Origin of the sequence: Trinickia soli (assembly GCF_002879855.1) — a bacterium.
Lineage (GTDB): Bacteria > Pseudomonadota > Gammaproteobacteria > Burkholderiales > Burkholderiaceae > Trinickia > Trinickia soli.
Genome location: NZ_PNYB01000027.1, coordinates 1 through 57671, shown reverse-complemented (window position 1 = coordinate 57671; position 57671 = coordinate 1). Strand labels below are relative to the sequence as shown.

Sequence of the window (57671 nt, the reverse complement as noted above, 5' to 3'; positions counted from 1 at the left end):
TCGACAAGATTCATCGCTTCGCGGCCGGTATCCCGTTCGCGGCCGCGGAGGCGCATCCCACGACGGCGCAGATGATGATTCTGAACCCGCTCTCCAGCGGCGGGATTCAGAAACTATTCAGCACTCATCCAAGCACCGAAGAACGTATTGCCCGCCTTTCCGAAATGGCGCGTACGGGGCGTTTCGATTGATGTTAATGCGCTGCTTATGCTCGAAACGCTTTCGAGCAGTGCGGTAAAATCGTTTTCTAATCGCCGGCGAGCGCGCTACCGAGGGTGTTCCGACGGGGCGGGCGGCCGGCGATGTACTAATAAAAATCTCCAATCATCCAGTCCAGCCATTTTCGATTATTTTCAATCAATCTTAGCTAATTAGAATTACGACATAAGAGATTGGAATGGCTTGGCGGTCCGCCCTCCGATACGCTGTCCCGTGCTGCATATTCGTTGCCGAAAGGAGAGGAACAATGCGGCTTGCCGTACTGTATGGAATACTGGCGGCGCTGATTTGGGCTGGACAACCTGTGGTTTCCAAGTTCGGCTATCACGCCGGCCTCACGGCTGTCGATCAGACCTTCTTGCGATATGCGACGAGCGGCCTGTTGCTCCTGCCGTACGTGGTTCGCCGCTGCGGTCGCGACGCATTCGGCCTCGGCTGGGGGCGTGCGGCGGTGTTGATGCTGGCGGCAGGCCCGCTTTACAGCCTCGTGCTCATCGGTGGTGTTGCTTGGGCTCCGGCGGCGCATAGTTCGCTTATTTATCCTGCCTTGACGCCTATCTTCGGCGCGCTGCTGATGAAGTGGCTCGTGGGGCGCTCCGAACATATTCCTCTTCCCGGCTTGGCGTTATTGGTTGGCGGGGTCGTCATCGTCGGCTTTGCCAATGTGTTGGGCCATAACACCCAATCGTTGCCTCACGCGTGGCGCGGCGATGTGCTGTTCGTGCTCGCAGCGCTCATATGGGCCGTCTATCTTCTGCTCGTGCGCCGCTGGAAAGCGGACCCCTTCGCCGTGGTGGGCATTGTTCAAATGAGTGCCGTCATTTACGTGGCGCCTTATCTGGCCTTGAAGGGATTTGCCGTATTTCACACGGACTGGCGGCAATTGATATTGCAGGCACTGTATCTAGGCGTCGGTGTGAGTATCGGCGCGGTCACGCTGATCAATCTCGCGGTTAGAGAATTGGGCGCGAAGGCGTCCATGTTCACCGCGCTGGTACCGCCTTTCGGCGTCGGGTTGGCCGTCTTTCTGCTCGGCGAACCGGCCACTCCGCTCGTCATGCTCGGCACCGCCGCGATCGGGGCTGGCCTTGCCTGGTCGTTGATTGCCAAGGTGCGTGGCATCGCACCATCGGTAGCGTCGGCAAGCACGTCGCCTGAATAGCCGCACCGGAATTCACTCCCGAATTCGCCCTCGACGAACCCGTCCTTTCGTGCGTCGCCGCGTGTCGTAACCGATGCGCGCGGGGTTACCTTTTCGACTACAAAACGAGTTCGACATGCTGCAACGAACGGGTTGGTCGCGGTTACCGCAAAATGAGGGCTCGATTTTTGCCCGTTACAGCAAGGAAGCGCTCCGACACGGGGCGCTCAATCTGGCGCAGGGTTTTCCTGATTTCTCGCCCAACTCGCGTTTGCTCGAAGCGTTGGAGCATGCGGCACGCATGCCGCAAATGCACCAATATGCCGCGCCCGAGGGCGTGCCGGAACTGCGCGAAGCCGTGGCCGGCATGCTGGAGGATCTGCACGGCGTCAAGATCGACCCGGCAACGGAATTGACGATCACGGCGGGCGCGACGGAGGCCATCTTCGTCGCGGCACAGGCCATGTTGCGTCCGGGAGACGAAGCGATCTTCTTTTCCCCTGCGTTCGAATGCTATGAGCCGGCCATCCGGCTTGCAGGGGCAACTCCCGTGTGCGTGTCTCTGACTGCGGGGCACCTGCCCGACTGGGACGACTTTCGTGCCCGTCTCAATGCGCGTACGCGTCTTGTCGTCGTCAACAACCCGCACAACCCCACCGGCACGTGTTGGCCGAGGGCCGAAATGCAGATGCTGGCCATGCTGGCCCACATGCACGGATTTCAGGTGATGAGCGACGAGGTGTACCACTCCATGGCGATTCCGCCGCGGCGGCACGTGTGCGCGTGGTCGCAGCCGGCGTTGGTCGATCGCTCGGCAATGATTGGTTCGCTCGGCAAGATCCTTCACGTCACGGGGTGGCGCCTGGGCTATGTGGTGGCCTCTGCGGCCGTGACGGACGAACTGCGCAAGCTGCATCAGTTCGTCACGTATGCGTCGTCCACGCCGTTGCAGCATGCGGCGGCGGCGGCCTTGTCCGAAGCCGACAGTTATCGCTCGCTCGGCTCGTTCGTCCAGCGCAAGCGTGACCGATTTCTGTCGGGCCTGGAAGGCTCGCGCTTCGCCTGGCAGCCGAGCCAGGGCGGGTATTTTCAGCTGCTCGATTACGCGGGCATCAGCGACGATGCCGACACGGCTTTTAGCGAATACCTGCTCAAGGAGCACCGGGTTGCCGCGCTGCCCTTGTCCGGCTTCGGTGCATGTCCGAAAACATCGCGGCAGCTGCGCTTTTGCATCGCGAAGAAAGACGACACCTTGGACCAGGCTGCCGCGATTCTGCGAGGAATCTGACGATGCTCAACTTGCAATGCCTGCCCCGCGAAGGCGAACCGACACGCGTCGCGCTGGCGCCCAGCAAGCTGGCGATCGCCGGCTGGACCGGGCGCGACCCGGCCACGCTCCAAGCTCATATCGAAGAGCTGGCGAAACTCGGTGTGCCGCCGCCTTTGAGGACGCCGCTTGTCTATCGCGTCTCCGCTTCGCTTCTCACGCAACAAGACGTGATCCAGGTGCAAGGCGAGCGCACGAGCGGCGAGGCGGAATTCGTGCTCACGCGGCTCGGCGGCCATCTATGGGTCGGTATCGGATCCGACCATACCTGTCGTGCGCTCGAGACGCTCAGCGTGCCGGCCTCCAAGCAATGCTGTGCCAAGCCTATCGGGCCGGCGCTGTGGCGATTCTCGGACCTGCAAGCCCATTGGGATCGTCTGCAACTGCGCTCTTACGCCGTGCGCAAGGGACACCGCATGCCATACCAGTGCGCGTCCGTGGCAGCCATCTTGCCGCCGGACACACTGCTGGGGCTGTGCGAGGCCGAGCAAGTGAATCTCGACGAGAGCCTCGTTTTTTGCGGCACCGTGCCCCTGCTTTCGGGTTGGGCTCAGGCCGATGAATTTATCTGCGAACTGCATGACCCGGTGCTGAATCGACGGATCGAATGCCGGTACGGCGTTCAGACGCTCGATTGACGCCTGGGCCCAACCACTCAAAGGCTCAAATACGCCCATGTCAGAGCACAAGGAATTCCACCCCGTTGATCTGTCGGCCGGATGGGCGACGCCTCCCGGCTATCCCGCTGGGATCACCCAGAAGATTCTGGCCGGCAGCCTGGACGAACGAGCCAGGATCGGGCATCGCACACGGCTCTTGCGCTTCGCGCCCGGCACGCACACCACTCAGCCTTTCGTTCATGGCTATTACGAAGAGGTTTACCTGCTCAGCGGCGATCTCATCGTTGGGAACGACGCCGACGGACAAGGGGGAACGCCGTTCGCTCCCCATACCTATGCCTGCCGGCCGCCCGGTGTTCATCACGGTCCGTTCAAATCCGAGCAGGGCTGCCTGTTGCTCGAAATTCACTACTTTCTTCGGTGAACATCGCCATGAGTCGATCGGCTTCCATGCATGACGTCGTCATCCTCGGCTCCGGTTTGGCCGGCTCGGTGCTAGCCTGCGCGCTGGTTCGCCAGAACCTGAGCGTGCTGATCGTCGACAATAGCTGCCATCCGCGCTTCGCCATCGGCGAGTCCATGGTGCCGCGGTCTTCGCAGATGCTGCGCATCATCGCTCAGCAGTACGACGTGCCGGAGATTCTCAATTGCAGCAGTTTTCATGGGCTCAGAAAACACGTCACCGCCTCATGCGGCGTGAAGAAACATTTCGGCTTCGTCTACCATCGGCCCCACGAAGCGCACCGCGTCGAGGAAGCCACCCAGGCGCCTATCCCGCGTCTACCGCACGGCCCCGAATCGCATCTCTACCGGCAGGACATCGATGCCTATCTCACGTTTGCCGCGGTTAGACACGGCGCCGAGCTGAGACCCGACACGCACGTCAAGGAAGTGGAGATCGAACCCGACGGCGTTGCCCTCGTGACCGACAAGGGAGAAACGCTGCGCGCGCGGTATGTCGTGGATGCGAGCGGCACGCGCTCGCTTTTGGCCGAGAAATTCCAGATGCGCCAGACGCCCGTGCGCAGCCGTACCAATTCCTGGTCGGTGTTCTCGCACATGATCGACGTCCATCCGTTCGAAACCTGTCTGCCGCCGGGCCAGCGCCACGGTATGCCGGAGCGCTGGTCGCAAGGGACGCTGCACCATATTTTCGATGGCGGATGGTTTTGGATCATCCCCTTCGGCAATCACGACTCGGCGACCAACCCGCTGTGCAGCGTCGGCGTCAACCTGGACGGGACCAAATTCCAACGCGATCCTTCGCTGAGTGCCGAGGAAGAATTCTGGAAGTACGTCCGACGCTTCCCCTCGATGGAATGTCAATTCAAGGATGCGCGCGCCGTGCGCAACTGGATTGCGACCGGCCGGCTGCAATATAACTCGGAGCGGCAAGCGGGGGAGCGATTCTTCCTGCTCGGACACGCTGGGGGTTTTATCGACGCGCTGCACTCGCGCGGCATCGCGAATACGTTCTACATGGTGCATGCGCTGGCCGAGCGCATTCCGCAGGCCGTCGCCAGGGGCGACTTCTCGTACGCGTTCTTCGAGGATATCGCGCAATTGCAAGCCGACTTGACGGACTACAACGATCGGCTCGTCAACGGCTCCTACGGCTCTTTCATGGACTTCGAGTTGTGGAACGCTTGGTCGCGCGTCTGGCTGCTTGGCGTCACCATCGACAGCTTGCGTATCGGGCGCTTGATGTCCAAGTATTCCAATTCCGGCGATAGCAGCCTGTACCGCGGGTTGTATCGCGCCGATTGGCCCGGCTCCATCGCTCCGGACAGCGAAGAGTTCGAGACGATATTTACTGCCTGCGAGGCCGAGATCGGCGCGGCCCGCCAGGGCCTCAAAAGTCCGCGCGCGGCTGCGCAGGCCATTCACGACTGGGTGGCGACGGCGAAGTCCGTCCCTCCCACGTTGAATCTGCATGTCCCCGAGCGCCGGTACACATTGACCAACTCGTTTCTATCGCACATGCAGTTTCTCTGGTGGCGCCAGGTTGGCGCGCCGGCAACGGTCCGCCGCAAGTACTTCGACTACGGCGCCATGCCTTTCATGAAGTCCGCATTCCGGGCGCTACTGCAGCCGGAAAGCGTCTGACGCGCTGCTGCGGCGCACTTTAACCACGAACCTGGGAAAACCGACATGTTGGAGACCTGGAGTGCCGCCGCCTACGCGGCGGTCGTGCACGCGATTACGGCATCCCGATCGGCCGTAGGCGGCAGCGCCGAACAACTCACCTGTCTGTTTGTGCTGCAACTCATCGTGATACTGGCCGTGACGCGCGTGGCGGTGTGGGTCGGCACACGCGTGCTCGGGCAAACGGCCGTGGCCGGCGAAATCCTGGCTGGGCTGATGTTGGGGCCGAGCCTGTTCGGCGCGTTGTTCCCTAACGTGATGCACGACCTGTTCGCGCCGTCGACCTCCACGATCTTCCTTGGCCTCTCTCAGTTGGGGTTGGTCATGCTGATGTTCCAGATCGGGCTGGAGTTCGAATTCAAGCGCAGCTTGTCGCAATCGAGGCGCGCGCTGACGATGATCAGCATCGGCAGCATTGCCCTGCCGTTCGCGCTCGGCTATTGGACCGCGCCTTGGTTTTGGTCGCATTTGCCCGACGTGCGGCCCGGCCTGCCGGCATTCCGGTTGTTCTTCGCCATGGCAATGTCGATCACAGCCGTTCCCATCCTGGGCCGCATCATGATGGAGTTGCATGCGTCGCACACGCGTACGGCAGCCCTCACCATCGGCGCGGCCGCGATTGACGACGTGGCGGGCTGGCTCGTTCTGGGCGTGGCGGGCGCAATCGTTAGTTCCGCATTCGACCTCGGCAGCCTGGTAACGAGAATCGTCGCGCTCGTGGTGTACATCGTCGTCGTTCTTACGATCGTCAAGCCCTTTGCGCTGCGCCAGATCCGTCGACACGTCAGTATGCCGCGCCGGCTGTCGCAGCGCGCGGTAGGCGTCATGCTGCTCGGCCTGCTCGTGTCGGCCGAGATTACAAGCCGTCTGGGCGTGTTCGCCATCATCGGCGGTTTCATTCTCGGCTTCGCCCTGCACGAGGACCGGATCTTCGTCGAACTATGGAAGGAAAGGGTCAGCAGCGTCGTCGACACGATCCTTCTGCCGATCTTCTTCGTCTACACGGGACTGCGCACCGACGTGAGCGCGTTGCACGACGGGCAAGCGTGGCTGGTCTGTGCGGCGGTTTGCGCCGTTGCCTTCGGCGGCAAGTTCGGCGGCGCCTATCTATCGGCCCGCGCAGCGGGCGAGGATCGCCGCTGTGCGCTCGTCGTAGGCATTTGCATGAACACACGGGGCCTGATGGAACTCATCGTGCTCAATATCGGGTACGACCTCGGTGTACTGCCGAAGCAAATGTTCACCATCCTCGTCGTCATGGCGCTGGTGAGCACGCTCGTTGCCACGCCGCTGATTCGCCGCCTGATCGCGCCGGAGCGGGTCAGAACCGAGGTCCTGGGCATAGCCGCCGCACGCGAGTAACGTCGGCGCGCCGCTTCTCTTCATTCCGTCCCACATCAAGGAGTCGCTAGCATATGAAGCTTTATTACAGCCCCGGCGTGAGTTCCCTGGCAGCCCACATCGTCGCCAAGGAAGGCCGCATTCCGTTGGAACTCGTCAAGGTCGATCTGAAGACGCACCGGACCGAGAGCGGCGAAGACTTTCTCGGGATCAATCCGCGCGGCTACGTGCCGGCGCTCAAGCTTAATGACGGGGAGTTGTTGACGGAGGGCACGGTCATCCTGGAGTGGCTGGCCGACGAAGCGCCGTCCGCGAGCCTGATGCCGACCGACACCATGGCGCGCCATCGCGTCCGGCAGTGGTTGGCCTTCATCGCCACCGAACTCCACAAGCAGTGCTTCTACGCCCGCGCCGAGATGGGGCCCGATACCTCGACCATCGCGCGCGGCAAAATTACCCGCCGTTTGGCCGAAGTGAACGAACGCCTCGGTAGGACGCCGTTTTTGGCGGGCGAATCGTTCACGGTAGCCGATGCCTATCTCTTCACGATCGTGAGCTGGATGCCTCGCTTCGAGGTGGACCTGAGCGCCTATCCGCACCTGAAAGCGTTCGCCGCGTGCATGCTCGAACGCCCCGCCGTACGCGAAGCGTTGACTCAGGAAGGCCTGCTCGGTGCGTTGATCGACCGCCTCAACTGACGCGTTTTTCGATCGCCTGCGCCCCATGTCTGATCTCGCTTCCTGCCTGCTGGACCGCGAAGAGCCGTTTTTCAGCACGTTCTCTCGCGAGTTCGTTCTGAATCCCGACGTGATCTATTTGATGGCCGGCCAGAAGGGCTCCATGCCCGCTCCCGTCCTGCGGTGCTTGAAGGAGGACATCGACGCGTTGGCGCGAGATCCATTTCGCATCCATGCGGAAGATCCGCGGGCCACGCGCGAGGCGGTGGCGCGCGGCTATCGCGCCCACGTCGACGAGATCGCGATCACGCGAAATGCGACCGATGCCTTGACGCAGATATTGATGGGCATCGATTGGCAACCGGGCGACGAGGCGCTCGTCAGTCCGCTGGAGCATCCGGCGGGCATTGCCACGCTCTCGCGGATTGCGTGCCGCTACGGCGTGGCCATCCGCGTATTCGGCTTGCCGGAGCCCGCCGAGGCAACCGCGGCAGGTATCGTGGAGGCCGTAGCGCGCCGCATCCGACCGGGCCGGACAAAGCTGCTGTTTTTTTCCTCACCGCTGTGGCCAAACGGCATGCGCATGCCCGAGCGCGCATTGGCGCAGCTCGCGCAGGCGCACGGCATCATCACGGTTGTGGACGGCGCGCACTTCGCCGGCATGCTCGCGCCGGAGCTATCTGCGAGCGGTGTCGACTTTTGGGCCTTTAGCGGCCACAAGTGGCAGTGCGGGCCGGGCGGCACCGGCGTGCTCTATGCCCGCAACCGGGTTAGCGAGGCCAATCCTAATCCGTTGCCTCACCTGCACTTGATCCGCAGCGCCGCTATGCGAGACGTTCCTTTCGACGGGTCGCGGCCCGAGGGGTTCGACATCGGCTCTGCGCTGACGCAATCCGGCGCGCCCGAGGGCGCGCTCTGGCATGCACTGTCGAATGTCTGTCGCCGCTGGGATGAAATCGGCCGCGTGCGTATCGAAGCCTGGATCCTCGGATTGGCGGACTATATGCGCGAGCGCATCGCTGAGGCGTTCGGCCCGCAGGCGTTGCTTCAGCCGACGGCTGACGTTACGCTCGCCTCCGGAATCGTTGCCTTCAATCCATTCGTCAGAGAGGCTCACCGAGAGAGCCTCTCGTTGAACGAAACATTCCGCGAGCAGCTTTTGACTCAATACCGGATCAGGATTTCGGGCGGGGCGTTGGGCCCATCCGGATGGCCCGCGCTAGCCGACGATACGCCTTGCGCCTTCAAGCCTGGCGTGATCCCCAACCGCGATCCGTACGGGCTGAAACCCAAGCCGCTGGCCCACCCCCACCGCGCCAACGCGTGCGTGTGGACGCAGCGCGAGCAGGTGGATCATTTCGTGACATGCGCCCGGCAACTGGCCCGCACACTCGAGCGACGACACGCACATGACTGATGACGCTTCGTTCATCTATCCCCCGGAACTCGGGACGCTGCGCTATCTGAGCGACGGCGATCGCGAACAGCTGCTCCACGAAACGATGGCCGCCCGCCCGCCCGACGCGCCGCTCTGGGTTTTTGCGTACGGCTCGCTGATCTGGCGCCCGGATCTACCGGTTGCCGAAACGGTCGGCGCCGTCGTCGACGGATATCATCGCGGGTTGTGCCTGTGGTCGTGTTTGAGTCGAGGGACCCCTGAAGCGCCAGGGTTGGTACTGGCGCTCGACGAGGGAGGGCGGTGCCAAGGCGTGGCCCATCGGATCGATTCCGCTCAGGCGGAGGCCGCGCTGGCAATCCTTTGGAGACGTGAACTCGTTATGGATTCATATCGGCCCTGCTGGCTGGCGTGCGTGCTCGCCGATGGGCGTCAGGTGATGGCGCTCGCGTTCGTACTGCAGCGCCGCGCGTTCAATCGGGCGAGCGACGTTTCGGATCCGCTGGTTCGACACGTGCTGCGACACGCCGTGGGCAAGCACGGCAGCGCGCTCGACTATCTGGTCCAGACGGTCACGGCGCTGCGCGCGCACGGAATCGACGACGAGCATCTGGAAGGGCTGTTGCTCCGCTGCGCCGCTTAGCCGATCGTCCGGCGCAGCCCGCCTTTCCTTGCTTTGGCGCTAGATCACGGCGTAGTCGGTGTTGAGCAGACCGGTGATCAGCATGTACCCGGGCGCATGCGTGATGCACAACGCCGGCTTGGCCTGCAATGGGGATCGGCGGGGCATGCCATTTCGGTGTTGCCGCACTCGATCGTGCGGGACGATGTCGAACGCGGCCTTATCCGGATTCTGCCCACCCGGCCGGCATTCGTGCCGCGCGGTACAATATGCAACTTGTCCCACGCGGCACAGTAAGCGGTCCCCCTGCCGGATTTCAACGCCAAGCGCTGGATGTAAAGCGTCGCGTGACGTTTCCCCTGCCGATGACTCGATCTACCTCTTCCCGCCGTTCGGCGCCGAAAGCCGGCACCGAACATTTCGCCCGGTCGCACCTCGCCCCCGATTCGCTCGGCTTCGCTCTCGACGGCGCAGCAGTTGCCGTCGGCGCGGTGCGAGGAGGCAGGGCGTTGCCGGCCGCGCTGGCCGCCGGGCTGGCGTCGATGCCCGCGGCAAGCGCGATGCTCGCGCGCGGCGCAATCCAGGACATCGCCTATCGCACGCTGCGACGGCTCGGCATGGCCGACTGGCTGGTCGCGCAACTCGTGCGCAAGGCGCCGCCCGCGCACGTCGGCAATATGCTGGCTTGCGCGCTCGCGCTGTTGGCCGACGACACGTCAACCGCGGCGTACGCACCTTATACGGTCGTCGATCAAGCGGTGAACGCCATCGGCGCACGCCGCGAGTGCGCGTTCGCCAAAGGCCTCGTCAATGCCGTTCTGCGCAACTTTTTGCGCGAGCGCGAGGTCTGGCTGTCGAAGGCGCAAGCCGACGCCGTCTCGGCATGGAGCTACCCGTCCTGGTGGATCGAGGCGGTTCGGCGCGCTTGGCCCGAGGCCTGGGAGCGTGTCCTTGCCGCCGGCAACGAACCCGGCCCACTGACGTTGCGCGTGAATGCGCGGCGCACGACCGTGGCCGACTACCTGCGGACGCTCGACGAAAACGGGATCGCAGCCACGACGGTCGGGCTGCACGCGGTCAGGCTTGCGGCCCCGCTGCCCGTCGATCGGATTCCGGGGTTTTCGCAAGGCGTCGTATCGGTACAAGACGCGGGCGCGCAACTAGCGGCCGAGCAGCTCGGCGCGCGCAACGCCATGCGCGTGCTCGACGCCTGCGCAGCGCCGGGCGGCAAGACGGGCCATGTGCTCGAACTGGCCGATGTCGAACTCGTCGCGCTCGAATCGGATGCCGCGCGCGCGGCACGCATCGACGAAAATCTGTCGCGCCTCGGGCTGAAGGCGCAAGTGGTTGTCGGCGATGCGGGTGATCCGTCCCGATGGCACGACGGGCGGCCTTTCGACCGCATTCTCGCCGACGTGCCGTGTTCGGCGTCCGGCATCGTCCGGCGCCATCCCGACGTGCGCTGGCTGCGGCGCACCACCGATATCCCGGCGCTCGTTGCCGAACAGCGGCGCATCCTCGATGCGCTATGGCCGTTGCTCGCCCCGGGCGGCGAGCTGCTGTACGTCACATGCTCGATTTTTCCCGAAGAAGGCGAGGAGCAGGCACGCTGGTTTGAACGCGCCCATGAAGATGCGGTACGATTGGACGCGCCCGGGCAATTGATGCCGACTTGTCTTGGCGCTACAGCCGGATGCTCGGCTCCCGTATCGACCGGAACGCGCGCCGGGCAGCTCGAGCGCACCGGGGCCGACATCGACCACGACCACGACGGTTTTTTCTACGCGCGCTTTCAGAAACGGTGACGATCAGCAAACGCTTTTTTCCGCTTCGGCTCATGGCCTGGCTCTGGATCGGGCTGACCGTTTACCTGGCTGCGGCGGGGCCTGTGCGCGCCGACACGATTGCGGTGCAGCGTGCGTCGCTGCAGGGCGACGGCAGCGGCTGGAATCTCGATGCGCGTTTCGACTTCGAATTGAACAGCAGCCTCGAGGACGCCGTCAACAAAGGCGTGCCGCTCTATTTCACGACCGAATTCGACCTCACGCGCCCACGCTGGTATTGGTTCGATGCGCAGCCCGTGTCGGTTACGCAAACGCTGCGGCTCTCGTTTCAACCGCTGACGCGCGAATACCGCGTCTCGAGCGGCGGCTTGCAGCAGGGATTTTCATCGTTGGCCGAGGCGCTCGCGGTCGTCAAGCACGTCACTTCGTGGCACGTCATCGATCGCAATCAGGTGCAGCCCGGTGAAACATACACGGCATCGGTGCGCATGCAGCTCGACACCGCATTGATGCCCAAGCCGTTTCAGGTCGATGCGGTCAACAATCGCGACTGGACGCTCGCTTCCGACTGGAAGCGCTTTACCTTCACGGTGACCGAACGTGCTAAATAGCGTGCGTCGAAAAGCGGACCTGAGCAGCATTCTGGTCCGCGTCATCGTCTCCACCGTGGCCGTCACCGCGTTGCTGCTGCTCGTGCTGCTCGCGGCGGCCAGCGCCAATACCGAATTCTTCGATCGCTACTACTCGTGGCTCTACGCGGCCAATATCGCCGTGGCGCTCGTGTTCCTGCTGATCGTGCTGGCGCTCGTCGTGATGATTCTCGCGCGGCTGCGCAAGGGCAAGTTCGGCACGCGGCTGCTTGCGAAGCTTGCGATTTTCTTTGCGCTGGTGGGCGTCGTGCCCGGTACGATCATCTATGTGGTGTCATATCAGTTCGTCTCGCGCAGTATCGAGTCGTGGTTCGACGTCAACGTCGAAACGGCGTTGACTTCAGGGTTGAACCTCGGGCGCGGCATGCTTGAGGCGTCGTTGTCCGACCTGCAGACGAAGGCGCATGTGGTGGCCGAGCAACTGGCCGGCGCGGCGCCGAACAATACGACGCTTACGCTGCTGCGCATGCGCGATCAGTTCGGCATACAGGATGCGATGCTCGTCGAATCGGTGCGCAGCGTGTCGGGCGCGTCGCCCGATCTGCACGTGGTCGCACAGGCGTCGAGCAACATTGCGTCGTCGCTGCTGCCTGACGACCTGCCGACGCAGATCATGCTCGAGCAGGCGCGCGGCCGCGGTTACGCCAACATCGAAGGTGAAGTCGACGGCGACCCGCACGCGAAGGGAGCGAAAGGCTCGCTGCGCCTGCGCGTGGTCGTGCGTGTGCCCGATGCGAATACGTCGCTGCTGCAGCCCGCGGAGCGCTTTCTGCAACTGACGCAGCCGGTCTCGCCGAGCCTTGCGCGCAATGCCGACGCCGTTCAACGCGCCTACCGCGAGTATCAGGAGAAGGCGCTGGGCCGCACCGGCCTGCGCAAAATGTATATCGGCACGCTGACGCTCGCGCTCTTTCTTGCGACCTTCATTGCGATGATGCTGGCGCTCGCGCTGGGCAATCAGCTGGCGCGGCCGTTGTTTCTGCTGGCCAAGGGCACGAAGGAAGTGGCCGAAGGCGACTACACGCCGAAGCGTGAAATCAAATCGCGCGACGAGCTTGGCTTCCTCACGCAATCGTTCAATGCCATGACGCGCCAGTTGTCGGAGGCGCGGCTGGCTGTCGAGCGCAATCGGGTTGCGCTCGAGCATTCGAAGGCCTATCTGGAGAGCATCCTGGCGAACCTGACGGCCGGCGTGTTCGTGCTCGATCGGCAATTTCGGTTGACCACGGCCAACCGCGGCGCCGAGCGTATTTTCCGGCAGCCGTTCCAATCGATGCTGGGGGCTTCATTCGAGCATATCGGCGTGCTCTCGGAGTTTGCCGCGATCGTGCGCAAGTCATTTGTCGATCGCGAGGCGGCCAGCGAGGGCGTCGTCGATGACGGCGGTCATTGGCAGCAGCAGGTGGCGGTGACCGTGCCCGGCGAAGCCGAGCCGCTCACGTTGCTCGTGCGCGGCTCGCGGCTCGTGGCGACTACGCCGGCCGAAGCGGGCGACGAAGCGCAGACGGCCGGGTACGTGATCGTGTTCGACGACATCTCCGACGTCATTTCGGCGCAGCGCTCGGCCGCGTGGGGCGAGGTGGCGCGGCGGCTTGCGCACGAGATCAAGAATCCGCTGACGCCGATTCAACTGTCGGCCGAGCGGCTGCAGATGAAACTGGCCGACAAGCTTTCGCCGCACGACGCCGACGTGCTCAAGCGCGGCGCGACGACGATCGTCAATCAGGTCTCGGCGATGAAGCAGATGGTCGACAACTTCCGCGACTATGCGCGTACGCCGCCGGCCGTTCTGGCGAACCTGCAGTTGAACGATCTCGTGGCGGAAGTGTTGGGCCTGTACGGTGTCGAAGAAGGCAAGAGTGCGATCAAGGCCGAGCTGTCGGCGCTGCCCGTGATTCGTGGCGACGCCACGCAATTGCGCCAGGTCATCCATAACCTGCTGCAAAATGCGCAAGATGCGGTGGCGGACGTGGCGACCCCGCGTGTCGTCATCGAAACCAAGACAGTAGAATACGGCGATCCCGACGCGCAGGGGAAAGTGCGCGTCGCGGTTCGCCTGACCGTGTCCGACAACGGTCCGGGCTTTCCCGCCCGCATCCTCACGCGCGCGTTCGAACCTTATGTGACGACGAAAGCCAGAGGGACGGGGCTCGGACTCGCCATGGTCAAGAAGATCGTCGACGAACACGGCGCACGGATCGATATTCGGAATCGAGTGAAAGCAGGCGAAGCAATCGAAGGCGCGCAGATTTCGATTTTGTTCCTGCAATTGGCAGACGACGTTGCACCCGCAGGGGGGACGACCTCCCACGGCGGCGCAGCGCCGGGTGCGACAAAAGCAATAGCGCAGACAAGGGCAGCATAAATGGCGACCATCCTGGTGGTAGACGACGAAATGGGTATCCGGGAATTGCTTTCGGAAATCCTGAGCGACGAAGGACATGCCGTAGAGGTGGCGGAGAACGCGCAGCAGGCGCGCGACTACCGCCAACGTCAGGCGCCCGATCTGGTGTTGCTCGATATTTGGATGCCTGACACCGATGGTGTAACGCTCCTCAAGGAATGGGGCGCGCAGGGGCAGTTGACGATGCCGGTCATCATGATGTCGGGACACGCAACGATCGATACGGCCGTCGAGGCGACCAAGATCGGTGCGCTCAATTTTCTGGAAAAGCCGATCGCGCTGCAGAAGCTGCTGAAGGCCGTCGAGCAGGGACTCGCGCGCGGCAGCGCGTCGCCGACCATCGGTGCCGCGGCCGCAAAAGCCGTGGCGCCCGCAAATGTGGCGACGGTCGCGGCCGCCGTGGCGCTACCGATGCTCGCGGCGGACGCCGTGGCAACGAGCCCGGCCGTGCCGCAGACAGCGTCGATTTCGTTCGACATCCCTTTGCGCGATGCGCGCGACGCATTCGAGCGCGCCTATTTCGAGTATCACCTGGCGCGTGAGAACGGCAGCATGACGCGCGTGGCGGAAAAAACGGGGCTCGAGCGCACGCACCTTTATCGCAAGCTCAAGCAGTTGGGCGTCGACCTGAGCAAGAACAAAGGAGAGTGACGCCGGGGCGAAAGCGCCGGCGAAAATGCAGGCGAAAAAAGCACTTGAGCAACGCCGAACCCCTTGCTATACTCTCGCTTCTTCGTGGCCCGGTAGCTCAGTTGGTAGAGCAGCGGATTGAAAATCCGCGTGTCGGTGGTTCGATTCCGCCCCAGGCCACCAGCAGTATCCAACCCCAAGAATCGCAAGGTTCTTGGGGTTTTTCTCATGGCGTCACACCGAACCCGCGAATCGGCATGGACTCAGGCGGCGATTGGGAAGGGGTGCCCACTGCTGCACGGTATAACTGCCGTGCAGCCCGGCCCGACAGGGCGGGGCCTATACTGCAAGCACCGTGCGGCCGCGCTGGCGGGCGCCGCACCGCAACGGGCACGCAGGAGCGTGCCTTCCCTTTTTGATCACGTCCACGGAGTTATTACGGTGATTCGGACAGACGCTAAGCGTGGCGCGCTCGTGCTGTTTTCGGGCGGTCAGGATTCGACCACGTGCCTTGCTTGGGCGCTCGATCGTTACGAAACGGTCGAGACGCTGGGTTTCGACTATGGTCAGCGCCATCGTGTCGAACTCGAGTGCCGGGAGGGGGTGCGTCAAGCGATGCTGCGCACGTTTCCGGCGTGGGCCGGGCGCCTTGGCGACGATCACATGATCGATCTGTCCGTGCTGGGGTCGATCAGCGACACGGCGATGACGCGCGAAATCCAGATCGAGGCCTCCGCGAACGGCTTGCCGAACACGTTCGTGCCCGGCCGCAATCTGATGTTCATGACGATCGCCGCTGCGATCGCCTATCGGCGCGGTTTATCGGCGCTCGTCGGCGGCATGTGCGAGACCGACTTCTCGGGCTATCCCGACTGCCGCGACGACACCATGAAAGCGTTGCAAGTCGCGCTCAATCTGGGCATGGACAGTCGCTTCGTGGTCGAGACGCCGCTGATGTGGCTCGATAAAGCGGATACTTGGAGACTCGCGCGCGAGTTGGGCGGCGACGCGCTGGTCGAGCTCATACGCGTCGAGACGCACACGTGCTACGTCGGCGAACGCGCCGAGTTGCACGATTGGGGCTTCGGCTGCGGCGATTGCCCGGCCTGCCGCTTGCGCAAACGCGGTTATGCGGCATTTCTCGCCGGCGAAAAAGTCACGCAGCCGGCGTAACAGCGCCACGCGGCGGGGTTCCCCAGCCAAGCGGGCCGTTGACTAACGAAGTTGGACGAATCGGGCGCAGCATGACGTACGCGGTCAAGGAAATTTTCTACACGTTGCAAGGCGAAGGCGCGAACGCGGGCCGCCCGGCCGTGTTCTGCCGGTTCGCCGGTTGCAACCTGTGGTCAGGCCGCGAGGAAGATCGCGAGAGCGCGGTCTGTCGCTTTTGCGATACCGACTTCGTCGGCACCGACGGCGAGAATGGCGGCAAGTATCGGGATGCAGGCGCGCTCGTCGACCGCATCGCTTCGCTGTGGCCCGCGGGCGAGGCGCATCGCTTCGTCGTTTGCACGGGCGGCGAGCCGATGTTGCAAATGGACGAGCCGCTCGTTGCCGCGCTGCATCGCGCGGGCTTCGAGGTGGCGATCGAAACCAACGGGTCGTTGCCCGTGCTCGATTCGATCGATTGGGTATGCGTGAGTCCGAAGGCCGACGCACCGCTCGTCGTGACCAAGGGGAACGAACTGAAGGTCGTCGTGCCGCAGGACAATCAACGGCTGTCCGAGTATGCCGAACTCGACTTCGAGCACTTTCTCGTGCAGCCGATGGACGGCCCGGCGCGTGAGCTGAACACACGGCTGGCCATCGACTGGTGTAAGCGTCATCCGCGTTGGCGGCTGTCGATGCAGACCCACAAGTATCTGAACATTCCCTGACTTACCGTGCTGACGATTACCCGAAAACTCGAATTCGATGCGGGCCACCGCATTCCGGACCACCGCAGCCAGTGCCGCAACCTGCACGGGCATCGCTACGTGCTCGAAATCACGCTGCACGGGGAGATTGTAGAAACCGAAGGCGCGCCGGATCGCGGGATGGTGATGGACTTCGCCGACGTCAAATCGCTCGCGATGGAACACCTCGTGAGCCGTTGGGATCATGCGTTCCTCGTCTTCGAAGGCGACACGCGCGTGCGCGAGTTTCTTCAGTCGATGCCCGATCACAAGACGGTCGTCATCGACCGCATTCCCACGGTCGAGCATCTGGCCGCGATCGCGTTCGAGACGCTCTCGCAGGTCTACGACGCCCATTACGGCGTGAATCTGCAACTCCATCATGTCCGGCTCTACGAGACGCCGAATTGCTGGGCCGACGTCGTGCGCGACGGCGCCCGCTAGCCCCCTTTTCTCAAGCGAGACCGCGTGGCATGGAGCGGCCCCGCCGCTGCGCTCGTGCGAATGGACCGCGCGTTGCGCGAAAACGCGTGTCGCCCGGCTTAAGCGAACTTATTGTCGGGGTATGATCGAGTCGGAGCCGCTTGCCTGCGCAGCGACGCGGCCGGCTCATCAATCATCCAAGGAGCGAGACATGCCGGGCGCCGCATTCGCGAATTCGCACTGTTCGTCGCCTGCGCTGCGCGCGCGGCGAGCGCTGTCATGAGCGCGTTCATCAATCCGCTCAAGCAGCGCTTGAATGAAGCTGACAGCGAGCCGCTTTATGGGCTCTGGCTGTCGCTCGCGAGCGCCGATGCGGCCGAAGCGCTGGCCCATGCGGGCTTCGATTGGCTTTGCATCGACATGGAGCATGCGCCGAACGATTCGGCCGACGTGACCGCACAACTGCGTGCGATCGCCGCTGCGCATCTGCCGACCGAGCCGATCGTGCGGGTGCCCGCTTGCGAAGGCTGGCTCGTCAAGCGGGTGCTCGATGCGGGCGCACGCACGCTCATGTTTCCCAACATCGAAACGGCCGAAGACGCCGCTCGCGCGGTTCGGCTCACGCGTTACCCGGACGCGGCCGCGCCCGACGGGCTGCGCGGTGTCGCGGGGGTGGTGCGGGCCGCCGCATTCGGCGCGCGCCGTGATTATGTGCAAAGCGCCAATACGCAGATCGCCACGATCGTCCAGATCGAGTCGGCCCGCGCGTTGGCGGAGGTCGACGCGATCGCCGCGACGCCCGGCGTCGACTGCCTGTTCGCCGGCCCCGCCGATCTGGCGGCGAGCCTCGGGCATCTCGGCGATTCGAAACATCCGGACGTCCAGGCGGCAATCGCTCGCATTGTCGAGGCCGCTCGCCGCGCCGGCATTCCGGCAGGTATCTTTGCGCTCGATGTCGCGAGCGCGCGCCAATATCGCGACGCGGGCTTTCGCGTCATTGCGCTGGCCGCCGACGTCATCTGGCTGGTACGAGCGACGCGCTCGGCGTTGCAGGAGGTAAGGTCGTGAAACATTCTTCGATGATCGGGCGCGCATTGTCGTTGCTCGCGCTTGGCGCCACCGCATGGGCGGTCGCGAGTGGCGTGCAGGCGCAAACCGCCGCGCAGCCCCAGCCGCAGATGCAAGCGCCGTCCAACGGCGACGCGCAAACGCAGACCGCCGTTGCGGACTATAACGCGGGCAACATGTCCGCGGCGCTCAAAGAGTTTCGCGAAGCAGCCGATCACGGCGATCGGCTCGCGCAATTCAACTACGCGATGATGCTGCTCAACGGCGAAGGCACGACGGCCAACCCCGACGAAGGGCGCAAATGGCTGCGCAAGGCGGCTGAGGCGAACATGTCGCACGCGCAATATGTCTACGGAAGGATGTACGACGATGGCGATTTCGTCGCGCGCGATCCGGCCGAAGCGCATCGCTGGTTCCTGAAGGCGGCGCAGCAAGGCCACGTGCAGGCGGAGCTCGCGCTGGCCAATCAATTCCTCGATGGTCGCGGCACGCCGCGCGACAACGCTCAGGCGTTCGTTTGGTACAAGAAGGCGGCGGAGGGCGGGGACATGACGGCGCAGTACGTGACGGGCTCGTTTTACGAACTCGGCGGCGACGGCGTCAAGCGCAACCTGAACGTTGCGCGTGCCTACTACGCAGCGGCCGCCGCGCAGGGCGACCCCGCAGCGCGGCTCAAATTCCAGCAGCTAAGCCGCGAACTGAAGGACGAGTCGAAGCAAGCGAAGTAACGAGCGGGTTCGCCTCAGCTTTTCATCAACCGCTTTTGCCGTCCGACGCTCATGATGAGTCCGACGGCAATCCCGAGCGTCGTGAGCGCGGTGCCGCCGTAGCTCATGAACGGCAGCGGCACGCCGACGACAGGCAGGATGCCGCTCACCATTCCGACGTTGACGAATGCATAGGTGAAGAAGGCCATGGTGAGCGACCCGGCGAGCAGGCGCCCGAACAGTGTCGCGCCGTTGGCTGCGATATACAGCCCGCGAGCAATCAGCGCCGCATAAAGCGTGAGCAGCACGAGTTCGCCAACCAGCCCGAATTCTTCCGAGAAGACGGCGAAGATGAAGTCGGTGTGCTTTTCGGGGATGAAGTCGAGGTGCGCCTGCGTGCCTTTGAGCCAGCCCTTGCCCAGCGGGCCGCCCGAGCCGATCGCAATGACGGCTTGGATGGTATGGAAGCCCTTGCCGAGCGGATCGGAGGTCGGATCGAGCAGCGTGCAGATGCGGTGCTTTTGGTAGTCGTGCATCAGCGGCCACTGCACCTGCGGCTGGCAGATCTTGTCCTGGAAGGTGGCGATCGAAGCGACGCCGATGACCGCCGCGATCAGCACGGGCACGATGAGCTTGAACGAAAGCCCGGCGAAGTAGATGACGAACAGGCCCGACGCAAAGACGAGCACCGCCGTGCCCAGATCGGGTTGCTTTGCGATGAGTCCCACCGGTATGAGCAGGATCACAAAGCCGACGACGAAGTCGTACCAGCGTATCGAGCTCTCGCGGCGCTGGTAGTACCAGGCCAGCATCAAAGGCGTGGCGATCTTCAAGACCTCGGAAGGCTGCACCACGACGCCGACGTTGATCCACCGCTTGGCCCCTTTCTTGGTGATGCCGAACAAAGCCACGGCGACGAGCAACGCGACGCCGAACGTGTAGAGCGGGACGGCAAAGCGCATCAGCGTGGTGGGCGGAACGGTGGCGAGCGCCCACATCAGCATGAACGTCAGCACGATGTTGCGCAGTTGGTCCTCGACGCGCCCCGGCACGTCGATGCTCGCGCTATAGAGCGTGACGATGCCGACGCACAGCAGCAGAAACACCGTCAGCGCGAGCGGACGGTCGAAACCGACGAACATTTTTTTCAAACGTTCGCGCCAGATGCGCTTGTCCAAGGCCATGCGCTTCTCCGTTAATCGTTGGGGCCGGGCGCACCCGGCGTAGTCGCGGCAGGCGGTTGCGCGTCGGTGCGATCCTCGCGCGGCGCAACCAGCGCATCGCTGGCCGGTTCGCGGCGCGATGGATGCCGTTTGGGGGGCGAGCCGGCCGCATCGTTCGTTGCCGCGCTCGACGCTGCGGCTCGGTGCAGGCGGCGGATCACTTCCGCAGCGGAGGCCGGGGGCGCCGAGGCGCTCGAACGTGATGCCGCCGCGCCGGCCTGCGCGCTGCCCGGGCTTTGCGCCGCGGCGGCTGCGCTTGCCGACGAACCGGACGCGGCGGCGCGTTGCGCGGCGACGACGTCGGAGGCGATCAACGGCGCCGACACCTCGCGCGGCGCCGACGCAGGCAAAGCCGGCAGCGGCAGCGCCTTGAAGCCGGCGGCGACCTTGACGGGCGCGGTTGCGCCCTCCGCGGCACCCGCCGCATCCGCCGGTTCGGATGCGCCGATGACGGGGCCCGGGATACCTTGCGTGGCCGAGGCTGCGGCGGCGACCTCCGCTTGCAGGACACCGGGCTTGCCGCGCTGAAGCAGGTAATAGTCGAGCACGCGGCGCACGATCGGGCCTGCGACGCTTGCGCCCCAGCCGCCGTTTTCGACGATCGTCGCGACGGCGATGACGGGATGATCCGCCGGTGCGAATGCGATGAACAGCGAGTGGTCGCGCAGATGCTCGGCCAGTGCGCCGCCGTGATACTTCGCGCCTTGCAGCGAGAACACCTGGGCCGTACCGGTCTTGCCGGCAACCGTATAAGGCGCGTTGCGGAACACTTCGTAGCCGGTGCCGGACGGATTGCTCGTCACTGCCACCATGCCGCGCTTGACGACGTCGATGTCGGCCTGGCTCACGGCGATGCGGCCGCTTTCGTGCGGCACCGTGAGGCGCATGTCGTGCGTGATCGGGTTCTCGATTTCCTTGACGAGGTGCGGCCTCATGACAATGCCATCGTTGGCCAGCGTCGCCGTCGCGTGAGCGAGCTGCAACATCGTGAACGAGTTGTAGCCCTGGCCGATGCCCAGACTGATCGTCTCGCCTTCATACCAGCGCTGCTGCTCGGGCTTGCGGTACGCCTTCTTCTTCCACTCGGTGGAAGGCAGGATGCCACGCGCTTCGCCGGAGATGTCGATGCCCGTGATCTGCCCAAAGCCCCACGGCTTCATGAAGTCGGCAATCGTATTGACGCCCAGGTCGTGCGCGAGCATGTAGAAGTACGTATCGTTCGACACCATGATCGCGCGGTTCATGTCGATCCAGCCCTGGCCCTGCGGCACGTCGTTGCGGAACGTGTGCCCGCCGAACTGGTAGAAGCCCGGATCGTGAAAGCCCCATTCGGGCGTGCGCTTGTGCAGCGTCAACGCGGCTAGCGCCATGAAAGGCTTGTAGGTCGAGCCCGGCGGGTAGGCACTGTGCAACGGCCGGTTCAGCAGCGGGTGATCGGGCGAGTTGTTGAGCTCGTCCCAGGTCTGCTGGTCGATGCCGTCGACGAATGCGTTCGGATCGAAGCTCGGCGCCGACACGAACGCAAGGACATCGCCCGTCGACGGCTCGATCGCCACGAGCGCACCGCGATGCCCCGCGAACGCCTGCTCCGCCACTTCCTGCACGCCGATGTCGAGCGAAAGCACGAGGTTGTTGCCCGGCGTCGCCTGCGTACGCGACAGCGTTCGCACGGGGCGTCCGCCCGCCGTCACTTCGACTTCCTCGAAGCCGGTCAGACCGTGCAGTTCCGCCTCGTAGCTCTGTTCGACACCGATCTTGCCAATGTAGTCGGTGCCTTTGTAGTTGTTTGCATCGAGCCGCGGATCGTAATGATCGGGGTCGCTGTCGTTCTGCTCGCTGACGGCATCGATCTTTTCCTGATCGCGCTGCGAAATGCGCCCGATGTAGCCGATCACGTGCGCGGCTGTCGTGCCGAGCGGATATTGGCGGAACAGTCGGGCCCGCACGTCGACGCCGGGAAAACGGAAGCGCTGCGCCGTGAAGCGCGCGACTTCTTCGTCCGTCAACCGAGTGCGGATCGGCAGGCTTTCGAAGTTCTTCGAATCCTCGAGCAGCTTCTTGAAGCGATGCCGATCGCGCGCGTCGATCGTGATGACGGTTGCGAGTTTGTCGATGACGTGATCGAGCGTGTCGTCGAGCTTGGATGGCGTGATCTCGAGCGTGTACGCGGAATAGTTGCGAGCGAGCACGACCCCATTGCGGTCGGTGATGATGCCTCGGTTGGGGACGATCGGCGCGACCGAGATGCGGTTCTCGTCGGCCTGCAACGAGTACTTGCTGTAGTGCCACACCTGCAGAAACAGGAAGCGCAGCACCAGCAGCCCGAAGCAGGCGAGCACGAACAGGCCCGCCGCCGCGACGCGGAAGCGGAACCTCATCAGTTGCTGCTGGGTGTTTTTGAATTCGGTCATGCGTCTGCGACGGACCCGCTCAGATGGGCCGCGTGTCGTCCGGATCGGCCGGGCGGCGCTGCGGCATGAGAAGCAGCGAGCAGGCGAGCGGCCAGAGCGCGGCTTCGACGAAACCATGCGCGAGCTGGCCCCAGCCCGGGAACGGCGCGCCCGTCAGCAAGCGCGTGACGAACGGCACGAGTTGCGCCAGCACGAGCAGCGGCGCGACGGCAAAGACCTGCAGACCACGCGGCATCCACAGCACGCGCCTGTGGATCGTAATGGCGCCGTACGAGAGCAGCGTATAGGCGAGGGCGTGCTCGCCGAGCAGACTCGCGTCGTGTACGTCCATCAGCAAGCCGAGGAAGAACGCGACACCCATCCCGACCTTGCGCGGTTGGTGGACATTCCAGAACAACAGCACGAGTGCGACGAAATCGGGGACGCCGATGAGGCGGCCCCAGGGCATCAGGTTGAGCAGGAAAGCCGCCGCCAGGCTGAACGCGATGAAGTACGGATTGACCGGCAGCAGGATGTACTGCGGGCGATTCATCGTGCGGCTCCCGACGCGGGGCGCGGTGCTGGCGCGCCATGGACTTTTGCATCGGCCGCGGCAGCCGCGGCCTGCTTTTCAGACTGCTTTTCGGCTGTCTTGCCCGCGCCTTTATCCGCCGCCTTTTTGTCTTCCGGTTTCTTTTCGCCGACACCCGTGCCCGCTTTTGCGGCGGCGGCCTCGGACGCCTTCCCCGCTTTGTCCGCAGTCTTGCCGCCCTTTTTGCCTTTGGCGTCTTTCTGCGTCGATGCGGGCGGCTCCTCGGGGCGCGGCGGCGCATCGTCGTGATAGCGGAGCACGAGCACGTCGCGCGCGCCGCGCACGGCGGCGACCGGGGCGCAGACGACGCGTGCGAAGGCCGTATCGGCCTGCTTGTCGACGCGTACGACCTTGGCGACGGGCAGCCCCTGGGGGTAGACGCCGTCGAGGCCGCTCGTGACGAGTTCGTCGCCGGCGACGACATCGGCGCTGATCGGCACGAAACGCAATTCGAGCGTGTCGCCCGCCGCCGTGCCGTAGACGACGCTGCGCAGCCCCGTGCGCACGATTTCCACAGGGACGGCCTGGTCCTTGTCGGTCAGCAACGTGACCTCCGATTGCATCGGGAAGACGCGCGTGACCTGGCCGATCATGCCGTCCTCGCTGACGACGGGCGAGCCGTTCTGCACGCCTTGCTGCGAACCCCGGCCGATGACGACCTTCTGCGTGAACGGATCACGCATGCCATATTGGACTTCGGCCGGAATCGACTGCGTCATGGCGTTGCGCGACAGATCGAGTAGCGCGCGCAGATGCGTGTTCTCGGCAGTCAGCGTGGCGACTTCGTTCGCTTTGAGCGAGAGCTGAAGGTTCTTTGCGGCGAGCGCTTGATTCTCGCCGCGCAGCGTGTGGTTCGTCACGGCGAACTGCGCTGCGCCAACGGCGAGATCGCGCGGCAAAAGCGCCGCGCGTTGCAACGGATAGAGCCCCGCGTCGAGCACGGCGCGCACGATCTCGAGCGTCTTGAAGCGTGCATCGGAAACCAGCAGCACGAGCGATAGGACGACGAAGAAGATGAGCCGCGCGAGCGCGGACGGGCCTTGCTTAAACAGAGGCGGCGGACTGTATTCCATGGTCGACGCCGAGGGTGTGAACGTGTGCGGGTGTCGGCAGGGCGCGCATTGGCGCTGGACCGGCGACCCGCGCCCCTTTCACTTGCATGTCACTCGTAAGAGAAGATGCTGCCGAGCTTGTCCATGCGCTCGAGCGCCATGCCCGAGCCGCGCACGACGCACGTGAGCGGATCCTCGGCGACGAGCACGGGCAGGCCCGTTTCTTCGGCAAGCAGACGATCGAGATCGCGCAACAGCGCGCCGCCGCCCGTCAGCATCATGCCGCGCTCGGCAATGTCCGCACCGAGTTCGGGCGGCGTTTGCTCGAGGGCGATCTTCACCGACGAGACGATCTGGTTGAGCGGGTCGGTCAACGCTTCGAGAATCTCGTTGCTCGAGATCGTGAAGCTGCGCGGAATGCCTTCCGACAGATTGCGCCCCTTCACTTCCATTTCCTTGACTTCCGAGCCCGGGAACGCGGAGCCGATTTCCTTCTTGATCGCTTCGGCCGTTTGCTCGCCGATCAGCATGCCGTAGTTGCGGCGGATGTAGTTGACGATCGCTTCGTCGAACTTGTCGCCGCCGACGCGCACCGAGCCCTTGTAGACGATGCCGCCGAGCGAGATCACGCCGACTTCGGTCGTGCCGCCGCCAATATCGACGACCATCGAGCCCGTGGCCTCCGATACGGGCAGGCCCGCGCCGATCGCGGCCGCCATCGGCTCTTCGATCAGGTAGACCTGCGAGGCGCCCGCCCCGTGTGCCGCTTCCTTGATGGCGCGGCGCTCGACCTGCGTCGAACCGCACGGCACGCAGATGATGATGCGCGGCGACGGCGAGAACATGCGCGATTCGTGGGCCGTCTTGATGAACTGCTTGATCATCTGCTCGGTGACCGTGAAATCGGCAATCACGCCGTCTTTCATCGGTCGAATCGCTTCGATATTGCCGGGCACCTTGCCGAGCATCTGCTTGGCCTCGCGGCCGACTGCCTGAATGGTTTTCTTGCCGTTGGGGCCGCCTTCCTGACGGATGGACACGACCGACGGCTCGTCAAGGACGATGCCCTTGCCACGCATGTAGATCAGCGTATTGGCGGTGCCGAGATCGATGGCCAGGTCATTGGAGAAGTAGCTGCGCAAAAAGCCGAACATGAAATTCCTGTCTCGCGGGAGAGGCCTCGCTTCGCCATCTAGGCGCCGCGGGGCGGCGGAAAAAAATAAAAGCTTCGGGTTCTGAGCGGCTGCCGTTCGAGCGCCGCACGCGAGCGCGAAGCTGCAAAGAATTCGACCGGAGGCCGCGGCACGCGAGGCGGCGGCGCATTGTCCCGTGCCGAGTGAGCCTGGGCAGGGACGGTCCGGGTTTGGTTCGAACGCGTAATGATACCTTATAATTTCGACCTATTTGTAGTAAACGGGCGGTCCTTTTTGCCGTTCCAGCCCCATGTTCGAGGGCACGATCCGACGCCCTAACCCCGCGCCGCAACATCGTTTTTTCCGCGTTGCGCGTTACTCTGGATTCCGGTGAGACACATGGCTTTGACCTTGACCGATGTGACACGCATCGCCCATCTCGCGCGGCTCGAATTGGCCGATGCCGATCGCGAGCACACGCTCGCCCAGCTCAACGAGTTCTTCGGACTCGTCGAGCAAATGCAGGCCGTCGACACCTCCGGCATCGCGCCGCTCGCGCATCCGATCGAACAGATCGAGGACGTTGCGCTGCGCCTGCGCGAGGACGCCGTGACCGAGACGGTCGAGCGCGACGCGAACCAGCGCTGCGCGCCCGCGACCCAGGACGGGCTCTATCTGGTCCCGAAGGTGATCGAGTAACCGTCTGCCGCATTCACGGATTTACGGAAAAGAAACCGACATGTACGAGAAAAGTTTGAGCGAGCTCGCGAGCGCGCTCGCGAACAAGGCGATTTCCGCCGTCGAGCTCGCGCAGTTGTACCTGCAGCGGATCGACGCTGCGCGCGATCTGAACGCGTTCATCGAAGTCGAGCCCGAGCTCACGCTCGAGCAGGCCCGCGGCGCCGATGCGCAACGGGCGCGCGGCGAAGGCGGCCCGCTCACGGGCGTGCCGGTCGCGCACAAGGACGTCTTCGTTACGCGCCGCTGGCGCTCGACGGCGGGCTCCAAAATGCTTGCCGGCTACGAAAGTCCGTTCGACGCCACCGTCGTCGAGCGTCTGGCGCGCGCGGGCATGGTGACCCTCGGCAAGACGAACATGGATGAGTTCGCCATGGGGTCGTCGAACGAGAACTCCGCGTTCGGCCCCGTGCGCAATCCGTGGGATACCCAAGCGGTGCCGGGCGGCTCGTCGGGCGGTTCGGCCGCTGCGGTGGCGGCGCGCCTCGCTCCGGCCGCAACGGCGACCGATACGGGCGGCTCGATCCGTCAGCCCGCGTCGTTTTCGGGCGTGACGGGCATCAAGCCCACCTACGGACGCGTGTCGCGTTACGGGATGATCGCCTTCGCGTCGTCGCTGGACCAGGGCGGCCCGATGGCGGCCAGCGCCGCCGATTGCGCACTGCTGCTCAACGCGATGGCGGGCTTCGACGAGCGCGATTCAACGAGCCTGCAACGTGCCGATGAAGACTACACGCGCTATCTGGGCCAACCGCTCACGGCCGACGCACCGGCTGGCCGTCCGCTTACGGGCCTGCGCATCGGGCTGCCGACCGAATACTTCGGCGCGGGGCTGTCCGAGGACGTGCGCGCGGCCGTCGAAGCCGCGCTCAAGCAGTATGAGGCGCTCGGCGCGACGCTCGTGCCCGTGTCGCTGCCCAAGACCGAACTGTCGATCCCCGTCTACTACGTGATCGCGCCGGCCGAAGCGTCGTCGAACCTGTCGCGCTTCGACGGCGTGCGCTACGGCCATCGTGCGAGCGAGTACCGCGACCTGCTCGACATGTACAAGAAGTCGCGCGCGCAAGGGTTCGGCCCCGAAGTGAAGCGCCGCATTCTCGTTGGCACCTATGTGCTTTCGCACGGCTATTACGACGCTTACTACCTGCAGGCGCAAAAGATTCGCCGCATCATCGCGCAAGACTTTCAGGAAGCCTTCAAGGTGTGCGACGTCATCATGGGGCCGGTTGCTCCGTCGGTGGCCTGGGACATCGGCGCCAAGGGCGACGATCCGGTGCAGATGTATCTGGCCGACATCTATACGTTGTCGGTCAGTCTCGCCGGTCTGCCCGGGATGAGCGTGCCCTGCGGCTTCGGCGCGGGCCAGAACGCCCAACGCCCGGTCGGTCTGCAGATCATCGGCAAATATTTCGACGAAGCGCGCATGCTGCAGATCGCCGATGCGTTCCAGCGCGTGACGGATTGGCAACGCCAAATGCCGCAAGCGGCTTCGCGGGAGGCATGAACATGGAGTGGGAAGTCGTCATTGGTCTCGAGACGCACGCGCAGCTGTCGACCGTCTCGAAAATTTTCTCCGGTGCTTCGACGCGTTTCGGTGCCGAGCCCAATACACAGGCATGCGCCGTCGATCTGGCGCTGCCCGGCGTGCTGCCGGTGATGAATCGCGGCGCCGTCGAGCGCGCGATTCGCTTCGGGCTCGCGATTGGCGCGACGGTCGCGCCGCGCAGCATCTTCGCCCGCAAGAATTATTTCTACCCTGATCTGCCGAAGGGCTACCAGATCAGTCAGTACGAGATCCCCGTCGTTCAAGGCGGCACGATCACGATCCAGGTGCCGGCCAATGAAAAGACCGGTGCGGCGGGGTACGAAAAGACGATTCAACTGACGCGCGCCCATCTTGAAGAAGACGCGGGCAAGTCGCTGCACGAAGACTTCGCCGGCATGACGGGCATCGATTTGAACCGCGCCGGCACGCCGCTGTTGGAAATCGTCACGGAGCCCGACATGCGCAGCGCGGCGGAGGCCGTGGCATACGCGAAGTCGCTGCACGCGCTCGTCGTCTGGCTCGGCATTTGCGACGGCAACATGCAGGAAGGCTCGTTCCGTTGCGATGCGAACGTTTCGGTCCGTCCTGTCGGTCAACAGGAATTCGGCACGCGCGCGGAAATCAAGAACCTGAACTCGTTCCGATTCCTTGAAGAGGCGATCCAATACGAAGTGCGTCGTCAGATTGAACTGATCGAAGACGGCGGCAAGGTGGTGCAGGAAACGCGTCTTTACGACCCCGATCGGCGCGAGACGCGTTCGATGCGAAGCAAAGAGGACGCGCACGATTACCGCTACTTCCCCGACCCCGATCTGATGCCGCTCGTTATCGACGCAGGCTGGATCGAGCGCGTGAAGGGCGAGATGCCGGAACTGCCGGCGGCGATGCAGCAGCGCTTCCAAAAGGATTACGGATTGACGCCATACGACGCGAGTGTCCTGACGTCCAGCAAAGCGATGGCCCGGTATTTCGAGACGGTGATCGCGAAGCTAAGCGATGTGAAAGACGCTGCCGTTATGCAAGCTAAGGGCGTGGCGAACTGGATCATGGGTGACGTTTCCGCGCAGCTCAATCGCGACGGGCTCGAAATCGATGCATGCCCCGTCTCGGCCGCGCAGCTCGCGCTCGTGCTGCAACGGATCGCAGACGGCACGATCTCGAACAAGATCGCGAAGGAGATCTTCCTCGCCATCTGGGAAGAGAAGGCGACCGACGAAGGGGCGGCCGACCGCATCATCGAAGCAAAGGGCTTGAAGCAGATCTCCGATACGGGCGCGCTGGAAGCGATCATCGACGAAGTGTTGGCGGCGAACCAGAAGTCGGTCGAGGAATTCCGCGCCGGCAAGGAAAAGGCGTTCAACGCCTTGATTGGTCAAGCGATGAAGGCAACGAAGGGCAAGGCCAACCCGCAGCAGGTCAACGAACTGCTGAAAAAGAAGCTCTCCTGAGCAATCGGGCGGCGATCCATCATCGCCAGCGGCCGGCGCGGCAACGCGCCGGCCGGCCCGATGCGAGCCTAACGAAGAGGCACGAAACGGCATGGCCAAGCGCAAGCAGTTGGACGACTTTCGCGTTCCATTCTTTAACGGCGGCAAAGCGGATAAGGGTTTTTCGTTCGCCGATTTCGATCCCCGCGCCAAGCCGTTTTCGACCGGTGCCAAGCAGGCCGACCGCGAGCGCTTGATCGCCTACGCCGCCCAGCTCGACGAAATGCAGGAGCGCCTGCATGCGCAGCGGCGCGAGCGTGTGTTGCTCGTGCTGCAAGGCATGGACACCGCCGGCAAGGACGGCACGATTCGCGCGGTATTTCACGAAGTCGATCCGCTCGGCCTACGCATTGCGACCTTCCGCGCACCGACGCTGACCGAAACCGCGCACGATTTCCTGTGGCGCGTCCACCAACAGGCGCCCGCGGCCGGCGAGCTGACGATCTTCAACCGGAGCCATTACGAAGATGTGCTCGTACCGCGCGTGCGCGGCGAGCTGCGCGCCGACGAGATCGAGCGGCGCTACGCTCACATTCGACATTTCGAGGCGCTGTTGGCCGATTCGGGCACGGCGATTCTCAAATGCTTCCTGCACATTTCGAAGGACGAGCAGCGCGAACGGCTGCAAGCGCGCATCGACGATGCCACGAAGCACTGGAAGTTCGACCTGGCCGACATCGACGCGCGCCACCAGTGGGACGACTATCAGGCCGCTTACGTCGATGCGCTCGCGGCGACCTCGACCGAGCATGCGCCCTGGTATGTCATTCCGGCCGATTCGAAATCGCACCGGAATCTGATGGTGGCCGCGCTGCTGCTGCGCCTGTTCGAAAGCTTGAAACTGCAGTACCCGCCCGCCAAGGAATCGTTGCAAGGCATCACCATCAGTTGATGGCGGCGGGCGCAGACGATCACACATGTTGAACCCGACTAAACCACCAAGGATTACGCATCATGCGAGTGATTACGGCCAATTTGAACGGCATCCGCTCGGCCGCTAAAAAAGGCTTCTTCGATTGGTTCGGTCAGCAAGACGCCGATGTCGTCTGCGTGCAGGAAGTCAAATGCTCGCAAGACGACATGACGCCCGAATTCCTGGCGCCGCACGGCTATACCGGTTACTTTCAGCATGCCGTGAAGAAGGGATACAGCGGCGCCGGTTTATACACGCGCCGCGAGCCTGACGAAGTGGTCATCGGCTTCGGCAGTAAAGAGTTCGATCCCGAAGGCCGTTACGTGGAAGCGCGCTTCGACGGGTTGTCGATCGTTTCCGTGTACGTTCCGTCCGGTTCGAGCGGCGACGACCGACAGCAAGCGAAATTCCGCTTCATGGACGAGTTCATGCCGCATCTCGCCGCGCTTCGCAAGACGCGTGAGGTGATCGTCTGCGGCGACGTCAACATCGTTCACAAAGAGATCGACATCAAGAACTGGAAGAGCAATCAAAAGAATTCCGGTTGCCTGCCCGAAGAGCGAGCCTGGCTCACGAAGCTGTTCGACGACATTGGTTATGTCGACGTATTCCGCCGGCTCGATCAGCGGCCGGAGCAGTACACGTGGTGGAGCAATCGCGGCCAGGCCTATGCGAAGAATGTCGGGTGGCGCATCGACTATCAGATCGCCACTCCTGGCGTGGCCGAGACGGCGAAAAGCACGTCGATCTTCCGCGACATCAAGTTCAGCGATCACGCGCCGCTGACGGTCGACTACGCGCACAGCCTGTAGGAACCGAAAGCAGTGCGGCGGCACGCCGGTACGCCCGTCAACGGCGGTCGTGCGCGAGATGCGGATTTTCGTCGTAATACCGGCGTAAGAATGTGTGCCGCGGCGACTCGGCGTCGGTGATGGTTTTCGTCTCGACAGCGATTTGCTGGCGCAGAAGCCCGCCGCGTTCTTCACGCGACGCGGGCCATTCGGGCAGCGATGGGTCGTTCGGCGTGCCCGTTTTCACGAAATGCGCGACGTAGCCTGAGAAAATGCGCGAAACCGCATGATCCTCGGGCCGCCAGACGAAGCGGTTCGACAGCCCGAGCGTGCCTAGCGCGTACTTGATTTCCGCGCTGTGTACGGCGCCGTCTTCCGGTGGTTGCCCCGGTTCCGGGAACCGTTTCGGCGGGCGTTTGTGTGTGTAGTAATAGAAATAGACGGGCGCGCCGCCCGTTTCGCGGTGCGCGTCGACCCACCGGCGCGTGGCATGGCTGATGAAGATGTCGCTGGCAAGCGAGGTCGCGGAGCGCCGCACTTCGTCGTCGTCGTTACCGGGATATAGCGCGAGCACGTCGGTGGAGTAGGGACCGAATATGCGCTTGAGCGCGGCGCGCCAGTTTTGCGGCGTCGGCGGCTGCTGGTTCAGGACCATCGTATGAGGCGCTTCGTGCGAATTGCTGCCGACGAGCAACGGCACGCGCGCCTGCGAGCCGGCCGCGAAAGTCGTTTCGGGCAGCTGGGTCAAAAAGTGACCGTCGACGGACGGCCAAAAGAGGAACTTCGGGTTGTCCTTCGGGCCGGTGCCTGCCAGCAATGTTTCGGCCGGCATGGCGCGCAGCAGGCTCAGCGACGGCGCCTTCATCGCTTGTTGGAAATGCTCGGACGCCGTTTGCGCATCCTCGCGCGACCATACCGAGAGCGGGCCGAACGCTGCCCCGCTCTGACCGATGGCGCGGGCGAAGAGCCCGCGCGACAGCGGCGACGCCATATGGGTGCTGACCGCCACCGAGCCGGCCGATTCCCCGCCGATCGTGATCTTATCGGGATCGCCGCCGAACCTTGCGATGTTCTCGCGCACCCAGCGCAGCGCCGCGTGCTGGTCGAGCAGCCCGTAATTGCCGGCAGCGCCATGCGGTGATTCGCGCGCCATTTCCGGCAAAGCCAGGAAGCCGAAGACGCCGAGCCGGTAGTTGACCGTCACCGTTACCATCCCGCGCGCGGCGAGCGCCGCGCCGTCGTAGCGCGGCTCCGAGCTGTCGCCCGCCGCGAAGCCGCCGCCGTAGAAGTAGACGAGCACCGGCAGTTTTGCGCCGGCCGCTTGCGCCGGCGTCCATACGTTTAAAAAAAGGCAGTCCTCGCTCATGGCACGGGTGCGAAATTCCATCGGAAACAGCAGCAGCTGCATACAGCGCGCGCCGAATTGCTGTGCGCTGCGCACGCCGGCCCATGCCGTGACGGGTTGCGGCGGCTTCCAGCGCAGCTCGCCTACCGGCGGCGCCGCGTAGGGAATGCCTTTGAATGCGCGCAACGTGACGCCTGCATCCGAAAGGTGTACGCCTTCGATCGCGCCCGCCGGCAGATTGATGCGTGTCGCGGGTCGATTGGCAGCTGCATTGAGCGCCGTGGGAGACAGCAGGCCGAGCGAAGCGGCGATCAGCAGCGCGGCAGCGGTGCGGCTACGCGTGGGGCGTTGAAAGCGAATGCGTTGAGCAGTGAGCGATTGAGTCTTCATCTTTTGATCCTCTCTATTCGTAAAGTGATGAGCACGGACCGCATTTCGCATTGAAGACGCGAATAAATCATCGACGCCATGATGAAATGGCGTAATGAGATTGCTGCTGAGGAATGATGCGAACCGATCTGATGCGGGATCGGCCCTAACGACGCCCTGCTTGGGGCGTGGGAGGCATTCTGATGTAGATTGTGCCGGCAATGCGCGTAATTTTTCTAAATCAGACCAAGAGAATTACGCGCGGCCGAGAGCGGGATTTGTAATGAAAATTGCTTTTCTCGCTTAATGCGAAATGGGCATAATTTGATTCGGATCGGTTGAAATCGATCGTATTGTTAAAAATGCCTTCGCCACGATTCGCAGGTTTTAACCAACGAATAACACGGCGAAGCCAGCATGGGACGGGCGCACGGCCCGCGCTTGCTGATCACTCGGTCGGACGCTGCAGCTCGCGTTCTCGCCACGGCGCGATCTTCGGCAGCAACAGCATGCCTGGCGCGGCCAGGGCAGCACATACGAGGAAGTAATCGAACCAACCGATCTTCGCGACGGCATAGCCGCTCGCCGCCGAAGCCAGCGTGCGCGGCACGGACGCGAGGCTCGTGAAGAGCGCGAATTGCGTGGCCGTGTAGCGTGGATCGGTCGTGCTCGCGATATAGGCCGTGAAGGCCGCGAGGGTCAGCCCGGTGGCGAACGTCTCGAAGCCGTAGATCAGCCCAAGCGCGGCCGGCGACGGGCCGATTTTCGCGAGCCAGGCGAAGCCGAGCGTCGAGACGATTTGCACGAAACCGAAAATCCATAGCCCGCGCGCAATGCCGATCTTGACGAGCCAGGCGCCGCCGACGATGCCGCCTGCGAGGCTCGCCCAAAACGCCGTCGTCTTTGCAATGACGCCGATTTCCGTCTTGTTGAAGCCGAGGTCGAGGAAGAACGATGTCGAAAGCGTCGTCGCCATCGTGTCGCCGAGCTTGTAGAGGAAGATGAACGCGAGCACGAGCAACGCTGCGCCCAGCCCATCGCGCGTGACGAACTCCGCCAGCGGCTGCACGAGCGCATCGCGCAGGTTCTTTGGCGGCGCGCCATGCACTTGCGGCTCGCGCACGAGCAGCGTCAGCGCCATGCCAGGCAGCATGAACGCCGCGGTGACGACGAACACGGCGGTCCAAGGCAGATGATCGGAAAGAATCAACGACAGCGAACCCGGCACGAGCGCCGCGACTTTATAGGCGTTCACATGCACGGCATTGCCAAGCCCTTGCTCGGTGTCGGCGAGCAATTCACGCCGGTAGGCATCGATGACGATGTCCTGACTCGCCCCGAAAAACGCGACGAGCGCCGTCAATGCGGCAACCGTCCAAATGGCGTCGCGCGGCGAGACGAAGCCGAGCGAGGCGATCGCGCCCGCGACGAGCAACTGCGTGCAGAGCATCCAGCCGCGGCGGCGTCCCGGGCGCCAGAACGGCAGCCGCGGCACGTAACGGTCCATGAGCGGCGCCCAGACGAATTTCCAGGTATAGGGGAATTGAATCAGCGCAAACAGGCCGATTTCCTTCAGATTGACGCCTTCGGAACGCAGCCACGCCTGCACGAGATAGACGAGCGTAAACAGCGGCAAACCCGACGTAAAGCCGAGAAACACGCAAATGAGCATGTGCCGGTTCAGGAACGCGCGCCAGCCGGGATGCGCCTCATGCGCGCTCAGCGCGGCGCCTTCATGCGGTGTGGGCGGGATATCTCGTTTGATGGTCGACCTCTTCGCTGCAGCCTTTTCAACCCGGCGCAGGCACTCGCGAGCTGCGCCTGACGCGGTAGACCGCAAGACTACCACGCCAGTTCGCGCCCCAACGAACCGCCTTGCCGCCGTGCAGCACCGCGCGATCGAGGATCTCGATGCCGACCTCGGGCGCAAGGGCTTCGAAATCGCGGATCGTCAGCACCCGCACGTTCGGCGTGTTGTGCCATTGATAGGGCAGCGTTTTCGAAACCGGCATCCGTCCGCGCAATACCGAAAGCCGATGCGGCCAGTAGCCGAAGTTCGGAAACGACACGATGCATTCCTTGCCGACACGCACCGTCTCGCGCAGGATCGCGGCCGTTTGATGGATCGTCTGCAGCGTCTGCGACAGGATGGCGAAGTCGAAGCTGCCGTCCTCGAACAGGCGCAGACCGTCTTCGAGATTCTGCTGAATGACGTTGACGCCTTGCTTCACGCAGGCGAGCACCCCCGCATCGTTGATCTCGATGCCATACCCGGTCACGCCGAGCTCCTCGGCCAGTAGCGCGAGGAGACTGCCGTCGCCGCAGCCCAGATCGAGGACGGTCGCGTTGGGTTCGACCCAGCGGGCGATGGCCCGAAAATCGGAGCGCGTGGCGAGCGAATCGATGGCGGCCTGGTTCATGCGCGAACCTCCTCGGCAATGCGTTCGTAATAGGCACGCACGACGTTGTGATAGCGCGCGTCGTCAAGCAGGAAGGCGTCGTGCCCATGCGGTGCGTCGATCTCGGCATAGGTGACGCGCCGCTTGTGATCGAGCAATGCCTTGACGAGTTCGCGCGAGCGCGTGGGCGCAAACCGCCAATCGGTCGTGAAGCTCGCAATGAGGTACTGAGCGCGCGAGTGCGCAAGCGCGGCCGTCAGATCGCCGTCGAATGCCTTGGCCGGATCGAAGTAGTCGAGCGCGCGCGTAATCAACAAATAGGTGTTCGCGTCGAAATAGTCTGCGAACTTATCGCCCTGATAGCGCAAATACGATTCGACCTCGAACTCGACATCGAAGCTGAAATGATAGTCGTCGTCCAGGCCGTCACCGCCCGGTCGGCGCAGTGCGCGGCCGAACTTGGTGGCCATGTCGTCGTCCGACAGGTATGTGATGTGGCCGATCATGCGCGCGACGCGCAGCCCGCGTTTCGGTTTGACGCCATGCGCGTAGTAGTCGCCGCCATGAAAGTCGGGATCGGAGAGGATCGCCGAGCGGGCCACTTCGTTGAACGCGATGTTCTGCGCGGACAGCTTCGGCGTGGAAGCCACGACGATGCAATGACCGATGCGGTCCGGGTACATGAGACTCCAGGCGAGCGCCTGCATGCCGCCGAGACTGCCTCCCATGACGGCGGCGAAGCGTTCGATGCCGAAGGCGTCGGCCAGGCGCGCCTGCGCATTGACCCAATCCTCGACGGTCACGACCGGAAACCGCGCGCCATAGGGCTTACCCGTGGCGGGATCAAGGCTCATCGGGCCGGTCGAGCCGAAGCACGAGCCCAGATTGTTCACGCCGATCACGAAAAAGCGGTTCGTATCGAGCGGCTTGCCGGGCCCGACCATGTTGTCCCACCAGCCGACGTTCTTCGGCTCGCCGGCATAGACGCCCGCGACGTGATGCGACGCATTCAGCGCGTGGCAGACGAGCACGGCGTTCGAGCGCGCTGCGTTGAGCGTGCCGTAGGTCTCGACCATGAGGTCGTAGCCGGCCAGCGCCGCGCCGCTTTGCAGCGCGAGCGGCTCGGTGAAATGCATGAGTTGTGGAGCGACGATGCCGATCGATTCCATCTGTTCCGCCTTCTGACTGGGCGGCTAAATGGTGTCGGCGGTGCGCGGGGCATGACTGACAGCGCGCGGCTGACGACCTCTTTAGCCGCATTTATAGTGAACCCGACATTCGGTGTCAGGGTTCGCGCGCCCGCAATCGAGTCGACAAATCGGCGCGCTGCTTTTTGCGTTCCCGTTCGGGCCGCCCCGCCGGACAACGGCGGGCGATACGCTCAAAGCAATTGAACGGCAAAGGATAGCGGAAAACCTGATAACGCGCTATTGCAGAATCAAACGCAGTTGGGCATCCGCATGCTCGGCGGGCATCCGCGTAAAGCCGCTGCGCGCGTACCGGTGCCATCGGCCCACGACATAGCTGACGAGCAGATTCGCGCGCACGGCGGGGTCATAATCGGCCGGCAGCGGCCCTGCGGCGGGCCCTGCGGCGGGCGCGGCGCGGGGCGGCTCCGGCGCGGCCTGCGCCTGATTCGCTTCCATCAGCGCGATGCGCAGGCTTTGCTTGACCGATGCTTCGACGCGCTCGAGCATTTGCGCAACGCGCTCGGCGAGCCGCGTGTGTTCGCCCACCAGCGCTTCGCCCGTCAGCACGCGCGTCATGCCGGGATTTTTAGCGGCGAAATTGAGCAGCATCATCCCGATCGCGCGGGCTTGCAGCACGCCGTTCGGCTCTTTTTCGGCGATCTGGTTGATGAGGCCGAAGAACGTGGCTTCGATGAACTCGATCAGCGCTTCGAACATCTGCGCCTTGCTCGCGAACTGGCGATAGAGGGCCGCCTCCGACACGCCGAGCCGGGCCGCCAGTGCGGCCGTCGTGATCTTTTCGCTTTTGGGCGCCTCCAGCATGGCGGCCAGCGTGTGCAGAATATGGACACGCCGTTCGCCGGGCTTCATACGCGTGCGCGCGGCGTTCGTCGGTTGCGTCTCGCGGTCTAGCTCCGCGTCCTGCTCTGGAATCGGCTCCATTTACGCCCCGCTTCGTGACCCGGTCTCAGCGATTTTAACGAACGAATGCGTCGATCGACATAATGCGGGCGTCCGCTGCCCGGCATTCGCACGGCCGCGTCGCCCGCGCGGGCCGGCGTGGGCAGGTGCCCGACGATCCAGACCGTGCCGATGCCGAGCCGCCGGTAGCGTTTCAAATGCGAACGTGTGTCTTCGACGAGGATGGCCTCGGCAAGCGGCACGCGCGCGTCGCGCAATACGCGGCGCAGCATCGCAAGGTCGGGCTTCGCATGCCAGGACCGGCGCCGGCGCATGTGCTCGATCGCAATGATGCGCTCGAACAGCCGCTCGATGCCGAGTTCGGCGAGCACCGCCCGCGCGTAGGTTTCGGGCGCGTTCGTCAGGATGATCTTGCGTCCCGGCAGCGACGCGACCAGCCGGGCAAGCCCGCGTTCGCCGCGCACCATCGAGGGCAGGTCGGGAAACGTGTGGACGGCCTTCAGGAAATCGTGCGGATCGATCGGATGATGGCGCGCGAGGCCCAGCAGCGTCGCCCCGTAGCGCCGCACGTAGCGCAGCCGCAGGTAATCGGCTTCGGCCGCATCGAGGCTTAGCGTTTCGCGAATGTAGCGCGTCATGGCCTCGTTGATCGCCGGAAAGATGGCGTGCGAGGCGTGATGAAGCGTGTTGTCGAGATCGAAGAGCCACACCGGGCTGCCCGAGCGCGGACGGACCCGGGCTCTCTTGCGCGGGGTCGGCGACAAAGACATCGATTGGACTCCGAAGCGGCGCCCGGGGCCGGCAGCACGAACGGCGTGCCCGGCCCAGGCGCGCAAAGGCTCAGTGCGAGCGGATCATGGTGCCGAACGGCTGTTCGGTCAGGATTTCGAGCAGCACCGAGTGTTCGATGCGGCCGTCGATGATGTGGACCGAGCGCACGCCGCTCTTGGCTGCGTCGAGTGCCGAGGCGATTTTCGGCAACATGCCGCCCGAAATCGTGCCGTCCGCGAACAGCGCGTCGATCTCGCGTGCCGAGAGATCGGTCAGCAGATTGCCTTCTTTATCCATGACGCCGGGGATGTTCGTCATCATGACGAGCTTCTCGGCGTTCAGGACGACGGCCAGCTTGCCGGCCACGAGATCGGCATTGATGTTGTACGACAGGCCGTCTTCGCCGAAGCCGATCGGCGAGATCACGGGAATGAACGCGTCGTCCTGCAGCGCACGCACGACGGCCGGGTTGATCGATTCGACTTCGCCCACCTGCCCGATGTCGACGTACTGCCCGGGATTATCGCGGTCGGGCATCATCAACTTGCGCGCGTGGATGAGGCCGCCGTCCTTGCCCGTGAGGCCCACGGCGTGACCGCCGAAATGGTTGATCAGCGTGACGATGTCTTGCTGCACTTCGCCGCCGAGCACCCATTCGACGACTTCCATCGTCTCTTCGTCGGTGACCCGCATGCCCTGGATGAACGTGCCCTGCTTGCCGATCTTCTTCAGTGCCTGATCGATTTGCGGGCCGCCGCCATGGACGATGACGGGGTTGATGCCCACCAGCTTGAGCAAAATGACGTCGCGCGCGAAGCCTTGCTTCAGGCGTTCCTCGGTCATCGCATTGCCGCCGTATTTGATGACGACGGTCTTACCGTGATATTGGCGAATATAAGGCAAGGCCTCGGCCAGAATCTCGGCTTTCAGCGTGGGCGCGATCTGGGCGAGGTCGAGGGGCTCGGACATGGCGGCAAGCTCGGCAGGCAACGGTTCAAACAGGGGGGGCGAAAAACAGGCGCAATTGTACAGGACTGAGAAACGCAGCCGCGGTTTTTGGTCGCAGTGCGCGGATGACGCGCCATTTCTTTGACAAAGATGCATGCGGCATGCCAAGAAGGCTGGCATCATGGCCTCATCGTGTTGTTTTTACACATTTTTTTGCTTGATTGTCGACGAGGGATGGCGTCCATGGATGTTTCAGACCGCGGGCCGGAATCGGAACCTCGCGCACGTTGCCCGCGATGCGGCGTGGCATTCGATTGCGGGAGGGCCTCGCGACCGTTCAAATGCTGGTGCGCCGACATGCCGGCGCTGCCGGCCGAAGCGGCGCAAGGCGGCGGGCGGCCAACCCAATGCATCTGCCCGGCCTGCTATGCCGACGCCCTTGCCGCTGCCGGCGCCGCGGGCGCGGGCACGGGCGACACCCCGACTCTCTGAATTGCGATGCAACGTATTACGAATACCGGTCGCGTGAATCTCGGACACCTCTTTTGGTTGCGCTGTCTGGCCATCATCGGGCAGCTCGTGACGATCGCCGTCGTGCAGCAGTTTTTCGGCGTTCATTTGCCGCTGCCGGCGATGCTGATCATCATCGCGCTCGAAGCGATTTTCAACGCGGGCACGTGGTTCCGCGTCGCGAGCGCGCGGCCTGAAACGGATCTCGAATTGTTGGGGCAGTTGTGGGTCGACCTCGGCGCATTATCGGCCCTGCTGTTTTTGTCAGGCGGCACCACCAATCCGTTTGTCTCGCTCTATTTGCCGTCGCTGGCGATCGCGGCGGCCGTGTTGCCCTGGCGTCACATGATCTGGCTCGCGATATTCGCGATGTGCTGCTATATCGCGCTCGGTTTCGATTCCGTGCCGCTGAACATGGACAATCCCGCGAACCTGTTCGACTACTACCGCACGGGCATGTGGGTGAACTTCATGGTGAGCGTGGGGCTGATCGCGTGGTTCGTCGCACGCATGTCGAGCGCGTTGCGGCAGCGCGATGCCGCGCTCGGCGACGCACAGCAGCGGCTCTTGCGCGACGAGCGAGCGGTCGCGCTCGGCGTGCAGGCGGCGACGGTCGCGCACGAGATGGGCACGCCGCTTTCGACGATCGCCATGCTGACCGAAGAGTTGCGCGAGGCCGCGCGCACGGATCAGGCGCTCGCTGCGTACGTCGACGATTTCGCGCTGCTCGAACAGCAAATGACGCTCTGCACCTCGGCGCTCGCCCGGTTGCGCAGCCGCGCTTCGGTAGCGCCGGCTCGTGAGCGGCTCGACGCGTGGCTGGCGAGCTTTTGCGAGCAATGGCGCTTGCGCCATCCGCACGTGAAGTTTGTGCGGCTGGCCGCGGCGATCGACGACACCTGGTTGGACGAAACGGCCGCCGTGGGGCAGATATTGACGATTCTGCTCGACAACGCCGCGCGGGTGAGTCGCGACGGCGTCAGGCTTGCCGCCGCTTTGACGGACGGTTTCATCGAATTCCAGGTGTGCGACTCGGGGCCGGGTATCGCACCGGCGCTGCGCACGAAGCTCGGCAGTGCGCCAGTGGACAGCACGCAAGGCGGCCATGGCGTGGGCCTGTACCTCGCGTTCGCGGCGGCCGCGCGCCTGAACGGCTCGATCGAGCTGCTGGACGGGGAACCGCGTGGCACGCGCGCAGTGTTGCGCGTGCCCGCGGCGAAGGACGACGGTACACCGCGGCGCGCCGCGGTTTCAATTTCGAATAAGGAGAACGAACTATGAGCGAGATGAACTTTCTCGTCATCGACGACGACGAGGTGTTCGCGGGCATCCTGGCGCGCGGGCTGACGCGTCGCGGCTATACGACGCATCAGGCGCATAACGCCGAAGAGGCCATTGCGCTGGCGAATCAACATCGATTCGACTGCATTACGGTCGACCTCCATCTGGGCAGCGATTCGGGGTTGAGCCTCGTCGCGCCGCTGCGCGACCTGCAACCTGATGCGCGCATGCTCGTGCTGACGGGGTACGCGAGCATTGCCACTGCGGTGCAGGCCGTCAAAGACGGCGCCGACAACTACCTCGCCAAGCCGGCCAACGTGGAATCGATCCTGGCGGCGCTGCAGAGCGAGGCAAGCGAGGCACAGGCCGAAGCCGCGATCGAACATCCGACACTGCTCTCGGTGGCACGACTCGAATGGGAACACATTCAGCGGGCGCTGGCCGAGAACGGCGGCAATATCTCGGCCACGGCGCGCGCGTTGAACATGCATCGTCGGACATTGCAGCGCAAGCTGGCGAAGCGCCCGGTGAAGCAGTGAGCGCAGGTGGGCCGGGTGCCGGGCCAGGGAACGCTGCCCGTCGCTCGCCCGTGTGCATTGACCGCGCGCTCCATGCCGATCGGGGCAGCTGGCTGTCGGAAAGGTGCGCCAGCCTGGCAGAAATGAGACGTCCAGCGCTTGGGCCACCGGCCTTCATCCGATGCAAGCCGATGGCCCACCTACAGGCAAGACCGCCAGTGCGCTATCGAGCAGCCGGCTCCGCCGCGGTCATGGGTTGCCCGCTCTCGGGCTGCTGAGCGAGTTCCTGCGTCGATGCCGGCCGATCCCACACAGAATGAGTGTTTTCGCCGATTACCTGAACCAAAGTACCCTGGTTCTCAACGCGCGAAGCGGGCCAGGTAGGCACCGGGCCGGTCCTTCGCGACCCCGGTTCGATGGCCGGCGATCCCTCGCCACCCGCCTGAGCGCCGTTAGGATCGCCGGTCTTCACGAACTGCTCGAGATATCGGGAGAAGATACGAGAAACGTCGTAATCGGCCGCCTTCCAACCGAAGCGCCGCAGGCTGTCCAGATTGCCGAGCGCGTACGGCACCTGAGCGTCGTGCGCCACCCCGAGCATCGGCGGCGCGACCGGTCCCGCCGGCGTTTCCGTCTCTGCGGGCAACTGCTGCGTGTAACGGTAATAGAAGATCGGCGCTTGACCGGTCTGCCGATGCAGATCCATCCATCGTTGCGTGCTTTGGCTCACGTTGGCGTTGCCGGGGTAATGGGCGAGCACTTCGTCAATCTGGTCGCGGAACCTCGCGAGCTTTTCATTGAGCGGCAGGAGGCGGTGCTCGTCGACGGGCGCGTGCGAAACCGCTTCGTGCGCGTTCGATCCGAGCATGAGCGGAACCTGGGTTTGTCCGCCTCGTGCGAACACCTGCTCGGGCGTCTCGGTCAGGAAGTAGCCGTCGATGCTCGGCCGAAACGTCATCGGCTCGTACGAGCGCTGCGGCTGCGCGGCGGCCGTGAGCAGCGTTCGCGCGGGCAGTGAGCGCAACTGCTGCAGCGAGGATGCGCCGACGCGGGCCGAAAACTCATTCGTTGCGCGTTCGGCTTCTTCGCGTGTCCACATGGCATTCGGCGCAAACGCCGCGCCGCTCTGGCCGATGGCGCGCGCGAACAAGCCGCGCGACAGGGGCGAGGCCATGTGAGCGCTGACCGCAACCGATCCGGCCGAGTTGCCCGCGATCGTGACTTTGGACGGATCGCCGCCGAATTGAGCAATGTTGTCACGCACCCAGCGCAGCGCCGCGACCTGATCGAGCAGACCGTAATTTCCGGCGGTGCCGTGCGACGACTCGCTTGCCGCACCCGGCGGCGCGAGGAAGCCGAATGCACCGAGCCGATAGTTCACGGTGACGGCGACGATGCCGCGCGACGCGAGCTGAGCGCCGTCGTAGCGTGGTTCGGAGCCGTCGCCCGACACGAATGCGCCCCCGTGGAAATAAACGAGAACCGGTTGCTTGGCGCCCGCGCCGTTCGCGCTCGTCCAGACGTTCAGATAAAGGCAGTCTTCGCTCATTGTCGTCGACCGGAAGTCCAACTTGCCGGCAACGTTCGTTTGCATGCAGCGAGGGCCGAATTGCCGCGCGTTGTGTACCCCGGCCCAGCGGGCGACCGGTTGTGGCTCGCGAAAACGAAAATCGTCCACGGGCGGTGCAGCGTACGGGATGCCGCGAAAGACACGCACGTCTTTGTGTTCACCGCGGAGCCTGACGCCCTCGACGATGCCGTCGGTGAGTTGTGCCTGAGGGGCGAGCGGCGCGCGTGCGGCGTGGGCCGCCTTGGCCGTCAAACAGAGACACAACAGCGATGCAGCTGCCGATAGTGCCGCCGGAATACGATGCTTTGTTGCGTGGTCTAGGGAAATGCGCACGAATTTGCTCCTTTCCGAATGAACAGCGGATTGATGGCCCACCGTGTGGCGGGGACACGATCATCGACGCAAAAAAGCGTCTCAAATCGTTCCGCTGATTCAAATCAGACTAGAGGATGCGTGCCTTCCTCACTCCATGGCTTCACCACGGCATATGATGGGCGCGATCGCCGGAGCAAAATCTAATCGTCTGTTCCGATCACGATCTTGATGTCGACAATGGGTGTGCCATCGATTGCTTCGATGGGGCCAACCTGTAACCGGTTGCCCGCGATTTCGCGAATCGTCACGCGGTGCAGGCCGATCGGATTGGGCCGGTGCGGCGAGCGCGTCGCGAAAACGCCTGTCAGCGGCCGGTCGCGCTCACCGCGAGGGTGAACGACAAGCTTGCTGCGATCGGCTCGGTGGAACCACGCGAGCACGAGTATTTCATTGCCGCGCGATAGCCCGGTCAATCCTTCGACGTACTTCGGATCAAGCTCGATCCAGGCGTCGGGCGCCCCTTCGGTACCTTGATGGGGCGCTTCGGTCACGTTCCCGAGTGTCGACCGGATATAGCCGATCGGCGTGAGTGCGAAATCATCGGATGGCTGCGGCATCGAGGTTTCTCCTTCGCCCGAATCACGGCCGGCCCACTTCAGGCGATGTCTGTGCCAGACACCCGTGGGGTGTCCGAATGGCGAAAGGTGAAGGCCGGCAAGGCCGACACTAACATGTCCGCGCGGGTTGCTACGATCGACACGGCCTCGTTGTTTAGCTTGGCGATTACGGTCATGAAGTGGGAGGCCCGCCAGAGACGAAAGAGCCCATCGATCCGATGGGCTCTGGGCATCCCCTATGCTGCGCTTTCAGCGGGTTACAACACGTACCGCGACAAGTCCTCGCTTTGCGCCACTTCGCCCAGCGCGCGATCCACGTAGGCCGCGTCGATCATCACCTTCTTCCCGGTGTGGTTGCCGGCGGAGAACGACACCTCTTCGAGCAGCTTCTCGATCACCGTATAAAGCCGGCGCGCGCCGATATTCTCGGTGCGCTCGTTGACCGAGAACGCGATCTCCGCCATGCGCTTGATCCCGTCCGGGGCGAACTCGAGCTCGACGTCTTCGGTGGCGAGCAGCGCTTGATACTGCTTCACGAGGCTCGCATCGGTCGCGACGAGAATCGATTCGAAATCCTCGACCGACAGCGAATCGAGTTCGACGCGAATCGGAAAACGCCCCTGCAACTCGGGAATCAAATCGCTCGGCTTGGACAAGTGGAACGCGCCGCTTGCGATAAAGAGGATGTGATCGGTCTTTACCATGCCGTAGCGCGTGTTGATCGTCGTGCCTTCGACGAGCGGCAGCAAATCGCGCTGCACGCCCTGGCGCGAGACTTCCGCGCCGCCCGCTTCGCTGCGCGAGGCGATCTTGTCGATTTCGTCGAGAAACACGATGCCGTTTTGCTCGACGTTCTGCACGGCTTTCGCCTTCACTTCCTCGTCGTTGAGCATCTTCGACGCTTCTTCGTCGGTCAGCACCTTCAGCGCCTCCGCCACCTTGAGCTTGCGGCGCGTTTTCTTGCCACCGCCGAGATTGGCGAACATCGAACGAATCTGCTCCGTCATGTCCTCCATGCCCGGCGGCCCCATGATGTCCATGCTGGCTTGCGGCAACTCGACGTCGAGCTCGATCTCCTTGTCGTCGAGCTGGCCTTCGCGCAGGCGCTTGCGGAACGTTTGGCGCGTGGCGTTATCGCCGGCGGGCGCCTCGCTCGCAACGGCCGAGCCAAAACCGACCGGCCGAGCGCTCGGCAACAGGGTGTCGAGGATGCGATCCTCCGCCTGGTCCTGTGCTTTCGAGCGTACTTTGCGCATCTCCGATTCGCGCGTCTGCTTCAGCGCGATTTCGATCAGGTCGCGCACGATGCTGTCCACGTCTCGGCCGACATAGCCCACTTCCGTGAACTTCGTCGCCTCGATCTTGATGAACGGCGCGTCGGCGAGCTTGGCCAGACGCCGGGCGATCTCGGTCTTGCCGACGCCCGTCGGCCCGATCATCAAAATGTTCTTCGGCGTGATTTCCTGGCGCAACGGCTCGGCCACCTGCTGTCGCCGCCAGCGGTTGCGCAATGCGACGGCCACGGCTTTCTTCGCCTTGTTCTGGCCGATGATGTGCTTATCGAGTTCCGAGACGATCTCGGCCGGGGTCATGGTGCTCATCGGTTCCTTACCTCACTTACTCGATCGTCTCGATGACGCGGTTATGGTTCGTGTAAATGCACATTTCGCCGGCGATCTCGAGCGACTTTTCGACGATTTCGCGCGGCGACAGCGCCGTGTTGTCGGCGAGCGCGCGCGCAGCGGCCTGCGCGTAGGCGCCGCCCGATCCGATCGCGCAAATCCCGCCCTCGGGGTCGAGCACGTCGCCGTTGCCCGTGATGACGAGCGTCGTTTGCGAATCGGCCGTGATCAGCATCGCTTCAAGCCGGCGCAACATGCGGTCGGTGCGCCAGTCTTTGGCCAGTTCAACGGCGGCGCGGGTCAGGTTGCCCTGATGCTTTTCGAGTTTCGCCTCGAAGCGGTCGAGCAGAGAAAAGGCATCCGCCGTGCCGCCGGCGAAGCCGACCAGCACCTTGCCGTTATAGATGCGCCGCACTTTTTTTGCGCCGCCTTTCATGACGATGTTGCCGAGCGTCACTTGGCCGTCGCCGCCGAGCGCAACTTTGTCGCCGTTGCGCACCGAGACGATCGTCGTGCCGTGAAATTGCTCCATGGTGCGTTCCTCGATAATGCGGATGGGGCTCGCGCGACGCGGGACGCCGCGCGAGCGAAAAACGGATGAGCGTACCGCGCCCGCGCGGGAACGCGTTACAGCGCGCACATTCAGCCCATTTTAGGGCGTCCGCGGTTTTATCAAGGGGCGCCGGCGAGCAAACCGATGCCGGGACCGCCGTCAGGCAGTATCGGTAAGGTTTGCCTTAGATCATCGGATCGAATCGCAACATGCGACATCAGCGCGATGTAGCGCGCATCATCGGCGTCGTGGTGACTGACCGAATCGTGGGCCGACTCGAAATCGGATCAAGGCCGGATGAAGGGCGGATCAAGGCCGGATCAAGGCCGAACCGAAGCCAACAAAACAAAAAGCGCGCGGAACACCGCGCGCCTCGTGAGAAGCAGCGTGAAAATGCGCGGCGCATCGGGCCGCGCGAGCCGGTGCGTCAATCGCCGAACAGCTTCTGGCGCAACTCGCGGCGTTCCTGGGCTTCGAGCGACAGCGTAGCCGTAGGCCGCGCGAGCAGACGCGGGATGCCGATCGGCTCGCCCGTTTCTTCGCACCAGCCGTAGTCGCCGGACTCGATTCGTGCCAGCGACTGCTGCACTTTCTTCAGCAGCTTGCGTTCGCGATCGCGCGTGCGCAGTTCCAGCGCATGCTCTTCCTCGATCGTCGCGCGATCGGCGGGATCGGGAACGATCACCGTTTCGCGCAGATTTTCGGTCGTCTGCCCAGCGTTGCGGAGAATCTCCGCCTGAAGCTGTTCGAGCCTGTTCTTGAAGAAGGCGAGCTGATCCTCGTTCATGTAATCCTTCTCGCTCATCTTCAGGATTTCGGCTTCGGTCAAGAGTCGTTTCGTCGTCATCTGCGTGCTTCTTCAATGTGAGGCAAAACCCGTACATATTGCCCGCACTTTCGTATTGCCCGCAAGCGGTGCCATGAAGGCGCCAACGCCCGCGGCCCGGTGGCCGTCTGGACGCCGTCGCGCCGATGCGGGGCCGAACTCCTCTGGAAACCGATCCTCGGGTACCTCTACCCTTTCGATACGTCGCAACACAGCCAACCTTGCGCATGCGCGCGATTTGCCGCCGCGTATCTTTCGGTGTCTCGATTGTTTTTGTTTAGGCTTTGTCCGGATAAGGTTTCCCGGCGCCTGTGCAAACCCGCCGCCCTGGCAGCGGGCACGTATTGTAACTGAATCGATTCTCAGCGCCGCAAGAGAGAAAACCCTGCCGGGGCGCCCTCGTTATCCTGAAAATATAGCGCGCGCGCTTGCAAAAAGCGAACGTTCGACACGGCGCGGGCGTACGGCTTCCCACGTCCCGGGCCCGATCAGGCGAGACAGGCGTCGAGACCGTCCGTAATGAGGTCCTGCGGCAAATCGATGCCGATGAAGACCATTTTGTTCGTCTTCTTCTCAGCCGGCAGCCATTTGGCCGCGAGGTCGCTGCCCATCATCTGATGGACGCCCTGGAACACGACCTTGCGGTCCACGCCTTTCATGTACAGCACGCCCTTGTAGCGCAGCAGCCGCTCACCGTAGATCTGCAGCACGCCGCCCAGGAAATCCTCGAGCTTGTTGGGATCGAAGGGGCGATCGTTTCGATAGACGAACGACTTGATGCGATCGTCGTGGTGTGCATGGTGGTGATGCGCGTGCCCGTCATGGGCACATTGACCATGGTCGTGGTTGCAATGCTCGTGATCATGCTCATGTTCATGATCATGAGCATGGCCATGGTCGTGGTCATGATGCGCGTGAGCGTGGTCGTCCTCGGCCAGGAAGTCCGGGTCGATTTCGAGCTTCGCGTTCAGATTGAAGCCGCGCAGATCGAAGATTTCCTTGAGGTCGGCTTCCCCGAAATTGACGACCTTGATCGTCGCTTTCGGATTCATGTGAACGAGGCGGTGCCGCAGGTCGGACAGCAAGGCTTCGTCGACGAGATCGGATTTCGTGACGAACAAGCGATCGGCGAAACCGACCTGGCGCTGCACGACCTCATGCTCGTCGAGTTGCGCGTTCGCGTGCTTCGCGTCGACGAGCGTGATGATTGCATCGAGCAGGAATTCGTCGGCGATCTCGCTATCGATGAAGAACGTCTGCGCGACCGGGCCCGGATTGGCCAGGCCCGTCGTCTCGATGACGACGCGGTCGAAGGCGATTTCGCCGGCGCGCTTGCGTGCAGCCAGATCGCCCAGCGCACGCGCCAGATCGCCGCGGATCGTGCAGCAGATGCAGCCGTTGCTCATTTGCACGATCTGCTCGGCCTGGTTCTGCACGAGGATTTCGTTGTCGATGTTCTCTTCGCCGAATTCGTTTTCGATCACGGCGATCTTCATCCCGTGCTTTTCGTTGAGGATGCGCTTGAGCAGCGTGGTCTTGCCGCTGCCAAGGAAGCCGGTCAGGATGGTGACGGGAATCATGTTCAAATCGCCTATGAGTCGGAAATCAGGGACGGTTCACGAGAGCCGACCACGAAAATACTGAAGCATACCGGCGCGGATGCTTTTGCGCCGGCCCAGGCCGAAGCAGATGCGCCGGCGCGACGACAAGCCGCGCGTGCCGGGCAGGGCGGGCCTGCCAGAAACCGCCGCCACTAAGCCGCCGCCACTACAAGCGCCTCCCAAATGGGGACGCTCACACGATTTGCAACAGCAACCCCTTCAGATATTCGCCTTCGGGAAACGCCGCGAGCAGCGGATGATCGAGTCCCGCACCCAGGCGCTTCAGGATTCGTGCGTCCACGCGCGCGTCGGCCGCCGCGCCGGCGACGATCTTTTGGAACAGCTCGGCATCGATCGCGCCCGAACAGGAATACGTGAACAGCAGGCCGCCCGGCCGCAGCAGCTTGAAGCCCGACAGATTGATGTCCTTATAAGCGCGCGCCGCCCGATCGACGTGCTCGCGCGCCGGCGCGAACTTCGGCGGGTCGAGCACCACGAGGTCAAACCGCTCCCCTTCGTCGACGAGGCTGCGCAACGTGCGGAACGCATCGGCGTCGAGCCACTGTGCGCGCTCGGCGTCAAAGCCGTTTACCTCGACATTGGCCCGCGCCAGCGCAAGGGCCTCGCCCGATGAATCGATGGAGACGACGCGCCGTGCGCCGCCGCCCAATGCCGCCAGAGAAAATCCGCCCGTATAGCAAAAGCAGTTCAGCACGTCGCGCCCGGCCGCATAGGCCTGCACGAGCGCACGATTATCGCGCTGATCGACATAAAAGCCGGTTTTGTGGCCGGAGCGGACGTCGACGTGGTAGCGCACGCCGTTCTCGCGCGTAACCAGCGTATCGGGCGGCGCGTCGCCGGCCAGGACGCCCGTCGTTTGCTGCAGGCCTTCCTTCTCGCGGATCGACACGTCCGAGCGCTCGTAGACATGCGGGCATCCGGTCGCCCCGACGAGCGCGGCGACGATCGCCTCCTTCCACGCTTCGACGCCGGCGGCCATGAACTGACAGACCAGTTGGCCGCGGCCCGCGCCGCCGCCCGCGTCGCCGCTCAAGTCGCCGGTGACGTCTTCGACGTAGTGGTCGACGATCAGCCCGGGCAGGCCGTCGGCTTCTCCAAAAATGAGCCGCACGGCGCCCGTGTCGCGCACGAACGCTTGCCGATGGGCCACGGCGCGTTGCACGCGTCGCTTGAAAAATGCGTGGTCGATCGGCTCGGCTTCGTCGAAGCTCCAAACGCGCAGTCGGATCTGCGAATGCGGGCTGTATGCCGCCCGCGCCAGAAAGCGGCCGTCGTGGGCGCGCACGATGACGGTCGCCCCCAGCGCGGGCTTGCCCTCGACGCGCTCGATCGCGTTGGCGTACACCCACGGATGGCGGCGTAGCAGCGATTTTTCCTTCGAGGGCTTGAGCGTAACGGTGTTCATCGGTCAGTTCGGAAAACAGGGTTGAGCGGTGCTGATGCGGCGTGTGCGCCGCCGGCCGCGGGCTTGAGCGTCAATCGCGCTTCTTGGCGCGCGGGTGCGCCGTGTCGTAGATCCGCGCCAGATGTTGAAAGTCGAGCGAGGTGTAGATCTGCGTCGCCGCCACGCTCGCATGGCCGAGCAGCTCCTGCACGGCCCGCAGATCGCCGCTCGATTGCAGCACGTGCGTGGCGAAGGAGTGGCGCAGCACGTGCGGATGCACGTTGGCGGGGATGCCGGCCGCGAGCGCGGCGCGCTTCACGCGTTCGCGCACCACGTTCGGCGACATGCGCGCGCCGCGCACTGAGAGGAACAGCGGATGCGGATCGGCCTTCACGAACTGGCCGCGCACCGCGAGCCAGGCGGCCAGCGCCTCGATCGCCTTGCTGCCGACCGGCACGGTGCGCAGCCGTTTGCCTTTGCCGAGCACGGTCACTTCGGCCGACGCGATGTCGAGCCACCCGGCCGAGCGGTATCCGCCCCCTTCGGCGAAGGCGGCGTCGAGACCGACGAGTTCGGACAGCCGCAGCCCCGAAGAGTAGAACAGCTCGAGGATCGCATGATCGCGCAGGCCTTCGGCGTCGGTGGGGCCGCGGGCTTCCATGAGCGCATTCGCGTCATCGACCGACAGTGCTTTGGGCAGACGCTTGGGTTGCTTGGGCGAGCGCACCGTGGCGACCGGATTGGCCGGTAGCTCGACGCGATCGGCGAGCCAGCGGTAGAACGCGCGCCAAGCCGAGAGGCGGTGCGCGATCGAGCGCGCGGAAAGCCCGCCGGCATGAGCCCTGGCGACGGCGCCGCGCATGTCGAGCGCCGCCAGGCTCGCCAGCGGCCGGCCGTTGGCCAGTTGCACGAGCATGTCGAGCTCGTGCGCGTAGCTGCGCAGCGTATGCTCCGACAAGCGTCGCGCGTGCGCGAGGCCCGAGAGATAGTCGGCGATCAGTTGCGCGTCGGCCGGCGACGCGGCTGGGGGCTCGTGCGTGGCCACGCGCGCCGCGGCTTTAGCGTGCGAGCAGGCGGCTCAGCGCCGCGCTCGCCAGCGTGCCGATCTGCATCAGGAAATCGGTCGCCATGCCTTCATGGAATCGGCGCGGATCCGGGGAGCCCATGACCAGCAAGCCGAACGCCGGGGCCAAGGGGGTGCCGTCCTGCTCCTGCTCGCCGGCGAGTGCGTTTGAATTGCCGCCATTCGAACGCGGCTCGCGCAGCGCAAGCAAGGCAACCGACTGGGTTGCGCCCGGCACGGCAGCGCCACTCGCACCCGTCTCGCCGGAGGCGGTTTCGCCCGCAACGGCGAGGCTCGCATGGTCGCCGACGACCAGCCACTGCGCCGCTTCGAAGCCCGTGTTGACGCCGCAATAAGGGGCGTCGAGGCCATTGGCGAACAGGCGTACCTCTTCGCCCACCTGCCGGGCGAATTCGGCGTCGCGATAGGTCTCGGCCACGTCCCACAGACGCAGCGCCGCCTGCGGCACGTCGAACACTTCCATGAGGCCGAGCGCGACGGTGCGCGGCAGCGCGTGCGCATCGCGTTCGGCGATCACGCGCGCCGTCCAGCGGTTGAACTTCGCGGCGATGCTGTCGTTCTCATGGCCGTAGCGCAGCAGTTCGGCAAGGCGCCGCTCGAGCAGTTTGTTCTTCTCGCGCAGCATGTCCATCTGGCGCTCCTGGAGCGAGACGGCCGCTTTGCCGTGCGGGTTCGCGAGCCGGATGGCCGCGAGCAGCTCGGCATGCTGCGAAAAGAATTCCGGATTGGCCAGCAGGTATTCGGATACTTCGCGATCGTTCATGGTGGCGGAAAAGGGGCGAGCAAAGCGGATGAGCGGGAAAAAAGGGCGGACGCCGCATCAGGCGCGATCGGCGACATCGATCTCGCCCTCGAACACAGTGACGGCGGGGCCCGACATCATGAGCGGCGCGCGCTCGTCGCGTGCGCCGTCCCAGGCGATCGTGAGCGTCCCGCCGAGCGCATGGACCGTCACGGGCGAATCGAGCAAGCCCGCCCGAATCCCCGCGGCGACGGCCGCGCACGCGCCCGTGCCGCACGCGAGCGTCTCGCCCGCGCCGCGCTCGAATACGCGCAAAGCAATTTCCTGGCGTGATCGTACTTGCATGAAGCCCGCATTGACGCGTTGCGCAAAGCGCACGTGGTGTTCGATCTTCGGGCCGAGTTGCGCGACGGGGAAGGCGGCGACGTCGTCGACGACCAATACGGCGTGCGGATTGCCCATCGATACGACCGAGATCCAGTGCGTGGCGCCGTCGATTTCGAGGGGCCAAAGCGTGCCGGCGCCTTGCGGGCGACCGGTCAAACCTGCGGTGTCGAACGGCACGAGCGCGGGTTCGAACACGGGCTGCCCCATATCGACGACGACTTCGCCGTTGTCCTGCACCGTCAGCGTAATGAGCCCGCCATGAACCTGCACGCGCACGCTGCGCTTATCGGTCAGCCCGCGATCGCGGACGAACCTGACGAAGCACCGCGCGCCGTTGCCGCAATGTTCGACTTCGCCGCCGTCGCAGTTGAAGATGCGGTACTTGAAATCGGCGCCTTCGACGGTGGGCCGTTCGACGAGCAGCAGCTGATCGGCGCCGATGCCGAAGTGGCGATCGGCGAGCGCGCGCACCTGGCCGCTCGTCAGCGCGAGGGGGCGGCTAAAGCCGTCGAGCACGACGAAGTCGTTGCCCGCGCCGTGCATCTTGGTGAACTTGAGCTTCATGATCCCGGTATTGTACGGGAGGTCGGGCGCGCGTCCCGATCGCCCCTCAATCGTAGACGCTCGGCATGCCCGGCGGCCGCGTCTTGAAGCGCTTATGCACCCAGTAATACTGCTCGGGGATGCGCGGAATCTGCTCTTCCAGGAACGCGTTCATGCGACGCGCGTCGGCGTCGTCGTCGCCTGTCGGGTAGTTGGCCCAAGGTTTGAAGACTTTGAGCCGATAACCCTTGTAGTTCGGCAGCACTTCGCCGATGAACGGCAAAACCTGCGCATGCCCGACCTGCGCGAAGCGGCCGACCGCGGTGAGCGTACAGGTCGGAATGCCGAAGAACGGCACGAAGGTCGAATTGCGCAAGCCGTAGTCCATGTCGGCGCCCAGCATCACGGGCTTGCGCTCGCGCAGCCAACGCAGCACGACGCGGGCGCTGTCGGCGCGGCTCGCCATGTCGGCGCCGAACCGGCCGCGCGCCTGTTTCGCGATTGCTTCGAGCTCGGGGTTGGACATCGGCTGATAGAGCGCCGCGCATTGGCGCTGCAATGCGACGTTGATGAACACGGAGCCCGCTTCGATGCCGACGAAGTGAAAGCCGAGCAGCAATGTGGGCGGCATGTCGGGATCGGTCAAATCGACTTCGCTGTCGACTTCGACGAGCTTCGTGAGTTTCTCCAGCGAGCCGAACCACTGCACGCTGCGCTCGACATAACTGCGGATCGCGTGACGGAAGTGCTTCTGCGCGATGTCCTTGCGCTTTTCCTCGCTCCATTGCGGGAAGCAGAGCGCGAGGTTCGTGTGAACGATGCGCCGGCGCTTGCTGGGAATCTGATAGAGCAGCCAGCCGAGGCCATCGCCCAGCCGCGCGACGAAACCGTACGGCAGGATCGCCAGGAACCTGAGGAAGGCGATGCCCACCTTTGTGCCGATCCGCCTCAACATGCGCGGGCCTCGAACGGGAAGCGGGTCGATCCGGCGCGCTGCTGCGGCGCGGCGGCCAGGGGCAAGGACGGGCGCGGCGGGCAATGGAATGCGCAATGGGGTGAATAGAAGGAAAAAGGCACGGCAATTCGCTCTGCGACAATTTCGAGAAGCCGCTATAATACGGGCTTCGCCGAGTTAATAGACAACTTGCGGGGCGAAGCCACCGGGCGCCAGCAGCGTCCGATGGAGACAGGAATCCGCTAAAGCGTCGCCGCTTCAGGCTCCCGAAGCTGGCTACGTGAACTCAACACCGTAACCAAGGAGTCTGCAACGTGGCAAACGACTATCTCTTCACGTCTGAATCCGTCTCTGAAGGCCATCCCGACAAGGTCGCCGATCAGATCTCTGACGCCATTCTCGACGCCATTCTTTCGCAAGACAAATATTCGCGTGTTGCCGCCGAAACGCTGTGCAACACGGGGCTCGTCGTTCTGGCCGGCGAAATCACGACGACGGCCAACGTCGACTACATCCAGATCGCGCGCGACACGATCAAGCGCATCGGCTACGACAACACTGATTACGGCATCGATTACCGCGGCTGCGCGGTGCTCGTCGCCTACGACAAGCAATCGCCGGACATCGCCCAAGGCGTCGATCGCGCGCACGACAACAACCTCGATCAAGGCGCGGGCGACCAGGGCTTGATGTTCGGCTATGCCTGCGACGAAACGCCTGAGCTGATGCCGTTGCCGATCCACCTGTCGCATCGTCTCGTCGAGCGTCAGGCGTGCCTGCGCCGCGACGGGCGTCTGCCGTGGCTGCGTCCCGATGCGAAGTCGCAAGTGACGGTGCGCTATGTCGACGGCAAGCCGCATTCGATCGACACGGTTGTGCTTTCGACGCAGCATTCGCCCGATATCGAACTCGCGACGCTGCGCGAAGCCGTCATCGAAGAAGTGATCAAGCCGACGCTGCCTGCCGATCTGATCAAGGGCGACATCAAGTTCCTCGTCAACCCGACCGGCCGTTTCGTCATCGGCGGCCCGCAAGGCGACTGCGGTTTGACGGGCCGCAAGATCATCGTCGATACGTACGGCGGTGCTGCGCCGCATGGCGGCGGTGCGTTCTCGGGCAAGGACCCGTCGAAGGTGGATCGTTCGGCTGCATACGCCGGCCGTTACGTGGCGAAGAACATCGTCGCGGCAGGCCTCGCGTCGCGCTGCCTGATCCAGGTCTCGTACGCGATCGGCGTGGCCCAGCCGACTTCGGTCATGGTCAACACGTTCGGCACGGGCCGCGTGTCCGATGCGACGATCACGGCGCTCGTGCGCGAGCATTTCGACCTGCGTCCGAAGGGCATCATCCAGATGCTCGATCTGCTGCGTCCCGTCTATGAGAAGACGGCGGCCTACGGCCACTTCGGCCGCGAAGAGCCGGAGTTCTCGTGGGAAGCGACCGACAAGGCGCTCGCATTGGCCGAGGCGGCAGGCACGGAGCCGGTGGCAGAACTGGCGTGACCGAAGTGGCATGACATGTGGCACGGCATCGCCGTGCCTCATAGGCGATCGCGCCGCCAAGCACAGAACCCCGGCCGTCGCCGGGGTTTGCTTTTTGGGGTATCCGTATTAGGGAGTTGATGCGCCCTGTTGCATACTGCATCGCAACAACCAGCCGGCACCATGTGCAATCGGATCGTCCGACGCTGATCGACCCGTTTCCGTCCTTGGACATAGATCGGGCATAACGGCGGTTCCCTGACTACAGCAGCCATTCACTGAGCACCTTGGCGTCACCCCCTTCCTGCCCATCACGCGTCAGCGAGTGTTCATTGCTGTGACCCCGGCACGCCATAAAGTGACACTTCAGCGATGAACTGGCGCGCGGGCTATTGAAACAGCCGTTCGAGATTCTCCTTCGACCAAATCTTGCTAGCTAAGGCCAGATAAAATTCCGCCCGCCGCCCAAGAGTTGCCGCATCAGCACACGGCTCGGCTTGGGAAGTGATCCCAGTCTCTTCGGAGAAGCGTGCCCAATTCGGCTGATTCAAATAGAACGAAGCCGTAAGCGTTTGAGCCAAGATGTTTTCATTGGCGTAGCGCTGAAGTTTCTCACTGTAAGCCATCGCTCGCATCGACCTATTTCGCCCGCGCGGCAACAGAATCAACCCACCAACGCCATTCCGCGCAGCGGCAAACTCAGACGGGGAGCCAAACGGCTGCCCTCCCGCTGCCGTTATGTCCGCATTCGCGTCTGCCATATTGTCAGCAATCATGTGTTCGACATCGAATGTGCGCGAATCCCGCGTTCGATCGACAAAGTCGGCGAAACCGACCTTATTAGTCTGGTCCGCCGATTTTTCAAGATAATCAGCAAGCCGCGCTAAAATATGAAGCAGATTCTGACGCTTCACGTTGTCGTATGACACATTGACAAGTGCAGACAGCTTGTCTCGTTCAGAATCCATTCGTGCCACCAATTTGGCCCGAAGATCTTGCAAGTCCAAGTCGCGCACTTCCTTCGCAATATCAAAGACTAAGTCTCTGATGTTGTCGTAGGTGTTCTCCTTCCCGTTTAGCGTTCGGACAACCGCCAGATAATCAAGGAAATAGGAAATTGCCTTTATTTTTTTTGTTGCCTCGGAGCTCGTGTCAGTGGCTTTGACGGCGCTAATAATGACCATCGTCTGAAGCGTCAGATCACGTGCGCCATTATAAAAAACGTGCGGCAGACTATCCTGCAGAGAGATTTCACATCGCTTGACACGACAATAAAGATCAACAAAGTATGGCAACGTCCCAGTAAGCAGATTCGAAAAATCGTCACTGGTCCTTAGCCCGATCAGCTCTTTGTTATCCATTACCCACCGGTGATAGCTATCACCGACCAACTCAAAATCCCCCGGGGCGTCTCCACGTTTCTTTCCCCGAATAGTGACAGCGAACTGACCTCGAATCCACGTCTTGAAGAAATTCGAATCTTCGTCGCTCCCGAGAGCCTTCAGCTTTTGGATACACTCCGTCCACTTAGCATGTGCAGCATGGTTTTCCTCGTCGGTTGAGATACTCGAAAGCAAGAAACCCTTCAACAAGTCGATCGGGCTGAGTTTCAATCCTCGATCGTTCATCGTAACGAAGACTTTATGTCCGTCTTGTTCGCGCGGCACCCCGATCTCGAACATGCACACGCATTCAGTCAAAAAATCAAAAAAATGTGGGAGAAGGTTGTTCGTCGTAATCTCTGCTTCCAAGCAGTTTTCGATCTCTTGATACAACGCCCACAGTTGTTCCGTCCCCGGGTCTTTATCCGGAATCGAATCCACTTCCGCAGCCAGGTCCTCGTCGTCTTCCGGCCCGTCAACCAGAAGGTCAAACAGCCGGTGGCGTGCGGCGTCCAAGTCGAGGTTGAATTCGCTCTGCCCCGCGACTTTCCGGCGGATTGTTTGATCGACCGGAGAGAAAGCCGCATTCGGATGCTTCTGCGAAAGGCGATGAACGTAGGAAAGCAACAAGGTTAAAGTGGTTATTCGTTGCTGGCCGTCCACAATAGCCTTCCCACCTTGGGCAACCTGCGTCGTAATTATCGTGCCGAGGAAATATTGGTCGTAACCTAATACGTCCTTTCGCCCGTGCGCGGGCTTCCACTGCACAAGAAACGCCTCTTGCACGTCGGCCAGGAGTTCCTGAAGATGCTTGGGCTCCCACTTATAGTCTCGCTGATACGTTGGAAGAACAAATTTCTGCTGCAAACAAGTATTAACTGTCTTCCTGTCAAACGTAATTTGCACTTTTATGCTCCCCGAACACGCTGTTTTCTTCCGATAACTGCGCGGATTGTACGCATGCCACTGAGACAGCGCAAAATGATTTGGGACGCGGCTGGACAGGGGAGGCGCGGCGTTCGAAATGGCCCCTCACAGGGGGCAGGGCGACGATTAGATGTCCAAGGAACGTCGCGCGCGAGTGACGGTTCTTGGCCGAAAGGACACCGCCACACCGGCCCTCACTTCCCGAAAGCAAGGCGCGTCCAGGTGACTCCCTTGTCCCTGCCTCCCAAAATCATGCCCCGTAAGCCCATATTCGTCCCGTAGTCGGGTGCAATTGCGTTGCTGCAGTCTTGAACGCACAGATTGTTGACGATCTAGGCAGCGACGTCGAGTGTCTCAAATTGGCCGACGGACTAAACCGCTCGCGCGGTAGGGGCTACGGTCCGGCGCTGGAGGTCAGGGAGAGGCCGGTCACGCGGCTTTATGTTGGCGAATGAGGCAATCCGCCTCGTTCTTCAACAGGAGCCGAATCATGAC

General features: G+C 63.5%; 52 protein-coding genes and 1 tRNA gene (1 of these 53 running past the window's edge). 29 read left to right on the top strand and 24 right to left on the bottom strand.

The genetic code is table 11. The features are described from left to right. From htpX to C0Z19_RS23590, 20 genes are all read left to right on the top strand, one after another. On the top strand, positions 1–191 hold the 3' portion of the coding sequence (gene htpX, locus C0Z19_RS23685; RefSeq protein ID WP_102612278.1) for a zinc metalloprotease HtpX. 667 nt of this gene lie to the left of the window's left edge; the window shows 191 of its 858 coding nt (coding positions 668–858); the start codon falls outside the window, past its left edge; its stop codon occupies positions 189–191. Between the two features lie 275 nt (positions 192–466). After that, a complete protein-coding gene (locus C0Z19_RS23680) occupies positions 467–1381 on the top strand; it encodes a DMT family transporter (RefSeq protein WP_158243057.1) in 915 nt (304 codons plus the stop codon). A 115-nt stretch (positions 1382–1496) separates the two neighbouring features. Then, positions 1497–2648 (top strand): aminotransferase class I/II-fold pyridoxal phosphate-dependent enzyme, encoded by a 1152-nt coding sequence (locus C0Z19_RS23675; RefSeq protein ID WP_102612276.1) that lies wholly within the window; start codon positions 1497–1499, stop codon positions 2646–2648. 2 nt (positions 2649–2650) lie between these two features. Then, on the top strand, positions 2651–3325 hold the full coding sequence (locus tag C0Z19_RS23670; protein WP_102612275.1) for a DUF2848 domain-containing protein: 675 nt from the start codon (positions 2651–2653) through the stop codon (positions 3323–3325). A gap of 37 nt (positions 3326–3362) precedes the next feature. Continuing rightward, positions 3363–3731 carry a cupin domain-containing protein gene (locus C0Z19_RS23665; RefSeq protein ID WP_102612274.1) on the top strand — a complete coding sequence of 123 codons (369 nt, stop codon included), beginning with the start codon at positions 3363–3365 and terminating at the stop codon, positions 3729–3731. An 8-nt stretch (positions 3732–3739) separates the two neighbouring features. Beyond that, on the top strand, positions 3740–5413 hold the full coding sequence (locus C0Z19_RS23660; protein ID WP_146012127.1) for an NAD(P)/FAD-dependent oxidoreductase: 1674 nt from the start codon (positions 3740–3742) through the stop codon (positions 5411–5413). Positions 5414–5458: 45 nt separating this feature from the next. Beyond that, positions 5459–6814: a cation:proton antiporter gene (locus C0Z19_RS23655; protein ID WP_102612272.1), complete on the top strand. Its 1356-nt coding sequence runs from the start codon at positions 5459–5461 to the stop codon at positions 6812–6814. Positions 6815–6867: 53 nt separating this feature from the next. Beyond that, complete coding sequence (gstA, locus tag C0Z19_RS23650; protein WP_102612271.1) at positions 6868–7491, top strand: glutathione transferase GstA; 624 nt, start codon at positions 6868–6870, stop codon at positions 7489–7491. 25 nt (positions 7492–7516) lie between these two features. Beyond that, positions 7517–8887 carry an aminotransferase class V-fold PLP-dependent enzyme gene (locus C0Z19_RS23645; RefSeq protein WP_102612270.1) on the top strand — a complete coding sequence of 457 codons (1371 nt, stop codon included), beginning with the start codon at positions 7517–7519 and terminating at the stop codon, positions 8885–8887. Next, positions 8880–9509, top strand: coding sequence for a gamma-glutamylcyclotransferase (locus C0Z19_RS23640; RefSeq protein ID WP_102612269.1), 630 nt, complete (start codon positions 8880–8882; stop codon positions 9507–9509). The genes C0Z19_RS23645 and C0Z19_RS23640 overlap by 8 nt, the downstream gene beginning before the upstream one ends. Positions 9510–9847: 338 nt before the next feature. Beyond that, entirely contained in the window at positions 9848–11293 is a 1446-nt protein-coding gene (gene rsmB / locus C0Z19_RS23635; RefSeq protein WP_425330307.1) for a 16S rRNA (cytosine(967)-C(5))-methyltransferase RsmB, read from the top strand. Continuing rightward, entirely contained in the window at positions 11290–11883 is a 594-nt protein-coding gene (locus C0Z19_RS23630) for a DUF4390 domain-containing protein (RefSeq protein ID WP_102612268.1), read from the top strand. Before rsmB ends, C0Z19_RS23630 begins: the two co-directional genes overlap by 4 nt. Then, positions 11873–14287, top strand: coding sequence for a sensor histidine kinase (locus C0Z19_RS23625; RefSeq protein WP_102612267.1), 2415 nt, complete (start codon positions 11873–11875; stop codon positions 14285–14287). The genes C0Z19_RS23630 and C0Z19_RS23625 overlap by 11 nt, the downstream gene beginning before the upstream one ends. Continuing rightward, entirely contained in the window at positions 14288–14977 is a 690-nt protein-coding gene (gene esaR, locus C0Z19_RS23620; RefSeq protein ID WP_102612266.1) for a response regulator transcription factor EsaR, read from the top strand. It begins immediately after the preceding gene. Between the two features lie 86 nt (positions 14978–15063). Continuing rightward, a tRNA-Phe gene (locus tag C0Z19_RS23615) sits at positions 15064–15139 on the top strand. A gap of 258 nt (positions 15140–15397) precedes the next feature. Beyond that, the gene (queC, locus tag C0Z19_RS23610; protein ID WP_102612265.1) at positions 15398–16129 is read left to right on the top strand and encodes a 7-cyano-7-deazaguanine synthase QueC; all 732 of its coding nucleotides are present in this window, start codon (positions 15398–15400) and stop codon (positions 16127–16129) included. A 71-nt stretch (positions 16130–16200) separates the two neighbouring features. Beyond that, the gene (queE, locus tag C0Z19_RS23605) at positions 16201–16833 is read left to right on the top strand and encodes a 7-carboxy-7-deazaguanine synthase (RefSeq protein ID WP_102612264.1); all 633 of its coding nucleotides are present in this window, start codon (positions 16201–16203) and stop codon (positions 16831–16833) included. Between the two features lie 9 nt (positions 16834–16842). Beyond that, on the top strand, positions 16843–17295 hold the full coding sequence (queD, locus tag C0Z19_RS23600) for a 6-carboxytetrahydropterin synthase QueD (protein ID WP_102612294.1): 453 nt from the start codon (positions 16843–16845) through the stop codon (positions 17293–17295). A gap of 258 nt (positions 17296–17553) precedes the next feature. Then, entirely contained in the window at positions 17554–18342 is a 789-nt protein-coding gene (locus C0Z19_RS23595) for an HpcH/HpaI aldolase family protein (RefSeq protein ID WP_102612292.1), read from the top strand. An 11-nt stretch (positions 18343–18353) separates the two neighbouring features. Beyond that, positions 18354–19070, top strand: a complete 717-nt coding sequence (locus C0Z19_RS23590) for a tetratricopeptide repeat protein (protein WP_102612293.1) — start codon at positions 18354–18356, stop codon at positions 19068–19070. A gap of 14 nt (positions 19071–19084) precedes the next feature. Here the strand turns inward: C0Z19_RS23590 and rodA are convergent, their stop codons facing one another. The 5 genes from rodA to C0Z19_RS23565 form a co-directional block, all read right to left on the bottom strand. Further along, positions 19085–20233: a rod shape-determining protein RodA gene (rodA, locus tag C0Z19_RS23585; protein WP_102612263.1), complete on the bottom strand. Its 1149-nt coding sequence runs from the start codon at positions 20231–20233 to the stop codon at positions 19085–19087. Between the two features lie 11 nt (positions 20234–20244). Beyond that, on the bottom strand, positions 20245–22683 hold the full coding sequence (gene mrdA, locus C0Z19_RS23580) for a penicillin-binding protein 2 (protein ID WP_102612262.1): 2439 nt from the start codon (positions 22681–22683) through the stop codon (positions 20245–20247). 19 nt (positions 22684–22702) lie between these two features. Continuing rightward, positions 22703–23215: a rod shape-determining protein MreD gene (gene mreD / locus C0Z19_RS23575; RefSeq protein ID WP_102612261.1), complete on the bottom strand. Its 513-nt coding sequence runs from the start codon at positions 23213–23215 to the stop codon at positions 22703–22705. Next, positions 23212–24327 carry a rod shape-determining protein MreC gene (gene mreC / locus C0Z19_RS23570; RefSeq protein WP_102612260.1) on the bottom strand — a complete coding sequence of 372 codons (1116 nt, stop codon included), beginning with the start codon at positions 24325–24327 and terminating at the stop codon, positions 23212–23214. Before mreC ends, mreD begins: the two co-directional genes overlap by 4 nt. A gap of 89 nt (positions 24328–24416) precedes the next feature. Continuing rightward, positions 24417–25460: a rod shape-determining protein gene (locus tag C0Z19_RS23565; protein ID WP_017772379.1), complete on the bottom strand. Its 1044-nt coding sequence runs from the start codon at positions 25458–25460 to the stop codon at positions 24417–24419. A gap of 378 nt (positions 25461–25838) precedes the next feature. On the opposite strand from C0Z19_RS23565, the gene gatC reads away from it, so the two are divergent. From gatC to C0Z19_RS23540, 5 genes are all read left to right on the top strand, one after another. Next, positions 25839–26138, top strand: a complete 300-nt coding sequence (gene gatC / locus C0Z19_RS23560; protein ID WP_102612259.1) for an Asp-tRNA(Asn)/Glu-tRNA(Gln) amidotransferase subunit GatC — start codon at positions 25839–25841, stop codon at positions 26136–26138. A 40-nt stretch (positions 26139–26178) separates the two neighbouring features. Beyond that, positions 26179–27681, top strand: a complete 1503-nt coding sequence (gatA, locus tag C0Z19_RS23555) for an Asp-tRNA(Asn)/Glu-tRNA(Gln) amidotransferase subunit GatA (RefSeq protein ID WP_102612258.1) — start codon at positions 26179–26181, stop codon at positions 27679–27681. Continuing rightward, on the top strand, positions 27678–29171 hold the full coding sequence (gatB, locus tag C0Z19_RS23550) for an Asp-tRNA(Asn)/Glu-tRNA(Gln) amidotransferase subunit GatB (protein WP_102612257.1): 1494 nt from the start codon (positions 27678–27680) through the stop codon (positions 29169–29171). The genes gatA and gatB overlap by 4 nt, the downstream gene beginning before the upstream one ends. A 91-nt stretch (positions 29172–29262) precedes the next feature. Then, positions 29263–30102 carry a PPK2 family polyphosphate kinase gene (locus C0Z19_RS23545; RefSeq protein ID WP_102612256.1) on the top strand — a complete coding sequence of 280 codons (840 nt, stop codon included), beginning with the start codon at positions 29263–29265 and terminating at the stop codon, positions 30100–30102. A gap of 59 nt (positions 30103–30161) precedes the next feature. Continuing rightward, a complete protein-coding gene (locus C0Z19_RS23540; RefSeq protein WP_102612255.1) occupies positions 30162–30935 on the top strand; it encodes an exodeoxyribonuclease III in 774 nt (257 codons plus the stop codon). Positions 30936–30972: 37 nt separating this feature from the next. Here the strand turns inward: C0Z19_RS23540 and C0Z19_RS23535 are convergent, their stop codons facing one another. From C0Z19_RS23535 to argB, 7 genes are all read right to left on the bottom strand, one after another. Next, the gene (locus tag C0Z19_RS23535; protein ID WP_102612254.1) at positions 30973–32649 is read right to left on the bottom strand and encodes a carboxylesterase/lipase family protein; all 1677 of its coding nucleotides are present in this window, start codon (positions 32647–32649) and stop codon (positions 30973–30975) included. Positions 32650–33076: 427 nt separating this feature from the next. Continuing rightward, positions 33077–34381, bottom strand: a complete 1305-nt coding sequence (locus tag C0Z19_RS23530) for an AmpG family muropeptide MFS transporter (protein ID WP_102612291.1) — start codon at positions 34379–34381, stop codon at positions 33077–33079. Between the two features lie 37 nt (positions 34382–34418). Further along, on the bottom strand, positions 34419–35048 hold the full coding sequence (metW, locus tag C0Z19_RS23525) for a methionine biosynthesis protein MetW (protein WP_102612253.1): 630 nt from the start codon (positions 35046–35048) through the stop codon (positions 34419–34421). Beyond that, positions 35045–36196, bottom strand: a complete 1152-nt coding sequence (metX, locus tag C0Z19_RS23520) for a homoserine O-succinyltransferase MetX (protein ID WP_102612252.1) — start codon at positions 36194–36196, stop codon at positions 35045–35047. The genes metW and metX overlap by 4 nt, the downstream gene beginning before the upstream one ends. A 258-nt stretch (positions 36197–36454) precedes the next feature. Next, on the bottom strand, positions 36455–37159 hold the full coding sequence (slmA, locus tag C0Z19_RS23515; protein WP_102612251.1) for a nucleoid occlusion factor SlmA: 705 nt from the start codon (positions 37157–37159) through the stop codon (positions 36455–36457). After that, positions 37126–37908: a pyrimidine 5'-nucleotidase gene (locus C0Z19_RS23510; protein WP_102612250.1), complete on the bottom strand. Its 783-nt coding sequence runs from the start codon at positions 37906–37908 to the stop codon at positions 37126–37128. The genes slmA and C0Z19_RS23510 overlap by 34 nt, the downstream gene beginning before the upstream one ends. A 70-nt stretch (positions 37909–37978) precedes the next feature. Continuing rightward, positions 37979–38878 (bottom strand): acetylglutamate kinase, encoded by a 900-nt coding sequence (gene argB, locus C0Z19_RS23505; RefSeq protein ID WP_102612249.1) that lies wholly within the window; start codon positions 38876–38878, stop codon positions 37979–37981. 129 nt (positions 38879–39007) lie between these two features. Between argB and C0Z19_RS23500 the strand changes: the two genes are divergently transcribed. The 3 genes from C0Z19_RS23500 to C0Z19_RS23490 are packed head-to-tail and all read left to right on the top strand — an operon-like array spanning position 39008 to position 41187. Further along, complete coding sequence (locus C0Z19_RS23500; RefSeq protein WP_425330306.1) at positions 39008–39349, top strand: cysteine-rich CWC family protein; 342 nt, start codon at positions 39008–39010, stop codon at positions 39347–39349. 6 nt (positions 39350–39355) lie between these two features. Then, on the top strand, positions 39356–40648 hold the full coding sequence (locus tag C0Z19_RS23495; protein ID WP_102612248.1) for an ATP-binding protein: 1293 nt from the start codon (positions 39356–39358) through the stop codon (positions 40646–40648). Further along, positions 40645–41187: a response regulator transcription factor gene (locus C0Z19_RS23490; RefSeq protein WP_102612247.1), complete on the top strand. Its 543-nt coding sequence runs from the start codon at positions 40645–40647 to the stop codon at positions 41185–41187. Before C0Z19_RS23495 ends, C0Z19_RS23490 begins: the two co-directional genes overlap by 4 nt. A 202-nt stretch (positions 41188–41389) precedes the next feature. Here the strand turns inward: C0Z19_RS23490 and C0Z19_RS23485 are convergent, their stop codons facing one another. The 11 genes from C0Z19_RS23485 to C0Z19_RS23435 form a co-directional block, all read right to left on the bottom strand. Next, entirely contained in the window at positions 41390–43069 is a 1680-nt protein-coding gene (locus C0Z19_RS23485) for a carboxylesterase/lipase family protein (RefSeq protein ID WP_233196265.1), read from the bottom strand. Positions 43070–43251: 182 nt separating this feature from the next. Next, positions 43252–43668 (bottom strand): tRNA (N6-threonylcarbamoyladenosine(37)-N6)-methyltransferase TrmO, encoded by a 417-nt coding sequence (gene tsaA, locus C0Z19_RS23480; protein ID WP_102612246.1) that lies wholly within the window; start codon positions 43666–43668, stop codon positions 43252–43254. A gap of 257 nt (positions 43669–43925) precedes the next feature. Next, positions 43926–45269 (bottom strand): ATP-dependent protease ATPase subunit HslU, encoded by a 1344-nt coding sequence (gene hslU, locus C0Z19_RS23475; protein ID WP_102612245.1) that lies wholly within the window; start codon positions 45267–45269, stop codon positions 43926–43928. A 16-nt stretch (positions 45270–45285) separates the two neighbouring features. Continuing rightward, positions 45286–45822 carry an ATP-dependent protease subunit HslV gene (gene hslV / locus C0Z19_RS23470; RefSeq protein ID WP_102612244.1) on the bottom strand — a complete coding sequence of 179 codons (537 nt, stop codon included), beginning with the start codon at positions 45820–45822 and terminating at the stop codon, positions 45286–45288. A gap of 448 nt (positions 45823–46270) precedes the next feature. Further along, entirely contained in the window at positions 46271–46690 is a 420-nt protein-coding gene (gene dksA, locus C0Z19_RS23465; protein WP_102612243.1) for an RNA polymerase-binding protein DksA, read from the bottom strand. Between the two features lie 467 nt (positions 46691–47157). Beyond that, positions 47158–48249: a CobW family GTP-binding protein gene (locus C0Z19_RS23460; RefSeq protein ID WP_102612242.1), complete on the bottom strand. Its 1092-nt coding sequence runs from the start codon at positions 48247–48249 to the stop codon at positions 47158–47160. Between the two features lie 214 nt (positions 48250–48463). Next, on the bottom strand, positions 48464–49696 hold the full coding sequence (locus tag C0Z19_RS23455; protein WP_102612241.1) for a class I SAM-dependent rRNA methyltransferase: 1233 nt from the start codon (positions 49694–49696) through the stop codon (positions 48464–48466). A 70-nt stretch (positions 49697–49766) separates the two neighbouring features. Next, positions 49767–50720 (bottom strand): tyrosine recombinase XerC, encoded by a 954-nt coding sequence (xerC, locus tag C0Z19_RS23450; protein ID WP_425330305.1) that lies wholly within the window; start codon positions 50718–50720, stop codon positions 49767–49769. 13 nt (positions 50721–50733) lie between these two features. Continuing rightward, positions 50734–51522, bottom strand: coding sequence for a DUF484 family protein (locus C0Z19_RS23445; protein ID WP_102612240.1), 789 nt, complete (start codon positions 51520–51522; stop codon positions 50734–50736). 57 nt (positions 51523–51579) lie between these two features. Beyond that, positions 51580–52452 carry a diaminopimelate epimerase gene (gene dapF, locus C0Z19_RS23440; RefSeq protein WP_102612239.1) on the bottom strand — a complete coding sequence of 291 codons (873 nt, stop codon included), beginning with the start codon at positions 52450–52452 and terminating at the stop codon, positions 51580–51582. A 46-nt stretch (positions 52453–52498) separates the two neighbouring features. After that, positions 52499–53386: a lipid A biosynthesis lauroyl acyltransferase gene (locus tag C0Z19_RS23435; protein ID WP_102612238.1), complete on the bottom strand. Its 888-nt coding sequence runs from the start codon at positions 53384–53386 to the stop codon at positions 52499–52501. Positions 53387–53700: 314 nt separating this feature from the next. On the opposite strand from C0Z19_RS23435, the gene metK reads away from it, so the two are divergent. Next, complete coding sequence (metK, locus tag C0Z19_RS23430; protein ID WP_102612237.1) at positions 53701–54888, top strand: methionine adenosyltransferase; 1188 nt, start codon at positions 53701–53703, stop codon at positions 54886–54888. A gap of 368 nt (positions 54889–55256) precedes the next feature. Here the strand turns inward: metK and C0Z19_RS28340 are convergent, their stop codons facing one another. Further along, positions 55257–57155 carry a GmrSD restriction endonuclease domain-containing protein gene (locus C0Z19_RS28340; protein WP_158243055.1) on the bottom strand — a complete coding sequence of 633 codons (1899 nt, stop codon included), beginning with the start codon at positions 57153–57155 and terminating at the stop codon, positions 55257–55259. Positions 57156–57671: the final 516 nt, after the last annotated feature.

Bases quoted from the DNA above. Each gene is read 5' to 3' on its own strand.
- gatB (WP_102612257.1), top strand. From the start codon at position 27,678: ATGAACATGGAGTGGGAAGTCGTCATTGGTCTCGAGACGCACGCGCAG.
- C0Z19_RS23500 (WP_425330306.1), top strand. From the start codon at position 39,008: ATGCATGCGGCATGCCAAGAAGGCTGGCATCATGGCCTCATCGTGTTG.
- hslU (WP_102612245.1), bottom strand. From the start codon at position 45,269: ATGAGCACCATGACCCCGGCCGAGATCGTCTCGGAACTCGATAAGCAC.
- C0Z19_RS23655 (WP_102612272.1), top strand. From the start codon at position 5,459: ATGTTGGAGACCTGGAGTGCCGCCGCCTACGCGGCGGTCGTGCACGCG.
- C0Z19_RS23545 (WP_102612256.1), top strand. From the start codon at position 29,263: ATGGCCAAGCGCAAGCAGTTGGACGACTTTCGCGTTCCATTCTTTAAC.
- rodA (WP_102612263.1), bottom strand. From the start codon at position 20,233: ATGGCCTTGGACAAGCGCATCTGGCGCGAACGTTTGAAAAAAATGTTC.
- C0Z19_RS23595 (WP_102612292.1), top strand. From the start codon at position 17,554: ATGAGCGCGTTCATCAATCCGCTCAAGCAGCGCTTGAATGAAGCTGAC.
- argB (WP_102612249.1), bottom strand. From the start codon at position 38,878: ATGTCCGAGCCCCTCGACCTCGCCCAGATCGCGCCCACGCTGAAAGCC.
- dapF (WP_102612239.1), bottom strand. From the start codon at position 52,452: ATGAAGCTCAAGTTCACCAAGATGCACGGCGCGGGCAACGACTTCGTC.
- gstA (WP_102612271.1), top strand. From the start codon at position 6,868: ATGAAGCTTTATTACAGCCCCGGCGTGAGTTCCCTGGCAGCCCACATC.
- C0Z19_RS23435 (WP_102612238.1), bottom strand. From the start codon at position 53,386: ATGTTGAGGCGGATCGGCACAAAGGTGGGCATCGCCTTCCTCAGGTTC.
- C0Z19_RS23670 (WP_102612275.1), top strand. From the start codon at position 2,651: ATGCTCAACTTGCAATGCCTGCCCCGCGAAGGCGAACCGACACGCGTC.
- C0Z19_RS23510 (WP_102612250.1), bottom strand. From the start codon at position 37,908: ATGTCTTTGTCGCCGACCCCGCGCAAGAGAGCCCGGGTCCGTCCGCGC.
- C0Z19_RS23565 (WP_017772379.1), bottom strand. From the start codon at position 25,460: ATGTTCGGCTTTTTGCGCAGCTACTTCTCCAATGACCTGGCCATCGAT.
- hslV (WP_102612244.1), bottom strand. From the start codon at position 45,822: ATGGAGCAATTTCACGGCACGACGATCGTCTCGGTGCGCAACGGCGAC.
- metX (WP_102612252.1), bottom strand. From the start codon at position 36,196: ATGGAATCGATCGGCATCGTCGCTCCACAACTCATGCATTTCACCGAG.
- esaR (WP_102612266.1), top strand. From the start codon at position 14,288: ATGGCGACCATCCTGGTGGTAGACGACGAAATGGGTATCCGGGAATTG.
- mreD (WP_102612261.1), bottom strand. From the start codon at position 23,215: ATGAATCGCCCGCAGTACATCCTGCTGCCGGTCAATCCGTACTTCATC.
- queE (WP_102612264.1), top strand. From the start codon at position 16,201: ATGACGTACGCGGTCAAGGAAATTTTCTACACGTTGCAAGGCGAAGGC.
- C0Z19_RS23495 (WP_102612248.1), top strand. From the start codon at position 39,356: ATGCAACGTATTACGAATACCGGTCGCGTGAATCTCGGACACCTCTTT.
- C0Z19_RS23490 (WP_102612247.1), top strand. From the start codon at position 40,645: ATGAGCGAGATGAACTTTCTCGTCATCGACGACGACGAGGTGTTCGCG.
- C0Z19_RS23645 (WP_102612270.1), top strand. From the start codon at position 7,517: ATGTCTGATCTCGCTTCCTGCCTGCTGGACCGCGAAGAGCCGTTTTTC.
- C0Z19_RS23665 (WP_102612274.1), top strand. From the start codon at position 3,363: ATGTCAGAGCACAAGGAATTCCACCCCGTTGATCTGTCGGCCGGATGG.
- C0Z19_RS23590 (WP_102612293.1), top strand. From the start codon at position 18,354: ATGATCGGGCGCGCATTGTCGTTGCTCGCGCTTGGCGCCACCGCATGG.
- C0Z19_RS23535 (WP_102612254.1), bottom strand. From the start codon at position 32,649: ATGAAGACTCAATCGCTCACTGCTCAACGCATTCGCTTTCAACGCCCC.
- gatC (WP_102612259.1), top strand. From the start codon at position 25,839: ATGGCTTTGACCTTGACCGATGTGACACGCATCGCCCATCTCGCGCGG.
- C0Z19_RS23640 (WP_102612269.1), top strand. From the start codon at position 8,880: ATGACTGATGACGCTTCGTTCATCTATCCCCCGGAACTCGGGACGCTG.
- dksA (WP_102612243.1), bottom strand. From the start codon at position 46,690: ATGACGACGAAACGACTCTTGACCGAAGCCGAAATCCTGAAGATGAGC.
- C0Z19_RS23460 (WP_102612242.1), bottom strand. From the start codon at position 48,249: ATGATTCCCGTCACCATCCTGACCGGCTTCCTTGGCAGCGGCAAGACC.
- metW (WP_102612253.1), bottom strand. From the start codon at position 35,048: ATGAACCAGGCCGCCATCGATTCGCTCGCCACGCGCTCCGATTTTCGG.
- mrdA (WP_102612262.1), bottom strand. From the start codon at position 22,683: ATGACCGAATTCAAAAACACCCAGCAGCAACTGATGAGGTTCCGCTTC.
- gatA (WP_102612258.1), top strand. From the start codon at position 26,179: ATGTACGAGAAAAGTTTGAGCGAGCTCGCGAGCGCGCTCGCGAACAAG.
- C0Z19_RS23455 (WP_102612241.1), bottom strand. From the start codon at position 49,696: ATGAACACCGTTACGCTCAAGCCCTCGAAGGAAAAATCGCTGCTACGC.
- C0Z19_RS23680 (WP_158243057.1), top strand. From the start codon at position 467: ATGCGGCTTGCCGTACTGTATGGAATACTGGCGGCGCTGATTTGGGCT.
- mreC (WP_102612260.1), bottom strand. From the start codon at position 24,327: ATGGAATACAGTCCGCCGCCTCTGTTTAAGCAAGGCCCGTCCGCGCTC.
- tsaA (WP_102612246.1), bottom strand. From the start codon at position 43,668: ATGCCGCAGCCATCCGATGATTTCGCACTCACGCCGATCGGCTATATC.
- C0Z19_RS23445 (WP_102612240.1), bottom strand. From the start codon at position 51,522: ATGAACGATCGCGAAGTATCCGAATACCTGCTGGCCAATCCGGAATTC.
- C0Z19_RS23660 (WP_146012127.1), top strand. From the start codon at position 3,740: ATGAGTCGATCGGCTTCCATGCATGACGTCGTCATCCTCGGCTCCGGT.
- C0Z19_RS23675 (WP_102612276.1), top strand. From the start codon at position 1,497: ATGCTGCAACGAACGGGTTGGTCGCGGTTACCGCAAAATGAGGGCTCG.
- slmA (WP_102612251.1), bottom strand. From the start codon at position 37,159: ATGGAGCCGATTCCAGAGCAGGACGCGGAGCTAGACCGCGAGACGCAA.